Source organism: Streptomyces sp. NPDC054849, from assembly GCF_053610945.1.
Genome location: NZ_JBSGZI010000011.1, coordinates 57,421 through 113,130 on the forward strand (window position 1 = coordinate 57,421; position 55,710 = coordinate 113,130).

A 55,710-nucleotide genomic window follows, 5' to 3' on the forward strand; every position below is an offset into this window, starting at 1 on the left:
CGCTCGCCATAGCGGTACTGCCTCTCCTCCAGGACCCGCTGGCACTCTCCGACCCGGCCTTCGGACGGTGGGTCGGAGCGGGCGTCCACGATGTCGGCCAAGTGGTGGCAACCGCACAGACCGCGGGCCCCGACGCGCTGGGCGAGGCGGTGCTGGTCAAGCTGATGCGCGTGGCGCTGCTCGCCCCGCTGGTGGCGGCCGTGGCCTTCTCGGTACGGGCCCGGCGGCGCGGGGTGCGTACGGCCGCGGGGCGCCGGCCGGCTCCGGTACCGCTGTTCGTGGCCGGCTTCCTGGCCGCGGCCGGGTTGCGTGCCACCGGGGTACTGCCCGACGTGGCGCTGGAGTGGGCGCACACCGCGCAGGAGGCACTGCTGGCGGCGGCCCTGTTCGGCCTGGGGAGTGCGGTGCACCTGCCGACGCTGGTCCGGACCGGCGGGCGGGCCGCGGCGCTGGGACTCGGGGCGTGGGTGGTGGTGGCGGGAGTCTCCTACGCGGGGGTGATGCTCACCGTATGACCGCGCAACGGCGGGGAGTTGGCCATTTCCTGGCCGGAACCGACCGAACGTTCCGACTGCCCGCTGACATTGCGACGCGCCCGTGCCACTCTGCCCCCGGAAATCCGCTGCACCCACCACGCACCACGTTCCACGCACCACCCCCATGCACCGCGCACAGCCGATCCGCACCGACCGCTCTTCACCCCCACCCTGCCCGGCTTCATCCGGACCGGGCACGGCAGAAGGAGTCATGCGTGAATCGTCATCGCACGGCCTTATCCGTCCTGCTCTCGGCGGGCGCCCTGGTTGCGGGTGTCCTGACGGCGGCCACCCCCTCGGTCGCGGCCGACGCCCCCGCGTCCTTCCGGCAGCAGCACACCCAGGGCTTCTGGACAGCCGAACAGATGCGGAGCGCCACTCCGCTCGACGTGACGGCGGTCCCCGGCGCAACGCGTACTCCGGTCGCCACGTCCGCGGCCCCCACCACCATCGCCCCGACGCCTGCGATGTCCTCGGCGGCGTCCCCCACGGCGTTCCCGCAGGCGGGCGGCGCCTGGACGGGTGGCGGCGCGGTCGTGAAGACCTCAGGCCGGGTCTTCTTCACCATGGGCGGCCGGACCGCCTCCTGCTCCGGTGACTCGGTGACCAGCGCCAACGGCAACACGGTCATGACGGCCGGCCACTGCGTGAAGTACCAGGGGGCCTGGCACACCAACTGGGTCTTCGTCCCCGCCTACAACAACGGCTCCGCGCCCTACGGCCAGTGGGCGGCCACCAAGACCTTCGCCACCGACCAGTGGGCCGCGAGCGAGGACATGAACATGGACGTCGGCCTGGCGGTCGTCGCCCCGCTGAACGGACAGACCCTCAGTCAGGCCGTTGGCGCCCAGGGTCTCCTCTTCAACGGCGGATACAACAAGAAGATGTACTCCTTCGGATTCCCCGCGGCGGCCCCGTACGACGGCACGAAGCTGGTCTACTGCAGCGGCAACAGCGGCAAGGACTTCCTGCTGACCAAGGACCACAGCCTGGGCTGCAACATGACCGGCGGCTCCAGCGGCGGCCCCTGGTTCCAGGACTTCAACGAGGCGACGGGCCTGGGCACCCAGGTCTCGGTGAACAGCTTCGGCTACACCTTCCTACCGAACCGGATGTACGGCCCGTACTTCGGCAACGAGGCGAAAGCGGCCTACGACAAGGCCCAGACCGCCTGACCCCGTACTCGCCCCCGCCACCCCTGCCTGGCCGGTACTCTGTACCGGCCAGGTGGGTTGCCCGAGCGGCCTAAGGGAACGGTCTTGAAAACCGTCGTGGCGCGAGTCACCGTGGGTTCAAATCCCACACCCACCGCACGTGAACGACCCCTGACCAGCCAAAACGGTCAGGGGTCGTTCGTATTAGCGTTGTCCGCAGCGACCGTCGCTCCCCGCTGGTTCCCTGTGGAACGGGCACGGGAAGGGCACGCTCCCACCTGATTCGTAGCTCTAGCCGGACCGGTTAGCAGCGGCCGTACCCGGGCTTAGAGGCCGTTGCGGGTGGCTACCGGGCGGGATTGGTTGCTGTGGTTGCGGTACCGCGCTGCTGTACCTCGTATGCGAGGAGGGCTGTCGCGAGAGTCAGCGCCTCAGCAAGCGAGCGGGCCACCTCCCCACGTCCCCACGTGATCAGAACGATGACGATGACAGTGATCACCCAGGGCTTTGCTGCCCAGTTTGACAGGTCCCATGGAGCGACGGTCACACTCATCGCTGAACCTCCTAGAGGTCTCACGCCCACCCTGCCGCTCTCGCCGGGAAGCCTGCGCGGCTGGGTGGGCTTTTTGCGTGTTCGGACGGCACGAGTCTGAGTGACGATCGATGACGATGGCTCAGCGTTTGGCTACAAAACGGATATCTCACCCGCGATCCGCCATGAACTGCCATCCGTTACAGCGGCTTTGTGCCGTGGCCCGTTGACGGATTCGCGCGTTGAACACTGCCGGATGTCGGTGGAACCGACTGCACCAGCCACAGCGCACCCTGGCTGTCATCCCGTCTGCCGTCGTCCCACACGGAGTGGTAGCGGGGCAGTCGCCAGGGGCCCAGGTGGAGCGCCCTGCTGGACGAACGACCTGGGCCCCCGGCGGCTGGTCTGCTACGGCTTGCCCTGGGACGACGGCAGGCGGGATGACAGCCCCACCCCGAACCCCAACGCACCCGCGGCCGCACGACGGGCCCCCGCATGCTTGCGCTCCTGATCAAGCAGATCCACTTGGTCGGCGATGCCTTCCTGCGCCGCCGACCACGGTTCCGCTGGTGTGAGGCAGAAGGACGACACCTGCTTCGGCTGGAAGATCCCTAAGGATGTCGAGTGTGCCTCCTGCGCCCGCTGAGAACGATCATGGATCGTCGGCGGTGACTTCGGCTTCGGCGAGTGCCCGGTAGAGACGGCCTCGGGGCAGATCGTGGGCTGGCGTACTGCATCTCGGCGTTTCGGGTCCCCTGCCCCCAGACCTCGACCAGCTCTGGTCCTGCGGTACTGGCTGCGCCTGACCCTGGACCAAGTCGACGCCCAGGTCGAGCAGGTCCGGGCTGCGCAGGCCGGTCGCCAGTCGGCGTCCGCGCCCCGAGCATCCTGCCTGGTGGGGGCGGGACGCGCACGGCGCATCCCGCCCCTCGGGCTGTCCGGGGGTGGCGTTACACTCCGGCTGCCCGGAGCTTCCGCGCAGGTCACGGGGGTCGGGCCCATCCGAACTGGGGGGTTCATGAGTTTGCTGCCGATCGGCAGACGAGGGCGGAACAGACGGGGGCGGGGCGGCGCGAGAGCCGTCTCGGGCACCCTGCTGCTCGCCCTGCTGGCCTCACTCGCGGGTCAGACCGGCACCGCCGCCGCGGCCGCGCCGGCGGCGGCCCCGCCGCAGGCCGCCGGTCCGCAGGCCGCGCCGGAGCCGGATCCCACAGCCGACCAACAGGCGGCAGTACGCACGCTTCAGAACAGCGCTCTCTCCGAGCCGTGCCCGGCAGCCGTCGCTCCACACACGGTCGTCACCTGCACGGTCGACCCGTCCGAGACAGCGTCGTTCTCGCTCGCCCTGCCGCAGCAGAAAGACCTGGTCATGCTCCAGGTCGTCACGACCAAGTGGTCCGCCACGAAGCTGATCGCGCCCGGCGGCAACACCGTCGCGTGCGACTTCGCCCACGGCTCGACCCGGACTTGGCGGTGCCCCACCAGTCAGGCCGGGACATACACACTGCAGGTCACGGACAAGACCGCCGAGGCGAACGGCATCTCCGTGTCGTACGCTCCGCTGCTCTCGTCCTCCGCGTGCAAGGCCATCGGCGCCGCAGACCGCAGGCTCGGCGGACCGACCGTCTTCCCCAGGGCGCTGTCGACCGGCTCGGCGGGCGACTGCTACACCCTGGACCTGGCAGCGGGTGACGTCCTGCGCGCGTACAGCTCGAGCTCCGAAGTCCTGCACAGCGTGTACGACGCCTCCGGGCAGGAGATCTGCACCTCCTACCTTCGCGGGGCGTCAGCCATGGACTGCAGGCTCACGGGCACCGCACCGTTTCGTATCTCGGCGTTGCAGTCCTGGGGTGACGCGGTTGCTTACAACTACTCCGTGGCCCGGCTCTCCAAGCCGGAGGGCTGCGCGCTGGTCGCCCCCCAGGCCTTCGGAGTCGCCCCGGAGCTGAGCCTGACGGAGCACTGCCGCATCCTTCGGGTCACGCAGGCGGCCGAGCACTCCTTCGTCGCGGTCTCCTCCGGCACCGTCCCGCTTCCTTCGAAGCTCGTCTCCGTGACCGGCGACGTCATACCCGGCTGCGACGACGGCACCTGCGACCTGGCCCCCGGTGACTACACCTGGTCGGCAGACCCCCAGTCCCGGAATTTCACGACCTTCGGTATCGCATTCGTCTCCGCCAAGGAGACCAGGGGATGCACGACGACCCACGACAACGGCCTCGTGGCCGGTCCGGTCACCGGAGCGTTCGGCGCTCCCGGGCAGCAGTTCTGCCTGACCCTGCCGACCGCCACCGGCAAGGGCATCTACGCATTGAACCGGCCCCCGACCGGCGGCAACCATGCCCGTGTGAAGGTGTACGACGCGTCCGGAACCCTGCAGTGTGACACCGGGCCCATCTGCAAACTGACCGGCACCGCTCCCTTCCGCGCATACCTGAGCGGACAGCCGAACTCGAGCTACGGACTGGTGTTCCACAGGACTGGCGAGGCCGCCGGCTGCACGCTGTGGCCTCATTCCACGTACGGCAACGGTGCCTGGGGGGCCGAGGTGTCGGTGTCCCCGAGCAACACCTGGGGTTGCCTGAGCGTGCCAGGGGACGCGCACTCAAGCGCCGAGTTGATCGACTCAACCAATAGCGCGAGCTACCTGAACGCGACGGTCATGTTGGTCGACGCAGCGGGCGACGTGAAGTGCGAGACCGGCTACTCCGACACGTCCGCCAGATGCTCTCTCGCCTCCGGAGTCCCCTATACGGCGCTGATCTTCAGCCGGGGCGGATTCAACACGTACAAGCTCGTCCGCCGTGACGTGTCCGCAACTGCGCAGTGCCCGGCCCCGGCCTCGACGAAGACAGGCGGCCCCTCTCTCGCCTTGGACCTGACGTCCTCGCTGGATGCACGCTGCGTGCGCGTAAACGCCGCCACCACGGACAAACTCTGGATCGCCGCACGGGTACCCGGCGAAGGTGACATCACCCAGCTGACCGTTGTCGACAGCGAGGGCCACTTCGTGTGCCAGGAGCCTCGCGTCCCATGCCGTGCCAGCGGCTCGACGTCGTACACAGCGGTCATCGCATCCCACTATGCCCGCGACGACGCCCCCCTCGCGGTAAAACTGGACACCTGGCGAGTGGGTACGGCCTCGGGCTGGGCCCCGGAATGCACCGCCAACCAGGTCTCGGTCACTGATTTCCCTGAACGGAGCGGGACCCTTTCCGAAACCTCCACGGCATACTGCGCCGTGATCGACATGAGGCCCGGCCAGTCGTTCACGGTCTCGGGCAACACCTCCGACATGGGGGGCCCGAAGCCGGACCTGGACCTGCTGAGCAGCCCGGGGTGGACCTCGATGAATAGCGGCTACGAGTGCACCAGCGGGGACGACAGCCGGTTGTTCTTCGGCTGCCGCACGCGCGCCGACGCAGCACCCGGCCAAGCGGTCCTGCTGTTGAGCCCCCGCGGGTCCCGCACTCCCGTCGATTTCTACCTGAGGGGGATCTGTGACTCCGGCTGCGTTGTGCCAACGCTGGACCCGGCCGGCATCAGCCCGTCGACCAGCGCGGCGGGCACGCGTACCGAAGCCGTCGTGAGCGGTACCGGGCTCTCCTTCGGAACCAAGCTCAAGCTGATCCGCAACGGCTCGCAAGAGCGGACGCTGACGCCGATCAAGGTGAGCATCGACGGTAAGCAGTTGCACGTCACCGTCGATACGAACGGGCTGGAACCCGGGCAGTACGACCTGCTCCTTGACGGCGCCAGGTACACCAGTGGGGTGCCCTCCCCGGGCTACCTGCCCAGGGCGTACACGGTCACCGCCCCCGCGCCCGTCCAGACGGGCAGCCGCTTCGTGCCGGCCGGGCCGTCCCGGTTCCTGGACACGCGTGACGGCACCGGTGCGATGAAGCAGCGCGTCGGACCGGGCGGGGTCGTCACACTCCAGGTGGCCGGGGTCAAGGGCATTCCGGCGACGGGGGTCACGGCCGTGGTCATGAACGTGACCGCCGTCCATCCCACCGAGGCCGGACACGTGATGGTCTACCCGAACGGGCAGGCCACGCCCAAGGTGTCGAACCTCAACTTCGCGCCCGGGCAGATCGTCCCCAACCTGGTGACCGTCCCGGTCGTCAACGGCAAGGTCGACCTACGCAACAACGCCGGCTCCGTCGACCTCATCGCTGACGTCACCGGCTACTACACCGACCAGGCCGGGGCCGGTTCCGCGCTGAACCCGATCACCCCGGCCCGGTTCCTGGACACCCGTGACGGTACGGGTACGAAGAAGCAGCGCGTGGGACCCGGCGGGGTCGTTACCCTCCAGGTCGCGGGCGTCAAGGGCGTCCCGGCCACCGGAGTGACCGCGGTCGTGATGAACGTGACGGCGGTGCAGCCGACCGAGGCCGGGCACGTCACCGTCTACCCGAACGGCCAGGCGGCGCCGGGCGTCTCGAACCTGAACTTCACGCCCGGACAGATCGTCCCCAATCTGGTGACGGTCCCCGTGGTCAACGGCAAGGTCGACCTGCGCAACAACTCCGGTTCCGTCGACCTCATCGCCGACGTCACCGGCTACTACGCGGCCACCGGCTCCGCCTTCTCCGCGGCCGGTCCGGTCCGCCTCCTGGACACCCGCGACGGCACCGGCGCCCGCGCCGGAGCCGTGGGTCCGGGTGATGTCGTCCACCTCCAGGTGACCGGCACCGCGGGAGTCCCCGCACAAGGAGTCACCGCCGTCGTCCTCAACGTCACGGTCACGAACCCGACCGAGGCCAGCCACCTGATCGTCCACCCGCACGGGATCGCACGGCCGGGCGTGTCGAACCTCAACTACACCCCCGGGCAGACCGTCGCCAACCTCGTCGTCGTCCCCGTCGTGGACGGCCGGGTCACGTTCTACAACAACTCCGGATCCGCCGACGTGATCGCCGACCTGAACGGCTACTTCACCTCCTGACACCAGGGAAGAACGAGCGAGGCCCCGCCCGATCATCAGATCGGGCGGGGCCCTCCGTATCTGCCGGGCCCGAGCGTCTCGGCGTCGAACAGAGGATCGGCGTACGGCGAGAGCCCACCCGCGTGCACACGGGAGAGTGCCGGATGGGCAGCCGGGCGCGAGCGTGTTCCGCCCGGGAGGCCGCCGAGGTGCTGCGCACAGTGCCCGGCGTCAACCTGGCTGCGGGGGCGGGTCCTACGCCTCGGCCTGCTCATCAGTCAGAAACTCCACCGGTACGACGCAGACCGTAGCCAGCCCGGTAACCCACTCGGCGATCTTTCCGCGAACCCCAGCGGAGCCTCCGACCGGCGTGCTAGCCGACCATGATCGATCTCGGCCCCAACCGCTGTACCGATGTTCCCCGAGGCCGTCCTCGTCCAGCCAGCGATCCCAGTGACACTCGATGAACCCGTGGATGTCCGCTCCCATGCCGGGGTTGTTCTCCGCCGGGGTAAGGCGTGCGACGAGTTTTCCGGCTTGCTGGCCTGCTCCGAGCGTGCTCGGTGGAGCGCCCACGCCGAGGCTTGTCCCCCAGACGTCCCCCGGCCCCCGGCGATCAGGGTCGTTGGAGGGGTTCCTCGCACGTCAGCGAGGCAAGAGCGCTGCAACCGTGACCCTCTTGAAAACCGTCGTGGCGCGAGTCACCGTGGGTTCAAATCCCACACCCACCGCACGTGAAGGGCCCCTGACCAGGAGACATGGTCAGGGGCCCGGTGATGGTGCGGGCGCCGTCCGTCGCGCTGGCACCCTTGGTTCCCTGCCACGACGGGCACGCATGGGGCACGAGGTTCAGCGCCCGGCGGGCCCGCAAGCACGAATCTCAGCAGCGCCCTACAACTGCACTGTGCGATCTTGCCAGCATGAGCGAGCCCCCGGCCCCCATAACCGTCGCTGACAGCGAGATCTTTGCTCGCCGCATCCTGCCTGGCATCAGGGCCATCCGAGGGCATCTCGGGTGCTCTCTCCAAGAGGCGTTCCTAACCTTCCACAAGCGGTACGAAGTCCTCCGGCGTGAACAACCCGGCGCGTTCGCCGTGGCGCCCGATGAGTACTGGACCGGCTTTTACTCCTAAGACGCACCGCCCGAAACACAGAAGAGGTCGGTGGAGCGGCTTCGGCTGCGAACTGCCATAGGCCGCGTGCCCCCTGCCTGTACCCACGACTGCCCCGTCTCCCATCCCGTCTGCCATCGACTCCCACGTATGTGAGCGGGTGCGGGGCCGCCAGGGCTGCCCCGCACCAGGGGCGCCCCTTCGCCGCGGTCCCCGTCTCACCCGCCTCATGGCCCACCCCGGTGCCCACCGCACCGGCGTAGCCCGCCCGAGTGCCGGACGGCCCGCCATCCTCCGCTTCCTCGAGCAGGTCCGGGTCACCGACGTGAGCCTGCTCGCCTTCGCGCGTCCGGGGCCAGGGCACGGCCGGTGTGCTCGGTCGGGGTAAGGCGTGTGGAGGGAATCCCGGGTTGCCGGTCGGTTCGAGCCGTGCTGAGCCGGTGCGACGCAGGCCTGGCCCAGGGTCCGGGCGTCGCCCCTCCCGACCCCGGTAGCCCCGGCAGCAGGGGCTCCGACCGGCTGCTTTGCGCCTTTCGAGTGGTGTTTGTCGGAAGATCGGCGCGGGCGATGGGGGCGGTGCGGTTGCGGCCACATCATGACGAATGTATTCAGATCCGCCCGTCGGAACATCGCGAATCGAGGCACCCCGTCATGGCTCACCGCAGCATCCTCACGTCGATCTGGACCTCCGTACTCGCCACCCTGGTGGCTTTCCTCTCCTCCCTCGGTCTCGGTGGGAAGGTGGCCCCGGCAGCCGCCGCCGTCCCGGCCCCCGCCGCTCCGGTTGCCGCGACCGTCTCCTCCCGGCGGCCGGCCGTCGCGGCCCGGCGGACGTGGCGGGCGATGATGCGGGGCGGCTCGCTGCCGCCGACCATCAAGCAGCGGATCCACGCCGAGGCGCACGGCAAGACCCCCTCCGTCCGCCGCTCGACCACCGCCGCGGCCATGGGTGCCGGACCGGGAACCGCAGCCCGCGCCCTTACCCCGGCCGCCGCACCCACTGCCCCCGCCATGGCAGCGCCCCAGGCAGCGGTCACCGCAGCACCTGCAGCCGCCACCGGGGCCGCCCGAGATGCGCTCGCGCTCGCCGCATAGCCCCGGTACACGCAGTGCGCACCAGCAACGGAGCAGTCGTAGGGTCCGGCTCGCAGGCATACGAGCTGCCGCCGGGCAGGAGTAAGACCAGCAGCGCAAGCAACAGGGCAAGAGCAGCGGGACAAGTGCAGCGCAAGCTGCCGCAGCAAGAGCGGTACGAGCAGGAGCGGTACGAGCAAGAGCGGTACGTACGAGAGCGGCACGAGCAGGAGCAGTACGAGGAGCAGGAGCAGGAGCAGGAGCAGGAGTAGTACGAGGAGCAGGAGCAGGCGCTGGAGCCCGGTCCGTCGTGACCGTGGATCGCGCCACGTGGTGTCCCCGTCGTGGGGCACGAATGGACCGCCCCGGCTTGCGCCGGGGGGCGCGCGGGGGCGCGAAGCTTGGCATTGCAGGGCCGCAGGCCCGGGAGACGGTGGGGTTCCCGGACGGCGCGGCCCTTTTCAGCATGTCTGTGACGAGGCGGTATGACGGAACGCTTCATCCGTACCGCCCGCGTCATCGCCGCCGTCGCCGCTCTCCCCCTCGCCGTCGCGTTCTTCGGCGGGGTGGCCTCGCCTTGGCCGACAACGGTTCCTTCGCGAACGACGGATCGAATTCGAGCGCCGCCGGCATCATCGGCAGCGGCGTGGGCGGAATGAACGGCGGAAACTCCTCCACCGCCCAGCAGGGGGCCACTGGCTCCGGTGCCTCCAACCAGAACAACACCGCGCAGGTCAACGGCTCGGCCTTCAGGTGATCCACCAGGCCGACTCGAATGCAGGAGTCAACTTCGCGCCCTGGTGGTACACACGGCCCAAGTCGCTCCCACGCGTGAGGGCGTCTGTGCGCCCGGACCGGCTGGGGTCCGGTAGCGCAGGCGCCGTTGCGGCATGCCGCACTCCCCGTAGGTCTCCTCCCTCTCCTCCCTCCCCTCCCGACCTTGACAGCACGGGTAAATCTGACGGACAGTCAGGTTCACTCGATGATGTGATGCCGGGAGGCCAGCGCCGTGCACCTCGCCCCGACCGAAGGCCAGTTGCGGCTCCGCGCCGAACTGCGGGACTACTTCAAGGAACTGCTGCCGGAGGGACTCCCCGAGGACCCGGCCCGCCAGCGCGAACTGCTGCGCCGCATCGGCGCCGACGGGCTGCTCGGCCTCGGCTGGCCCGTCGCGTACGGCGGCCGGGGCCGCGGCGCCGACGAACAGTTCGTCTTCTTCGACGAGGCCTACCGGGCCGGGGCCCCCGTCTCCATGGTCACGCTCAACACCGTCGGCCCGACCCTCATGAAGTACGGGACCCAGGAGCAGAAGGACTACTTCCTCCCCCGGATCCTCACGGGCGACATCGTCTTCGCCATCGGCTACTCCGAACCCGAAGCCGGCACCGACCTCGCCTCGCTCCGCACCCGCGCGGTCCGCGACGGAGCCGACTGGCTGATCGACGGGCAGAAGATCTTCACCTCCAACGCCCAGAACGCGGACTGGATCTGGCTCGCCTGCCGCACCGACGCCGACGCCCCGAAGCACAAGGGCATATCGATCGTCCTGGTGCCCACCCACGCCCCCGGCTTCTCGTGGACGCCGATCGACACCGTCGGCGGGCTGACGACCACGGCGACGTACTACGACTCCGTCCGGGTGCCCGCCGGCAACCTCGTCGGCCCCGAGCACGGTGGCTGGGGCCTGATCACCAACCAGCTCAACCACGAGCGCGTGGCCCTCGCCGCCATCGGCATGCAGGCCGAGGACTTCTACGCGGCTGCGCTCGGCCACGCCCGCACCCCCGACCCGGTCACCGGCGCCCGCCCCGCCGACCGCCCCTGGGTGCAGTCCCGGCTCGCCGAGGCGCACGCGCGACTGGCCGCCGTACGCCTCCTCAACTGGCGCCTCGTCCAGGACGTGGGCGGTGGCACCCTGGCCCCCGGCGACGCCAGCGGCGTGAAGTTCCTCGGCACCGAGTCCACCGTCGAGGTGTACCGGATGTGCCAGGAGGTGGTGGGCGAGGAGGCCCTGATCCGGGGTCCCGCGGCCTTCGCCGGAGGCGAGCTGGAGCGGATGAACCGGGCCGCCCAGATCAACACCTTCGGCGGCGGGGTCAGCGAGGTGCAGCGGGAGATCGTCGCCATGATGCGGCTCGGCATGAAGGGGAGGAAGCGATGACGGCGGACGCATCAGGCACAGCCGAGGAGGTCGAGGAGCTCCATGCGCCCCAGGAGACCCAGGCGGCTGAAGGAGCCCAGGCGGCCCAGGCCGCTGAAGCAGCCCAGGCGGCCGAGGCCGCATCCCGGTTCCACATGCTGCTCACGTCCTTCGAGGGCCGGCCGGCCGCCACCGCGGGCCGGGGCAAGGACGCGGTCAACGAGCCGATGATCCGCCACTGGTGCGAGGCGATGGGCGACGCCAACCCCGCCTACACCGGGCCGGACGCCATCGCTCCGCCCGCCATGCTCCAGGCCTGGACGATGGGCGGGCTGTCCGGCCACTCGGACCGCGCATCCTCCTACGACGAGCTCCTGGCGCTCCTCGACGGCGCCGGGTTCACCTCCGTGGTCGCCACCGACTGTGAGCAGGAGTACCTCCGCCCGCTGCGGCCCGGCGACGTGATCACCTTCGACGCCGTCATCGAGTCCGTCTCGCCCCGCAAGACGACCAAGCTGGGCACCGGCCACTTCGTGACCACCCGCATGGACGTCCAGGCGGGCGGGGAACGCGCCGGCACCCACCGCTTCCGGATCCTCAAGTACGCGCCCGCCGCCAGGGCGGAGAAGAGGAAGCCCCCGGCCCTGCGCCCCCGCCCCGTGATCAATCGCGACAACCAGGGATTCTGGGACGGGGTCCGGGACCACAAGCTGCTGATCCAGCGCTGCTCCGCCTGCGCCGCCCTCCGCTTCCCGTGGCTCCCCGGCTGCAACGCCTGCGCGAGCACCGACTGGGACACCGTCGAGGCATCCGGCGCCGGCACGGTGTTCAGCTACGTCGTCATGCACCACCCGCCCTTCCCGGCCTTCACCGCGCACGACCGTTCCGCCGACGCGGGGGGCCCGTACGCGGTCGCCCTCGTCGAGCTCGTCGAAGGGGTCCGGATGGTCAGCAACATCACCGGCGTCCCGTACGACAAGGTCCGCATCGGCCTGCCCGTCCAGCTGGAGTTCCTGCGCGTCGACGACGAGCTCGAACTCCCCGTCTTCCGCGGGAGTGAGGGCTGATGGACTTCCACCCCTCCGACGAGCAGGCCGCCGCAGCCGGTCTCGCCGCCCGGATCTTCTCCGATCTCGCCACCCACGAGCGCCTCGCCGAAGCCGGCACCGGCAGCGACGCCGAACTGTGGAAGGCCCTCACCACCGCCGGACTGACCGCCGCCGTCGAGGAGATCGGCCTGCTCGGGCTGGTCCTCCTGCTGGAGGAACAGGGCCGCACCACCGCGCAGGTCCCGTACGCCGCCACCTGCGCGTACGGGATCCTCCCTGTGGCCGCACACGGAACCCCGGAGCAGCGCGCCCGCCTGCTGCCCACCCTCGGCACGGGCGAGGCGGTGGCCACCGGAGCCTTTCCCGCGCGCGGCCGGATCACCGCCGAGGACGGCCGGCTCACCGGGAGCGCCCCGGCCGTGCCCTGGCTGCGCGACGCCACGCACGTGCTGGTCCCGGACGCGGAGCGGGCTCTGTGGCTCGTACGGGCCGCCGCGCCCGGCGTACGGACGTCCCCCGTCGAGACCACCGCGCCCTGGGCGGCGGGGCGGCTGACCCTGACCGGAGCTGAGGCCGAACGCATCGGAGCCGACGGCGCCTACGAGGCCACCCTCGCCGCCGCCCGCACCGCCTTCGCCGGGCTCCAGGCCGGCGTCTGCGCGGGCTCGCTCGCCCGGGCGGTCGAGTACACCTCCACCCGTGAGCAGTTCGGCCGGCCGCTCTCCACCAACCAGGGGGTCATGCTGCGTGCGGCCGACGCCTACATGGACACCGAGGCGATCCGGGTCACCGCGTACGAGGCGGCCTGGCGCATCGACCAGGGCCTCCCGGCACACGAGCACGCGCTGACGGCGGCCTGGTGGGCCTCGGAAGCGGGAAAGCGCGTCGTGCACGCGGGCCAGCACTTGCACGGCGGCATGGGCGCCGACCTGGACCACCCCGTCCACCGGCACTTCCTGTGGGGCCGCCAGCTGGACGCCTACCTGGGCTGCGGCAGCGAGCTGCTGGCCGAACTGGGAGCTTCGATCGCTTCGACAGCCGAGGGAGAGCACGCATGAACGTCGGCGACACGCTGCCGCCGCTGGAGATTCCGGTCACCCGCACCCTGATCGTCGCGGGCGCGATCGCCTCCCGCGACTACCAGGACGTCCACCACGACGCGGCGCTCGCGCAGGCGAAGGGCTCCCCGGACATCTTCATGAACATCCTCACCACGAACGGGCTGGTCGGCCGGTACGTCACCGACCACCTCGGGCCGGACGCCGTCCTGCGCACCGTGGCCATCCGACTCGGCGCGCCCAACTACCCGGGCGACACGATGACCCTGACCGGCACCGTCACCGCCGTCTCCGGGAACACCGTCGAGATCCGGGTGGTGGGCGCCAACGGCATCGGCCACCACGTGTCGGGGACGGTCACCGCGGAGGTGCCGGCATGAGCGTCCGCTCCCGCGACGAGCTCGGCGGCCGCGCCGCAATCGCCGGCATCGGCGCGACCGAGTTCTCCAAGAACTCCGGCCGCAGCGAGCTCAAGCTCGCCGTCGAGGCCGTGCACGCCGCTCTCGACGACGCCGGGCTGACCCCCGCCGACGTCGACGGCATGGTCACCTTCACGATGGACACCAGCCCGGAGATCACCGTCGCCCAGGCCGCGGGCATCGGAGAGCTGTCCTTCTTCTCCCGCATCCACTACGGCGGCGGCGCGGCATGCGCCACCGTCCAGCAGGCCGCCCTCGCCGTCGCCACCGGGGTCGCGGAGGTCGTGGTCTGCTATCGCGCCTTCAACGAGCGATCCGGGCGTCGCTTCGGCTCCGGCGTCCACCAGCGCGAGCCGTCGGCGGAGGGGGCGGCCCTCGGCTGGTCGCTGCCCTGGGGGCTCCTGACCCCCGCCTCCTGGGTGGCGATGACAGCCCAGCGCTACCTGCACACATACCACCTCACCCCCGAGGCCTTCGGGCACGTCGCGGTCACCGACCGCCGGCACGCCGCGAACAACCCCGCCGCCTACTTCCACGGCAAGCCCATCACCCTCGCCGACCACGCCGCCTCGCGCTGGATCGTGGAGCCGCTGCGGCTGCTGGACTGCTGCCAGGAGACGGACGGCGGCCAGGCCGTCATCGTCACCACGGCCGAGCGGGCCCGGGACCTGCGGCACGCGCCCGCTGTGATCACCGCGGCGGCCCAGGGTGCCGGACGCCGCCAGGAGGCCATGACCTCCTTCTATCGCGACGACCTCGCCGGGCTGCCGGAGATGGACGTGGTCGCGCGCCAACTGTGGCGGACCAGCGGGCTGCGGCCCTCGGACATCGACGTCGGAATCCTCTACGACCACTTCACCCCCTTCGTGCTGATGCAGCTGGAGGAGTTCGGCTTCTGCAAGCCGGGCGAGGCCGCCGACTTCGTGGCCGCAGACGTGTTGCCGCTCAACACCCACGGCGGCCAGCTCGGGGAGGCGTACCTGCACGGCATGAACGGCATCGCCGAGGCCGTCCGCCAGCTGCGCGGCACCTCCGTCAACCAGGTCGCGGGGGCGGCGCACGCACTCGTGACGGCCGGTACGGGGGTACCGACGTCCGGGCTCATCCTCGGCGCCGACGGCTGAGATCCGGCGTCTGCCGAGCCCCGCCCCTCCACCTTCAGGGGGTGGGGATGGCCCTACTCCTACAACCTGAGATGGATCCCCCATCGGCACCTGGGGCCGATCCCAGGGCGGGCGGGCGCTCCTAGCGTGGAGACATGACCACGCCTGTGTGCACGCTCGCCTCGAATCCGACGCCGTACCCGTCGTTCTCGGCGTACGTCCGTACCCGGGGCACGGTCCTGATGCGCACCGCACGCTCCCTCACCGCCAACCCGTGCGATGCGGAGGACCTGCTCCAGACGGCCCTTGCGAAGACGTACGTGGCCTGGGACCGCATCGAGGATCACCGCGCCCTGGACGGCTACGTCCGGCGGACCCTGGTCAACACCCGTACCTCCCAGTGGCGCAAGCGCAAGGTCGACGAGTTCGTATGCGATGAGCTCCCGGAGACCGAGGCGGCCCCGGCCTCCGACCCGGCGGAGGCGCAGGCGCTGCGGGACGCGATGTGGCGCGCGGTAACCCGGCTGCCCGACCGTCAGCGGGCCATGGTCGTCCTGCGGTACTACGAGGACATGAGCGAGGTGCAGACCGCGGAGCTGCTGGGAGTCTCGGTCGGCACGGTCAAGAGCGCCGTCTCCCGCGCGCTGGGCAAGCTCCGAGAGGACCCGGAGCTCATGCCGGTCCGATGAGACGGCGGGAGCGGCGATGTTTCACGTGAAACAAAAAAATGTTTCACGTGAAACACGGAGGAGTTTCTACTCCCGGCTAGTGACATGCCAACCGGTATGTGCGCAGAATCGGCTGCATCCGTAGCCGCCGCAGCGCTGCAGCGCTCACCGGGAGGACGCATTGCTCAGCACCATGCAGGACGTACCGCTCCTCGTCACCCGCATACTCCGACACGGGATGACCATCCACGGGAAGTCCCAGGTCACGACCTGGACCGGGGAGGCCGAGCCGCACCGCCGCAGCTTCGCCGAGATCGGCACCCGCGCCACCCGCCTCGCCGGAGCCCTGCGCGACGAGCTCGGAGTGCAGCAGGACGACCGCGTCGCCACCCTCATGTGGAACAACGCTGAGCACGTCGAGGCGTACTTCGCGATCCCCTCCATGGGCGCGGTCCTGCACACGCTCAACCTGCGTCTCCCCCCTGAGCAACTGGTCTTCATCGTGAACCACGCCGCCGACCGCGTCGTTTTGGTCAACGGCACCCTGCTTCCCCTGCTCGCGCCCCTGCTGCCGCACCTGCCGACGATCGAGCACGTCGTGGTCTCCGGCATCGGCGACCGCTCCGTGCTCGATGGCCTGAACGTCCGTGTACACGAGTACGAGGAACTCCTCGCGGGCCGCTCCGACAGCTACGAGAGCTACGACTGGCCGGACCTGGACGAGCGCCAGGCGGCCGCGATGTGCTACACCTCCGGCACCACTGGAGACCCGAAGGGCGTCGTCTACTCCCACCGTTCGCTCTACCTGCACTCCATGCAGGTCAACATGGCCGAGTCGATGGGGCTGACCGACAACGACACCACCCTCGTCGTCGTCCCCCAGTTCCACGTGAACGCCTGGGGGCTGCCGCACGCCACCTTCATGACCGGCATCAACATGCTGATGCCGGACCGCTTCCTGCAGCCCGGCCCGCTCGCCGAGATGATCGAGCGGGAGAAGCCGACACACGCCGCGGCCGTCCCCACCATCTGGCAGGGACTGCTGGCCGAGGTCACGGCCAACCCGCGCGACCTGACCTCGATGAAGCAGGTCACCATCGGCGGCTCCGCCTGTCCGCCCTCCCTGATGGAGGCCTACGACAAGCTCGGCGTCCGCGTCTGTCACGCCTGGGGCATGACCGAGACCTCCCCGCTGGGCACGATGGCGCACCCGCCGGCCGGTCTGAGCGCCGAGGAGGAGTGGCCCTACCGGCTCACCCAGGGACGTTTCCCGGCCGGCGTCGAAGCACGTCTGGTCGGCCCGGGAGGCGACCTCCTGCCCTGGGACGGGGAGTCGGCGGGCGAGCTGGAGGTCCGCGGCAACTGGATCGCGAGCGCCTACTACGGCGGCGCGACCGGCGAACCCTTCCGGCCCGAGGACAAGTTCAGCGCCGACGGGTGGCTCAAGACCGGCGACGTCGGCGTCATCAGCCCCGACGGCTACCTCACCCTCACCGACCGTGCCAAGGACGTCATCAAGTCCGGCGGCGAGTGGATCTCCAGCGTGGAGCTTGAGAACGCGCTCATGGCCCACCCCGACGTCGCCGAGGCCGCCGTCGTCGCCGTCCCCGACGAGAAGTGGGGGGAGCGCCCGCTGGCCACCGTCGTGCTCAAGGAGGGCGCGACCGTGAACTACACGGGGCTGCGCGAGTTCCTCTCGCAGTCCATCGCCAAGTGGCAGCTGCCGGAGCGCTGGACGATCGTGGACGCCGTGCCGAAGACCAGTGTCGGCAAATTCGACAAGAAGGTGATCCGCCGGCAGTACGCGGAAGGCGCACTGGACGTCACCAAGCTCGACTGACGCCACCGGCCTCGACTGACGCCACCGGCCTCGGCCGACATGACCGGCCTCCGACTGACGCCACCGGCCTCGACCGGTGGCCTCGACGGGGTCTAGCCCCTAGTGAGCCATGCCCGCAGCAGCCTGCTGACCGCGGGCATGGCCACGTAGGTCATCAGGGTGCTGAAGACGACGGCGAAGGCCGCCGTCCGCAGCACGAAGTGCAGATCCACCAGGTACGGGCCGAGCACCGCGTTCCCGATCAGCGAGATCGGGAAGATGGCCAGCCCCGAGCTGATCGCCATCTTCCACCGCGGCGGCGCCGGCCGGGTCGTACCCGGCTTGGCGAACCAGGTCTCCATGCCCTGGAGTTCCCGGCGGGCTATCTCCGTGTGGTGGTGGCCGAGGCAGTTGGAGAACCACTGCGCCCGCTCCGCTGAGTCCTGCCAGCGCTGGAACGCCGCCTGGTTGCGGAAACGGTGGACCAGGAACCACGGGCCGCCCTCGGCCGCCGGGCGGAAGAGCCCGTACCCGAGGTGGTCCGGGAAGCTCGCGGCCGTCTCCAGGATCCCGTGGGCCCAGGCCTCGAAGGTCTCCTCGTGGCCGGCCTCCACCTGTCGCGCGATGAGCAGGTTCACCTCCCCGTTGTCGGCGGGAACGGTCTGCTCGGTCGTGTCGATGATGGCCATCGGGCCAGGATTACTAGTTGGTGCCGATCTTGGCCAGCAGGTCCACGATGCGACCCTGCACGTCCGGCGTGGTGGCCCGCTCGGCGAGGAAGAGCACGCTCTCCCCGGAGGCCAGCCGCGGCAGTTCGGCCGGGTCGATGCCCGTCGTCGTGTAGACGACCAGCGGGGTGCGGTTCAGCTGCCCGTTGGCGCGCAGCCAGTCCACGATCCCGGCCCGTCGGCGGCGCACCTGCATCAGGTCCATGACCACCAGGTTGGGCCGCATCCGCGTCGCCAGTTCCACGGCGTCGGTGTCGGCGCCCGCCCGGGCGACCTGGAGGCCGCGCCGCTCCAGAGCGGCGGTCAGGGCGGTCGCGATCTCGTCGTGCTCCTCGATCAGCAGTACCCGGGAAGGGTGCTGCTCGCTGTCGCGCGGGGCCAGGGCCTTGAGCAGGACGGCCGGATCGGCGCCGTACGCCGCCTCGCGGGTGGCATGCCCCAGCCCGGCCGTGACCAGTACGGGGACCTCGGCGGCCACTGCGGCCTGGCGCAGGGACTGCAGGGCGGTCCGGGTGATCGGGCCCGTCAGCGGGTCGACGAAGAGCGCGGCGGGGAACGCGGCGATCTGCGCGTCCACCTCCTCGCGGGAGTGCACGATCACCGGGCGGTAGCCGCGGTCACTGAGCGCCTGCTGCGTCTGCACGTCGGGGGCGGGCCACACCAGAAGCCGGCGGGGGTTGTCCAGCGGCTCCGGTGGGAGCTCGTCGTCCACGGGGCGCGGCACCGGCCGGTTGACCACCTCGACGGCGCCCCCCGGTCCGTCCAGCGGCTCGGGGCCCTCATCGGCGCCCGCCTCGGGGGCTCCTATGGCGAAGGCCCGGCCCTGCGGGGCGGGCTCGGCCAGTCGGCGACGGCGGCCGGAGCCGGTGCCCGCGCCTGTGCCCGTGGCGGTGCCCGCTCCCGTGCCCGTGGTGGTGGGGTCCATGGAGATGCCCTGGCCGAGGGTGCCCAGGGCGCGCACGCTGATCGGCTGCGCAGCCTGACCCTCCGCCGGGGTGTCCTGCGGCCGGCGGGCTCCGGGGACCGCGACCGGCCCGGAGGCCTCGCCGTCCTCGGGGGCGGTCCGGGCCGCCGGAACGGGCCACGCCGGGGGGTCGGACAGCGCGCGGCGCCGTCCGGTCGGACCTTCGGCGGGCTCCTTGGGCTGTGCGGCAGAGGCGGGAGCTTCCGGTTCGGCGCCGGGGGCGCCCAGCACGCGGCGGCCACGCCGCCCGGCCGGGGCGTCGCCGCCGTCGGCGGGAGCGGGGGCCGAGCCGGCCATCGCGGGGGTCTGCGGAGCGGCGGGAGCCGGGGTCGGGCCGGCGGGCAGCGCGAAGCCGCCCTCGGGGGCGATGGGCCGCGCGGGAGCGGGTGTCGGCCCGAGCCCGGTCGCCGGTACGGGACCGCCCGGCTGCGCCGGACCGGCCGGACCCAGTGCCCGCCGCCGTCCGGCGGGATGCTCGGTCACGGGAACCGGGGGCACCGCGGGGACGGGTGGGAGCGCGGGCATGGCGGTGCCCTGCGGGGGCACGGGCCGCCCGGGGCCGCCTTGGCCGTGGGAACCGACCACGCCTTCGGCTCCGCCGCTGCCGTCGCCGGCCCGGCCGCGCCTGCGCCCGGTACCGAGTCCCGCCGGGTTCACGGGGGACTGGGCGAGCTCGGGGCCCGCGTCGGGAATGCCGGCCTCGCCCGCCCGCCGCCGCCCGGACGGCAGCGCCAGCGCGCCTGCGCCCTGCGCACCCTGTGCGGCTTCGGGGCCCGCGGCCTCGTCGTCGAGGAAGGCGTCCACTCCGCGCCGGGCCCGCCGGCCGCCGGAGATCTTGCCGGGGGCGGCGCCCCCGGCCGTCCCGGCGCCGTCCGCGGCCGCATCCGCCGGGGGCTCCTGCGCCGGCTCCGGCAGGGTCACCGTCCCGGCTCCCGCGCCGAGCGGGAGCTCCAGCACGTACGCCCCGCCGGGCGCGCCGGGCACCTCCACCGTCTGCAGCATGCCCCCGTGCGCGGCCACGATCCCCCGCACGATCGGCTCGTGCACCGGGTTTCCGCCCTCGTACGGCCCGCGCACCTCGATCCGTACGACGTCGCCGCGCTGCGCGGCGGCCACCACGATCGTCGAGTCGCTGTATCCGCTGCCCTGGCGGGTCTTGCCGGTGGCGTCCACCCCGGCGACGTCCGCGACCAGGTGCGCCAGCGCGGTCGCGATCCGGTCCGCGTCCACCTCGGCCTCGATGGTCGGCGCGTGGACGGCGAACTGCGCGCGGCCCGGACCGATCAGCTCGACCGCGCCGTCGACGCCTGCCGCGACGACCGTGTTGATCAGGACTTTCTTCTTCGCCAGCCGGTCGCTGCCGGAGTCCAGGCGCTGGAAGCCGAGGACGTTGTCCACCAGCGTGGTCATCCGCGCGTACCCGGCGGCCAGGTGGTGCAGCAGCTGGTTGGCCTCGGGCCACAGCTGTCCGGCGTCGTCGGCGGCCAGCGTCGCCAGTTCTCCGCGCAGCTCGTCCAGCGGCCCGCGCAGGGAGTCGCCGAGGACGGCCATCAGCTGTGCGTGGCGCGCGGCGAGGGCGTCGTAGGGCCGCCGGTCGGTGAAGGTCATGACGGCGCCGACGAGCTGTTCCCCGTCCCGGACGGGCGAGGTGGTCAGGTCGACGGCCACCGGCTGTCCGGACTTGTTCCACAGCACCTGCCCGCGTACGCGGTGCTTGCGTCCGCTGCGCAGAGTGTCGGCGAGCGGGGACTCCTCGAACGGGAACGGCGAGCCGTCGGCGCGGGAGTGCTGGACCAGGCCGTGCAGTTCGCGGTTGCCGAGGTCGGTGGCGCGGTAGCCGAGGATCTGGGCGGCGGCCGGGTTGACCAGCACCACCCGTCCGTCGGTGTCGGTGCCGACAACGCCCTCGGCGGCGGCGCGCAGGATCATCTCGGTCTGCCGCTGGGAGCGGGCCAGCTCGGCCTCGGTGTCCACGGTCTGCGAGAGGTCCCGCACCACGAGCATCAGCAGCTCGTCACCGGTGTACGAGGGTTGCGGCTCGCGATAGGCGTCGCGCCCGTCGAGATGGGCGCTGGTGACCTCGACGGGGAATTCGGAGCCGTCGGTGCGCCGCGCGATCATCCGCTTGGGCTTGGTACGGCCGCCCTCGTCCTCGCCGGGCCGGCGCATGGAGCCGGGGATCAGCTTGGAGTCGAATTCGGGCAGGAGGTCGAGGACGCCGCGGCCGACGAGCCCGGTGCCGGGGCTCTCCATGACCTCGAGAGCGATCGAATTGGCGTTGACGACCGTGCCGTTGGCGTTGACGAGCAACAGCGCGTCCGGAAGAGCGTCGAGTATTGCTGCGAGGCGAGCAGCGCCTCGGGATGGCCTGCTGCTCACGACGAGCTTCCTCCCTGACCACAACTACCGGCAAGTCACGGGAGGAGTCTAAGGCCACAGGCTCGCGGCGGGGTGGCCGATGTGCGGCGGATACCGCCCATCCCGTGCATCGTCCCAGGTCAGGAACGCCCACTCGGAAGCAGAGGTTCCAACTCGTCCCAGCGGTTGATTTCGCATCCGTTCGTCCGCCGGAAGGTGGCGTCCACCTTGCGTCCGTTCCAGGTTCCGGTGATGCGAGCGGTGGCGGGGCCCCCGTTCTGCATGGTGCAGATCTGCCGCTTGGAGACGGGAGCGAACGGGTCCTTCCCCTCTTTGGCGAACTTGTCCAGCTTCGCGCAGGCCTGCTCCCTCCAGGGGTGGTCGCCGCCGACGGGGTTGCATTCGATCTGGAACTCCCGGTCCAGGCGACGGTTGCCGGTGTCCGCCATGTCGATGGTGAGGCGGTCGGGCGGGGACAGCAGCCGCCCCAGTGGCAGCGGGGGCAGCGGCCCCGCGGCCGCGGCGGCCAGGGCGGAAGTGACGGCGAAGGCGGCGAGACGCAGCATGGGCACTCCAGGTCGTCCGTACGTCGTACGCCTGACCAACGACGCGGGCCCCCCGACGTTGCGTGCCGACCACCCTTTAAGGCTTTGCCCTGCACCCGTCCCTCCTAGTACCGTGGGAGCGGATTGGTGAGGGGCCCTGCGCCTGTGTCATCATCTGCACGCACCTTCGTACGCGGGGGTGTGCTGGAGGCGTCGCCTAGTCCGGTCTATGGCGCCGCACTGCTAATGCGGTTTGGGTCTTACCGCCCATCGAGGGTTCAAATCCCTCCGCCTCCGCACCTCATCGAAGCCCCGGTCCTGACGGACCGGGGCTTCGATGCGTTCCGGGGCAATCCGGTGCACACCGACCTCTCTGCGAACCCATCCGGATGATCTCCATCCGGCTCGTTTTCGCAGGTCAGCAGAGGTGTGGGTAATGGATTTCGCGTCCCGGCGAGGTCCATGTATTGTTGTTCTCGCAAGGCCAACGGGGCGCAAAACCCCGGGAAGCCCAAGCACTCGTAGCTTAACGGATAGAGCATCTGACTACGGATCAGAAGGTTGCAGGTTCGAATCCTGCCGAGTGCACAGCAGGGCAGAGGCCCCCAGGAGAAATCCTGGGGGCCTCTGTCGTATGTCCGCATGGGGGTTGTCTCCTCCTTGATGGGGAGGGGGTCCCCCGGAGGATGTCAGGGGTGGGATGGCTCTGACGGGGGACGCCGACCACGCGCCGGCCTCGGTACGGTTTTTGAAGATCGTCCGAAGTCGGAAAACGGGGGCACTCATGGGACTGTTCGGCAATGCGCACACGGTCGACCCCGTGGCGGCGCAGCGGGACTACGCGCGGCTGCTGGGGCAGGGGGAGCAGGTCCACGCGGCGTACCTGCTGATCCGGGACACGATTCTGCTCACCGACCGGCGGCTGGTGCTCGTCGACAAGCAGGGGCTCACGGGGAAGAAGGTGGAGTACCACTCCATCCCGTACCGGAGCATCACGCACTTCTCCGTGGAGACCGCCGGCCACTTCGATCTCGACGCCGAGCTCAAGATCTGGATATCCGGCAGCTCGGCGCCGATCGAGAAGACCTTCACCAAGGGGGTCGACATCTACGAGGTGCAGGCGATCCTGACGCAGTTCGTCGCGAGGTAGCCGGACACGGCAGCCCTCAGAGAACCCGGGGAAGGCCGGTCACCGACATCACCAGGGAGTAGAGGGAGGTGGTGGCGGTGATGAAGAGACGGTTGTTCTTGGCGCCGCCGAAGGCGATGTTCGAGACCGGTTCGGGGACGCGGAGGCGGCCGATCAGGGTGCCGTCCGGGGCGTAGCACTGGACGCCGTTCTCCATCGCGGCCGCCCACAGGCGTCCCTCGTCGTCGAAGCGGATGTTGTCGACGCTGGGGCACATGGCGAAGACCCGGTCGCCGGTGAGTGCGCCGTCGTCGGTGACCTTGAAGGCGCGGATGTGGCCCGCGCGGGTGTCCGCGGCGTACAGCTCGCTTTCGTCCGGGGAGAAGACGACGCCGTTGGGGCCGAGGAAGCCGTCGGCGACCATGCGGACCTCGCCGGTCGAGGGGTCGGCCCGGTAGAGGTTGCAGGCTCCGATCTCGCTCGGCGCGCGGTGGCCCTCGTAGTCGTTGGTGATGCCGAAGTCCGGGTCGGAGAACCAGATGGAGCCGTCCGAGCGGACCACCGCGTCGTTCGGGCTGTTGAGCCGCTTGCCGTCGAAGTGGTCGGCGATGACGGTCAGGCTGCCGTTCGGTTCGGTGCGGGTGACGCGCCGGTTGCCCTGCTCACAGGTGATCAGACGGCCTTCACGGTCCAGGGTGTTGCCGTTGGAGTGGCCGGCCGGGGAGCGGAAGACGGAGACCGCTCCGGTCGCCTCGTCCCAGCGCAGCATCCGGTCGTTCGGGATGTCGCTCCACACCAGCTGCCGCCAGGCGGGCAGGTACAGCGGGCCCTCGGCCCATCGGCAGTCGTCGTAGAGCCGGTCCAGCCGGGCGTCGCCGTTGGCGCAGCGGCCGGTCTGGAAGCGGTCGTCCAGGATCTCGTACAAGGTGAGGTCGGCTATGCCGGACATGGTTTCCCCCTGACTGAGTCTTGCCGAATTTTGTTCGGTCTGATGGTGAGATTGCAGGATCAGGTACCGTCTTCGCAAGGGTCGACAGGCCCATGGGAGGAAGATCGCGTGGACGACATCGACCGTGCGCTCGTCCTGCGCCTGCAGCAGGACGCCGGACAGTCGTACGCCGCTCTCGGCACGGCCGTCGGGCTCTCGGCGGGGGCCACCCACGAGCGCGTGCGCAAACTGCGCGAGCGGGGGGTGATCCGGCGGACCACCGTCGACGTCGACCCGGCCGCCGTCGGCAGCGGGGTCCTCGCCTACGTGATGGTCGACTCCAACGCCTGGATGGGCGAGTCCGGCGCCGACTTCGCCGCGATTCCCGAGATTCAGGAGGCGCACATCATCGCGGGCAGCGCGTCCGTGCTGGTCAAGGTGCGCACGGCCTCGACCGAGCAGCTGCAGGACGTCCTGCGCTGCCTCTACGCCATCAACGGCGTCAGCGGTACGCACGCCACCGTCGTGCTGGAGACCTTCTTCGAACGGCCCCTCCCGCTGTGACCTGGTGGTGCACCGGGATCCGATGGATGGACGGCGGACCCGCCATCGGGTGGTACGGGCAGGGGCGCGGCGAGCGGGCGAGCCGTCTCGCGTACGGGCAGCGGCTGGCCTTCGTCGCGCGCGGCGAGCGGCACTGCCTCGGCGTGTGGCGGGCCGGGAAGCGGACCCCCTGCCCCACCGCCGGCACCGTGCCGGGTCGCGCCGGGAACGCGCAGTGCCCTGAATGCGCCCGCCTCGACCGGTCGTTCTCCGTGGCGGCCGACACCAACGTGGCCGATCCGCGCACCTATCGCGTCTATCTGGCCTGGTTCGGGCCCGGCATGGTCAAGGTCGGGATCACCGCCGAGGAGCGCGGCTCCGCCCGACTGCTGGAACAGGGGGCGGTGGCCTGGGCCTGGCTGGGGCGGGGTCCGCTGATGGCCACCCGGCGCACGGAGGAGCTGCTGCGGGCGGCGCTCGGGGTGCCCGACCGGATCGCGTACGCCCGCAAGCGCGCCGGCCGGGCCCACCTCCCGTCGGGGGCCGAGCGGGCCCGGGAGGTCGCCGAGCTGCACGCCCGCGCGGCGTCGCTGCCCGGGTGGCCGGAGTCGTTGGAGCAGATGGGGTGCGAAGTTGCCGATCATGCTGGCGCGTTCGGGCTGGACGCACTGCCCGCCCCCGCGCGGGTGCTCACCGACATGATCCCCGGCGGGGCCGTCGTAGGCCGGCTGGTGGGCGCGGCCGGTCCCGATCTGCACCTCGCCGACGGGCTCGTGCTGGACACCCGGCGCTTGGCCGGCTGGGAGCTCACCGCCCCGGGGGACGAGGCGGTGACCTCGGTCCCGGTGGCGCAGATCCCGTCCGCCGCCACCGCTCCCGCCGAGCAGGACGGGCTGTTCTGACCCCGCGGACCACGGCGTCCATGGTCAAAACTTGGATCCCTTCGGCCTCCCGGGGCCGATTCCTGTGGACATCCCGGGGCGGCCCCGCAGAGGGTGGGGGGCATGAGCATTCAGCCGGTACCGGCCTTCGAACCCCCTTATGTGATGGCTGTTTTCAGCAATGTCCGGGCTGCCGACGACAGTGGCTATCCCGAGACCCTCGCCCGGATGAACGAGATCGTCCGGACGAATGCCGGCTTCCTCGGCTACGAGTCCGCCCGCACCCCCGGCGGCCTCGGCATCACCGTCGCCTACTTCCGCGACCACGAGTCGCTCACCCTGTGGCGCGAGGATGTGGAGCACCACGCGGCCATGAGACAGGGCCGCAAGGACTGGTACGAGAGCTACACCCTGCACGTCGCGACCGTCGAACGGAGCCACGGCTTTGCACGCAACGGCTGAGGAAGTCCGCGCCTTCCGGGAGCGGCTCGGGCTGCCCGGACTGGTCGACGTCCATACGCACTTCATGCCCGCGCGGGTCCTGGACAAGGTGTGGGACTACTTCGACGCGGTCGGCCCCCTGACCGGCGTCGAGTGGCCCATCACCTACCGGCACGAGGAGGAGCAGCGCGTCGCGCTCCTGAGGGAGTTCGGGGTCCGGGCCTTCACCGCCATGCTCTATCCGCACAAACCCGCGATGGCCGCCTGGCTCAACGCCTGGTCCGCCGATTTCGCCGCCCGCACCCCCGACTGCCTGCACACGGCGACCTTCTTCCCTGAGGAGGGCGTGACCGCGTACGTCCGCCAGGCCGTCGACTCCGGGGCCCGGATCTTCAAAGCACACCTCCAGGTCGGCGACTACGACCCGAACGACGACCGGCTCGACCCCGTCTGGGGGCTGCTCGCCGAGGCCGGCATTCCGATCGTGATCCACTGCGGCTCCGGCCCCGCCCCGGGCAAGTACACCGGACCCGAGCCGGTCGCCCGGCTGTTGGCCCGCCATCCGCGGCTGCCGCTGGTCATCGCCCACATGGGCATGCCGGAGTACGCCGACTTCCTCGGCCTCGCCGACCGGTACGCCGAAGTGCGCCTGGACACCACCATGGCCTTCACCGACTTCTCCGAGCAGCTCAGCGCCTTCCCGCGCGGGGACCTCGGACGGCTCGCGGACCTCGGCGACCGCATCCTGCTCGGCACCGACTTCCCGAACATCCCCTACCCCTACGAGCACCAGCTCGACGCCCTTGAACGCCTCGGCCTCGGCGACGACTGGCTGCGGGCGGTCTGCCACGACAACGGCGCCCGGCTGTTCCGCCTCGACGGCTGACCCTGTGCTTCGGCCCGTCCTCCTTTCTCAGGAAATTCACAGGCGGGGACAAGAACGCTCTCAGAGCCGCCGGACAGCGTGCCGGTATGACTGCGACGACCACCTCTCACGGGTCCACGTCCACGAGCAACCCCACGGCCCTGGTACGGCCCGACGGCGGACCCTGCCGGGTACTCGTCGTCGACGACGAGGCCTCGCTCTCCGAGCTGCTGTCCATGGCCCTGCGCTACGAGGGCTGCGAGGTCCGCAGCGCCGGCGACGGGGCCGGCGCGGTGCGGGCGGCGCGCGAGTTCCGCCCGGACGTGGTGGTCCTCGACGTCATGCTCCCCGACATGGACGGACTCGCCGTCCTCGGGCGGCTGCGCCGGGAGATCCCCCAGGTCCCCGTGCTGTTCCTGACCGCCAGGGACTCCGTCGAGGACCGGATCGCCGGCCTTACGGCGGGCGGCGACGACTACGTGACCAAGCCCTTCAGCCTGGAGGAGGTCGTGGCCCGGCTGCGCGGCCTGATCCGGCGCTCGGGCGCGGCGCAGGCGGCGCGCGGCGGTTCGGTGCTGGCCGTCGGTGATCTGCGGCTCGACGAGGACAGCCACGAGGTGGTCCGGGCCGGTCGGGACATCCACCTGACCGCCACCGAGTTCGAGCTGCTGCGCTACCTGATGCGCAACCCGCGGCGCGTGCTGAGCAAGGCGCAGATCCTGGACCGGGTGTGGTCGTACGATTTCGGCGGCCAGGCCAATGTGGTCGAGCTGTACATCTCCTACCTGCGCAGGAAGCTGGAGAGCGGCCTCGGCCTGCCGCCGATGATCCACACCCGGCGCGGCGCCGGTTACCTGATCAAGCCGGCCGAGTAGTGGCCTTCCGCAGCAATCGGCGCCGGCGAGCCTGCGGGCCCTGGTCTCTGCGGACCAGGCTCGTCGTCTCGGCGGTGGCGCTGATCGCCGTGGTGAGCGCGGCCATCGGGGCCGTGACGACCCTCGCCCTGCGCTCGTACCTGGTCACCCAGCTCGACGAGCAGCTGCGCACCTCGGTCACGATGGCAGGCCACGGGCCCGGCCAGAAGGCGGCCCGGGAGAGCAGCGGCGGTTTCCTCATGCCGCCCGGCAGCCCGCTGGACGCCGCCGGGTTCCGTCTGGATTCCGCCGGCGCGGTGCTGACCGCCCGTAACGCGCGCGTCGAGGGGTGGTCGCCCGACAAGGCGCCGCCGCTCACCGAGGAGCAGAGCCGGGTTCTCGCACAGGCCGCCCGGAAGGCCGTCCAGGGCCCGTCCGGGCCGGTGGACGCGGATCTCCCGGGTTTGGGCGCCTACCGGGTGCTGGCCTCCCCCGACGGGCGGCTCGTCCTCGGCTTCCCCCTGCGGGACGTCGACTCCACCGTCCGCACCCTGGTCGGCGTGGAGGTCTGTGTCACCCTCGCCGGGCTGATCGCGGCCTCCCTCGCCGGGCAGGCGCTGGTCGGCGTCGCTCTGCGCCCGCTGCGCAGGGTCGCCGCCACTGCCACCCGGGTCTCCGAACTGCCGCTGCACAAGGGCGAGCCCGCCCTCCACGAGCGGGTCCCGGAGTCCGAGGCCGACCCCCGCACCGAGGTCGGCCAGGTGGGGGCGGCCTTCAACCGGATGCTGGGTCACGTTTCCTCCGCCCTCACCGCCCGCCAGGAGAGCGAGACGCGGGTCCGGCAGTTCATCGCCGACGCCAGTCACGAACTGCGCACACCGCTGGCTTCGATCCGCGGTTACGCCGAACTGACCCGCCGGGGACGGGAGGAGCCCGGTCCCGACACCCGGCACGCCCTGGGCCGGATCGAGTCCGAGGCCACCCGGATGACCGGCTTGGTCGAGGACCTGCTGTTGCTGGCCCGGCTCGACGCGGGTCGCCCGCTCGCCACCGGCGGCACCGGCACCGACGCCGACGCCGAAGCCGACGCCGGCACCGACCTGGCCCCGCTCGTCATCGACGCCGTCAGCGACGCACGCGCCGCCGGGCCCGAGCACCACTGGCGCTTGCACCTGCCCGAGGAGCCCGCGCTCGTGCGCGCCGATCCCGCCCGCATGCAGCAGGTCCTGGTCAACCTTCTCGCCAACGCCCGTACGCACACCCCACCCGGCACCACGGTCACCGCGCATGTTTCACGTGAAACATCCTCCGTCCGCCTGCGGATCGAAGACGACGGGCCGGGTATCGCGCCCGCGCTGCTCCCCCACGTCTTCGAGCGATTCGCCCGTGGTGACGCCTCCCGGTCCCGAGCGGCGGGCTCCACCGGACTCGGTCTCGCCATCGTCCAAGCCGTGGTGGCGGCGCACGGCGGGCGGGTGGGCGTCCAGAGCGAGCCGGGCCGGACCCGTTTCGAGGTCGTCCTTCCGCTCGCCCGGTCCGGGGGGACGGCGCAGCCGGACTCACAGACGGGTCACAGGCTCACCACACAGCGGTGACAGGCCGCCCCGCGAGGGTTTGAGCATGCGAACCGACACCTCCTCCGGGGCCCTTCCGGCACGGGCGCCCCTCGCGCCCGTGCCCGGAGAGCCCGTCCTCGACGTGGTGATCCCGGTCTTCAACGAGGAGAAGGACCTCGGCCCGTGCGTGCGCCGACTGCACGAGCACCTCACCCGGACCTTCCCCTATCCCTTCCGGATCACGGTCGCCGACAACGCGAGCACCGACCGCACTCCCGAGGTCGCGGCCGCCCTCGCCGCCGCACTGGACGGCGTACGCAGCACCCGGCTGGAGGAGAAGGGCCGCGGCCGGGCCCTGCGCACGGTCTGGTCCGGGTCCGATGCCCCCGTCCTCGCCTACATGGACGTGGACCTCTCCACCGACCTCAAGGCCCTGCTGCCTCTGGTCGCGCCGCTGATCTCCGGCCACTCCGACCTCGCGATCGGGACCCGCCTGGCCCGTTCCTCACGGGTGGTGCGGGGGGTGAAGCGGGAGTTCGTCTCCCGCGCCTACAACCTCCTGCTGCGTTCCTCCCTCGCCGCCCGGTTCAGCGATGCCCAGTGCGGGTTCAAGGCCATCCGGCGCGAGGTCGCCGAGCGGCTGCTGCCGCTGGTGGAGGACACGGGCTGGTTCTTCGACACCGAACTGCTCGTCCTCGCCGAGCGGGCCGGGCTGCGGGTCCACGAGGTGCCGGTGGACTGGGTCGACGACCCCGACTCCACCGTCCACATCGTCAGGACCGCCACCGAGGACCTCAAGGGCGTCTGGCGCGTGGGCCGGGCCCTGGCCGTCGGAGCGCTCCCGCTCGACCGGCTCGCCCGGCCCTTGGGCGACGACCCGCGCGACCGCACCGCACTGCCCGGGGTGGACGGCGGACTGGCCCGCCAGTTGCTCGGCTTCTGCGCCGTGGGAGCGCTGTCCACCCTGCTCTACCTGCTGTTGTACTCCGCCTTCCGCGGCGGGACCGGGCCGCAGCACGCCAACGGAGCCGCCCTGCTCCTCTCGGCCGTCGCCAACACCGCGGCCAACCGACGGCTCACCTTCGGCGTCCGCGGCCGGGACCGGGCCGTGCGCCACCAGGCCCAAGGACTGGTGGTGTTCGGCATCGGACTGGCCCTGACCAGCGGGTCCCTGGCAGCGCTCGGAGCGGCCACGGCCGATGCCGCGCACAGCACCGAACTGGCCGTCCTGATCACCGCCAACCTCGCCGCCACCGTGCTGCGGTTCCTGCTCTTCCGCGCCTGGGTCTTCCCCGAGCGGCGCGACACCCCCGTGAAGGACGACATCCGATGACCACCGCAGCAATTCCGCTCCTCCCGGTCCCCGAAGCACGGGCCCGTACCGGCCGCCACGCCGTCGACCGGCCCCGCTGGGAACGACCCGCCCTCGCCGTGCTGCTGATCGCCACCGCCGCGCTGCTCCTGTGGGATCTGGGCGCCTCCGGCTACGCCAACTCCTTCTACTCCGCCGCCGTGCAGGCGGGCAGCGAGAGCTGGAAGGCGTTCTTCTTCGGCTCCTCCGACGCCGGCAACTCCATCACCGTCGACAAGCCCCCGGCCGCCCTGTGGCCGATGATGCTGTCCGTCCGGCTGTTCGGGCTGGGCGCCTGGCAGATCCTCGTCCCGCAGGCCCTGATGGGGGTCGCCACGACCGGCGTCCTGTACGCCGCCGTCCGCCGCCAGTTCGGGCCCGGGCCCGCGCTGCTGAGCGGGACCGCCTTCGCACTGACGCCCGTCGCCGCGCTGATGTTCCGCTTCAACAACCCCGACGCGCTGCTGACCCTGCTGCTGACCGTCACCGTGTACTGCGTGCTGCGGGCCCTCGAGGGGGCGCACACCCGGTGGCTGCTGTGGGCCGGTGTCGCGGTCGGCCTCGCCTTCCTCACCAAGACCCTGCAGGCCTTCGTCATCCTGCCGCCGCTCGCCGTGCTGTACGCCGTATGCGCGCCCACCCCGCTGCGCAGGCGGCTCGGGCAGTTGCTGTCGGCCGGGCTCGCGATGGTCGTGGCCGGAGGCTGGTGGGTCGCGATCGTCGAACTGTGGCCCGCCTCCTCCCGCCCGTACATCGGCGGCTCGCAGACCAACTCCTTCCTGGAGCTGACCCTCGGCTACAACGGCCTCGGCCGGATCAACGGCAATGAGACCGGCAGCGTCGGCGGCGGACGCGGCGGCGCCGGCGGTGGCGGCTGGGGGGAGACCGGATTCGACCGGCTCTTCGCAGGCAACATCGGCGGGCAGATCTCCTGGCTGCTGCCGGCGGCCCTGGTGCTGCTCGTGGCCGGGCTGGTCGTCACCTGGCGGGCCGGCCGGGCCACCGAGTCGCTGGAGAGCATGGCCCGGGCGGCCTTTTTGGCCTGGGGCGGCTCACTGCTGATCACCGCGGTCGTCTTCAGCTACATGCAGGGCATCTTCCACGAGTACTACACGGTGGCGCTTGCGCCCTTCGTGGCAGCGCTGATCGGCATGGGCGCCGCCGTGCTGTGGGAGGAGCGGAGCGGGCCGGCCGCCGCGCTCACGCTGGCCGGCACGCTCGCCCTGACGGCGGTCTGGTCGTACGTGCTCCTCGGCCGGGCCACCGGCTACCTGCCGTGGCTGCGCTGGGCGGTCCTCGCGGGCGGGCTGCTCGCCGCGGCCGCGCTGCCCTTCGCCGCGCGGGCCGGCCACCGGATGCTGCGGGCCACGGCCGGGCTGGGACTGGCGGCGGCCCTGGCCGGGCCGCTCGCGTACTGCCTGACGACCGTGAGCACCGGGCACACCGGTTCCATCGTGACCGCCGGACCGGCGGTGGCGGGCGGCCGGGGCGGACCCGGCGGGATGGTGGACGGCCCCGGTGGCCCCGGTGGCCCTGGTGGCCCTGGTGGCGCAGGCGGCCCGGGCGGTGCCGGGGAGATGCTGCAGGGCGGCCCGGGCGGGCAGCCGGTCGGCGTCCGGCCCGGCGGCGATCAGGGCGGCGGCACCCCGCCGCAGGGCGCCCCGGCTCAGGGCACGGTGCCGCAAGGCCGAGGCGGCCAAGGTGCCCAGGGCACTCTGCCGCAGGGCCAGGGTGGGGCGGGCGGACCCGGTGCCGAGCGCGCAGGCGGCGGCCGGGGCGGTCCGGGCGGTCTGCTGAACGGCGCCCAGGTCGGGGCCGAGGCCAAGGCGGCCCTCACCGCCGACGCCGACGCGTACACCTGGGCGGCGGCCGCCATCGGCTCGCAGAACGCGGCGAGTTACCAGCTGGCCTCCGGTGTGCCCGTCATGCCGGTCGGCGGCTTCAACGGCAGCGACCCCTCGCCGACCCTGGAACAGTTCAAGAAGTACGTGCAGGAAGGCCGGATCCACTGGTTCATCGGCCAGGGCGGCACCGGCATCGGCACCGGCACCGCCGAGGGCGGCCAGCGCGGCGGCGGCCCGGGTGGTGGCGGCCCGGGTGGTGGCACCAGCACGGCCGTCGAGACCTGGGTCAAGGCAACGTTCACGGCGTCCACGGTCGGCGGAGCCACCTTCTACGACCTGACGGCTCCGACATCCTGATCAGGCGTCACGGCAGTACCCGATACTGCGCACTTGGCCACGCGACCGGGACGACAGGACCTAGCATCAAGAGGGCAGACCGGGCATTCCGGGCTGATCCACCTGTCGTGAGGAGGGCGCCTGCATGGTGACCGCGGCCGATCCCGGCGAGACCCGGACCAGTGTGTGGCTGGCCGCCAGGCCGGCCGCCCCCACCAGACGCCGTGCCGAGGCGCCCTCCGGGCTCGACCGTGAGCGGATCACCGCCGCCACCGTACGACTGCTCGACGCAGAGGGGCTGGCCCGGTTCTCGATGCGCCGGCTCGCCGCCGGCCTCGGAGTCACCGCGATGTCCCTGTACTGGTACGTGGACACCAGGCACGACCTGCTCGAACTCGCCCTGGACAGTGCCCTGGGCGAGCTGCGGCTGCCGGCCGGGCCGCCGGAACCCGGCGAGGCGGGCTGGCCGGTCCGGCTGCAGACGATGGCCCGGGGCTACCGCGGGGTGCTGGCCGACCATCCGTGGGTGGCTCCGCTCACCGCCGCCTACCCGAACATCGGCCCGCACGCGCGGGCCTTCGACGCCGCGCTCCAGAGGCTGCTGGACGCCACCGGCCTGGCGGACGCCGCCCGGACCGGCGCCCACCTGGCCGTCTCACAGTTCCTGCTCGGCTGCGGGGGCGCGGTCCGCCGGGCGCCCGAAGGCGACTTCTGCCTCGCGCTCGACGTCCTGATCGCAGGCATCGAGGCCAAGGCCACCACCGCTTAGGCCTTGATCCGGGCCTCTCGGGCGGCTTCCGGGGCGGCCTCGGCGGGGGACGGCCCGGGCGAAGCCGCCGCCGGGGCGTGGGCCGCGGGCTTCGCCTTCAGGGCGACCTCCTTGATGAACACCACCAGTACCAGCCCGAGCAGCGCGAAGGGGGCGGCGTAGAGGAAGACGTCCCCGACGCCGTGCCCGTACGCGGACTCGATGACCTCGCGGACCGGCGCGGGCAGCGTGTCGAGGTCGGGGATGCCGCCCCCGGCGGTGCCGCCGTGACCCATGGCCGCCGCCTTCGGCCCGAGGGCGGCCAGGCCGTCCTGGACGTAGTGCGTGACCCGGTTGGCCATGACCGCGCCCAGTGCGGAGACGCCCACGGCGCCGCCGAGGGAGCGGAAGAAGGTGACGACCGAGCTGGCCGCGCCCAGGTCCTCGGGGGCCACCTGGTTCTGGGTGGCGAGGACCAGGTTCTGCATCATCATGCCGAGACCGAGGCCGGTCACCGCCATGTAGAGGGCGATGTGCCAGTACGGGGTGTCGTGGCGCAGGGTGCCCAGCAGACCCAGTCCGGCCGTCAGCAGCACCCCGCCGGTGACGATCCAGGCCTTCCACCTACCGGTCTTGGTGATCACCTGACCGGAAAGAGTGGAGGAGACGAAGAGCCCGGCGATCATCGGAATCGTGAGGATTCCGGACATGGTGGGGGACTCGCCGCGCGCCAACTGGAAGAACTGGCTGAAAAACACGGTCCCCGAGAACATTGCGATGCCCACGAACAGAGAGGTCGCCGAGGCCAGGGTGATGGTCTTGTTGCGGAACAGCCGCAGCGGGATGATCGGGTCGCTCGCGCGGGACTCGACGAGGACGAAGAGCAGGCCGAGCGCCACCGCGCCGCCCGTCATCGCCCAGGTCTGCCAGGAGATCCACGCGTAGGAGTCGCCGGCCTGCGTGACCCAGATCAGCAGCAGGGAGACGGACCCGCTGATCAGGAAGGCGCCGAGCCAGTCGACCTTGACGTCGCGCCGCACCACCGGCAGCCGCAGGGTCTTCTGGAGCACGATCAGCGCGATGACCGCGAAGGGCACCCCGACGTAGAAGCACCAGCGCCAGCCCAGCCACTCGGTGTCGGTGATGACGCCGCCCAGCAGCGGGCCGCCGACGGTGGCGACGGCGAAGACCGCGCCGAGGTAGCCGCTGTACCGGCCGCGCTCGCGCGGGGAGATCATCGCGGCCATGACGATCTGGGCGAGGGCCGACAGGCCGCCGACGCCGATGCCCTGGACCACGCGGCAGGCGATGAGCGTGCCGGTGTTCTGGGACATGCCCGCGACCACCGAGCCGAGGACGTAGATCACGAGGGAGATCTGGACCAGCAGCTTCTTGCTGAAGAGGTCGGACAGCTTGCCCCACAGCGGGGTGGCCGCCGTCATCGACAGCAGGGCCGCGGTGACCACCCAGGTGTACGAGGACTGGGTGCCGCCGAGATCGCTGATGATCTGGGGCAGGGCGTTGGAGACGATCGTGGAGGACAGGATCGCCACGAACATGCCGAGCATCAGCCCGGACAGCGCCTTCATGACCTGCGGGTGGGTCATCGTCACGGCCGTGGCTGGGTGCACGGGTTCGGGAGCGGGCGTGTGGTCGGTCGTCGTCTCCGACTGGGCCATGTCTTTCCTTCGTCTAGAAGCTCGATCGGAGTCGGGCCAGCAGCGTGTTCAGTACGTCGATGTCCTGGGCGGACCAGTCGTGGAGGGCTTTTTCCAGCGCGGCCGTGTACCGGGCGCCGATCTCGCCGAGGAGCGCCCGACCGGCCGGGGTGAGCCGCAGGATCCGGCAGCGTCCGTCGCCCGGGTCGGTCTCGCGCTCGATCCAGCCGCGGTCGGCGACGTGCGTGACGTGCCGACTGGTCACCGAGATGTCGACGGCCATGCACTCCGCCAGCCGGTTCAGCCGCATCTCTCCCTGCCGGTCGAGCACGGTGAGGACGGCGGCGGCGCCCGGCGGGCAGTCCGGGGGCAGGTGGCGGGCGAGCTCGCGCTTGACCGCCCCGATGCCCGTGAGCCGCCGGGCCAGCTCCTCGTAAAGAGTGGTCCGGGCGGTCGCTGCGGTCTGAGTGGTCTGAGTGGTCTGAGCGGTCTGAGCGGTCTGAGCGGGCCGAGTGGGACGAGTGGTCTGCACGGTCACCGGGTGTCCCCCATCTTGTTGCTTGAGGCAACCATAAGAGCGAATGGTTGCTACAGGCAAACGAATCTGGGGGTGGGGCGGTAAAGGAATCGGAAAACCGGCTAGGGTCCTGCTCCATGGCTGACAACCACAACTCACAGGTCCCCGAGGGCAACCACGACCCCGCGGGCAGCACGCAGATGTTCCGGGCGTTCGTCGAAGAGGCGGCACCGGCCCGGCAGGCGGGGGGACCGGGATCCCGTCAGCAGCGCCGCGCGGAGCAGGGGCGGTCCGGGTCGTCGAACCCGGCCGTGAAGCTCGGACTGGTCCTCGCGCTCGTGCTCGTGATCGGCGCGGCGGCCTGGGTGGTCCTGAGCTGACGACCGAAAGCTGACGTCCCCCGGCGGGCCCGACGGGCTCAGCTCCAGGTGGCGGTGACCTTCCGGGTGTCCACGTGCATGCCCAGCGGAACCCGCCAGGCCTCCACGCACACGGTGTAGGTCTGCGTCTTCACGGCTCCGCCCGCGATGGGCGCGGGGAGCGGCTGGGTCGTGGTGATCGTGGCCCAGTCGACGCCGAGGGCGCCGATGATGTGCGTCGCGAAGCTGACCGTGCCCGAACGGGCCGCGGTGGTCCCGCTGTTGGTGAAGGTCATGGTGACCCGCTCGCACCAGCGGTCGGCCGCGGCCGCCCTGGTCGGTGTGGACAGCGTCAGTCGCGCCGGGGTGGCCGGGGGCGGGGCCGGGGGCGTTGTGCCGGGCTGGGTGGACGGGCCGCCCGGGTTCGTCGGCGAGGCCGGCACGGTGGGGGTTCCCGGCGCGCCTGGCGTGCCCGGCGTGTTCGGTGTGCCGGGTGTCGTGGTGGTCCGGCCCGGTCCCGCAGAAGCGCCGGATGTGCCTGCGGAGCCGCCGGCGCCGGTAGTCGCGGCTCCGCCCAGGGTGGAGCCGCCAGGGGACCCGGATGCGGGCGTCCCGGCCGACGTGCCGGCCGACGCGGAGGACCCGCCCGCCGCGGACGGGTCGCCGAGCTGCTGGAACTCCACCCGGCCCTGCGGCGCCGCGTTCTCCCCCGCGCCCCGTTCGGGGCCCGGGGCCGCGGCGCCCACGGCGACGTATCCGTCCCGCGCCGGGCCGCCGCAGCCGGTGAGGCCGACGGCGGCCGTGCAGGACAGGGCGAGGAGGGTGGTGGCCGCTCGCGATCCCTTTCGCATCACGCCAGTTTTCCTGACGCATCGTCAATTGGGAAGCGGGCGGCGCCCGGTCACTCTCCGATGAGGCCCACGCGCAGTTGCGCGAGGGTGCGGGTCAGCAGCCGGGAGACGTGCATCTGGGAGATGCCGACCTCCTCGCCGATCTGCGACTGCGTCATGTTCGCGAAGAAGCGCAGCATGATGATCTGCCGTTCCCGGGGCGGGAGTTTGGCGAGCAGCGGCTTCAGGGACTCGCGGTACTCGACGCCTTCGAGGGCGGTGTCCTCGTAGCCGAGGCGGTCCGCGAGCGAACCCTCTCCGCCCTCGTCCTCCGGGGAGGGCGAGTCGAGCGAGGAGGCGGTGTAGGCGTTGCCCACGGCGAGGCCGTCGACGACGTCCTCCTCGGAGACCCCGAGCACGGCGGCGAGCTCCGGCACGGTCGGCGAGCGGTCCAGTTTCTGGGCGAGCTCGTCGCTGGCCTTGGTCAGCGCGAGGCGCAGCTCCTGGAGCCGGCGCGGGACGCGGACGGACCAGGAGGTGTCCCTAAAGAATCGTTTGATCTCGCCCACGACGGTCGGCATCGCGAACGTCGGGAACTCCACGCCGCGTTCGCAGTCGAACCGGTCGATCGCCTTGATCAGGCCGATGGTGCCGACCTGGACGATGTCCTCCATCGGCTCGTTGCGGCTGCGGAAGCGGGCGGCCGCGTACCGGACGAGGGGCAGGTTCAGCTCGATCAGGGTGTCGCGTACGTACGCCCGGTCGGGGCTGTCCGCGTCCAGGGCGGCAAGTCGCTGGAAGAGGGAGCGGGAGAGGGTGCGGGTGTCGATGGCTTCCGAGCGGTGGGACACTGCCGGCGGCGTCACGCTCTTGACGAGTGTGAGCACCTTGGAGCTGCCCTGGTCTACGGACATGCCACCCCCTTGAGGTCGCGGACGGTCGCGTACGGCGCGTCCGTCGGAGGAACGCAGCCTCCACCTGAATACCGGAGGCGGGGCTGCGGCAAACGCGGTTCAAGCAGAATGTCACATGTCGGCAACACGCTGTAGCGCCAAGTCGACATATATCTCCAGCGACAGAAGAGGTCAGAAGGTGATCAGCCCGTTCTGTCGGGAAACGACTGAATGATCTCCACTCGTTCCGGTTACGCTTCGATCCTGTTTGCGGATCTCAGTCGGGCGAAGCTCCGGGCGAGCAGCCGGGAGACGTGCATCTGGGAGACGCCGAGCTCTGCACTGATCTGTGACTGCGTCAGGTTGTTGTAGTACCGCAGGAGCAGGATCCGCTGTTCGCGTTCGGGCAGTTGTACGAGGAGGTGGCGGACGAGGTCGCGGTGCTCGACCCCCGCCAGCTCCGGGTCCTCGTAGCCGAGGCGGTCCAGCAGCCCTGGCATGCCGTCGCCCTCCTGGGCGGCCTCCAGCGAGGTCGCGTGGTAGCTGCGCCCGGCCTCGATGCAGGACAGCACCTCGTCTTCGGTGATCCGCAGCCGCTCGGCGATCTCTGCCGTGGTCGGGGTGCGGCCGTGGAGGGTGGTGAGGTCCTCGGTGGCGGCGTTGACCTGGACCCACAGCTCGTGGAGGCGGCGCGGGACGTGGACGGTGCGGACGTTGTCCCGGAAGTACCGCTTGATCTCGCCCACGACGGTCGGCATCGCGAAGGTCGGGAACTGCACGCCGCGGTCCGGGTCGAACCGGTCGATGGCGTTGATCAGCCCGATGGTGCCGACCTGGACCACGTCCTCCATCGGCTCGTTGCGGCTGCGGAAGCGGGCGGCCGCGTACCGGACGAGCGGGAGGTTGGCCTCGATGAGGGCCCCGCGCACCCGGGTGTGCTCTCTGGTGCCCGGCTCCAGACCCTTCAGCTGGCCGAAGAGGACCTGGGTGAGGGCCCGGGTGTCCGCGCCCCGGCTCGGAGGTCTCGGCGGGGCCGGGGGCTCCTCGGGCGGCTCCGGGCGGGGCTCCTGGCAGTGTTCTCGCTGGGGGTCCTGCTGGGGCGGTACCTGGGGGTCCTGTCGGGGTGGCACTTGAGGCGCAGTACTGGCCGGCACGGTCACGCCACCCCTTCAGTCAACTCATCCGTCAAAAGCGGTCATAGCATCACAAGAGATGTGCACTGTGTGCAAGCACCGTATATTGCCGTGTTGACGGCAAGTTGGGCATATCGGGGCATTATGCCCAGTCGTGGGGATGCAAAAAGCCCCCCACCCGTCGGAGTGGGGGGCCGGAAGTCCGGGAACCGCTTCAGCGTACGGGGTCAGCGCACCAGTTCGGTCATGAACTCGCCGATGCCGGAGGCGGCATCCGATATCCCCTGGAAGCCTATTCCGACCATCTCGGCCGCTCTCTTCGGCTGGGTGATGATCACGAAGAGGACGAACACGGTGAGGGCACCCGTGATGAGCTTCTTGGTGTCCACGAGCGGGCGGCCTCCCCAACCGGTCCTTGCAAGTCGGGTGAGTCTAACCGGTCAAGATGGGACACTCACCTGCCCTTTAAGGACCAATGACCCGGTACTCCGGGTCCTTTGCCGGTGAGTCCGGGATTGCCGTGGGCGCAGGATTGAGAGGAGTCCACCGGTTATGGCAGGAAATCGGTGGGTGAGGGGCAGGGCCGCGCCACGGGGTCCGAGCCGTCGGCTTCCCCCTGACTGCGGCTCGGACCGGCGGGTCCGTCCTCATCGGGGAAGTGGCTTGTCCCCCCGATGCCACTTCCCCCGTCCCACGCGTTGAAGGCCCCGACCCCGGTCGGGGCCTTCAACGCGTCGTCCCGCGGCGCAGCCGGGGCGGAGGCGGGGGCGGTTGGGGGGCGGGGGCTACTCGATGCCGCCGGCCAGGTCCGTGAGGGGCTGTACGGGGGCGATCACGGGCGCCAGGTGGTTGGGCAGCTCCATGAGCGCGTTGAGCTGGTTGGCGCCCTCACTGAGCTTCGCCCCGATCTCTTGGACGGAAGCGGGCTGGGCCCCCGCCGGCATCCCCGGGGCGGCGGTCGGCAGGTCCGGGAGGGCGAGGGGGGCGATGGGGGCGGCCGAGGCGGCGGGTGCGGCGAGGCCCGCGGCGGCCCCCGCGAGGGCGAAGGCGGCGAGCATGCGCTGGGTCTTGGTCATGCCGTGACAACGGCGGAAGGGGCGGGCGGTCACGCCGCCGTACTCCGGAGGGGCCCGTCCGGGGCGGTCGGCGGGCCGGTACGGGCCGGTGCCGGCGCGGGCACGGAGGCAGACGCGGAGGCAGACGGGGAAGCAGACGGGGAAGCAGACGCGCGAAGGCAGCCGCAGGCGTGGGCGCGCGGAAACGCCGAGAGCCCCGACCCTTGCGGGGCGGGGCTCTCGGTCAGAGCGGTAGCGGTGGGATTTGAACCCACGGATAGCTTGCACCATCACACGCTTTCGAGGCGTGCTCCTTCGGCCGCTCGGACACGCTACCGAGAGAGAGCTTAGCCCAAGGTGGCCCGTGCGCTGAAATCCGTATCCGTCACAGGTCCCGGAAGAAGTCCGTCAGCTGCCGGGCGCACTCCTCGGCGAGGACGCCGCGGACCACCTCGGGGCGGTGGTTGAGCCTGCGGTCCCGTACGAGGTCCCACAGCGACCCGGCCGCGCCGGCCTTCTCGTCGTCCGCGCCGTAGACGACCCGGGCGACGCGCGACTGGACGAGCGCGCCCGCGCACATCACACACGGCTCCAGGGTGACCACGAGGGTGCACCCCGGAAGCCGCCATTCCCCGAGCTTGGCCGCGGCCCGGCGCAGTGCCACCACCTCGGCGTGCGCCGTGGGGTCGCCGGTCGCCTCGCGCTCGTTGTACCCGGTGGCGAGCAGGTTCCCGTCCGGGTCCAGCACGACGGCGCCGACCGGCACATCGCCGGCCGGCACCGCCCGGGCGGCCTCCTGGAGCGCCAGGCGCATGGAGTCCCGCCACGGGTCCCTCACGGGATCGTCGGTGTGTGCAGGGAGCACTAGCGGACGGCCTCCAGGACCTCGGTGGCGCCGAGGGACTCGGCGATCTCCGAGAGGGCGTCCCCGTCCAGGGTCATCAGTTGCTTGTGGGTCACCCCGAGGTCGTCCAGCAGCCGGGGATCGCCGAGCGGACCGGCCGGCACCGGCTCCGCGCCGGCCCCGCCCGCCTCGTCCTCGTCGGCGTCGTCGTCCGCGTACGCGGCGACGGCGTCCTCCTCGCCGTCCTCGGTGCCGTCCAGGTCCAGTTCGTCGAGTTCGTCGTCCTCCTCGTCGCTGCCCAGCAGCTCTTTGGTCAGCATCGAGCCGTAGGAGCTGCGGGCGGCCGCGGCGGCGTTCGATACGAAGTACCGCGGGTCCTCCTCGCCGTCCACGCGGACGACGCCGAACCAGGCGTCCTCCTGCTCGATGAGGGCGACCACCGTGTCGTCGTCGACAGCGGCGGAACGGGCGAGATCGATCAGATCACTGAGGGACTCGACGTCGTCGAGTTCCATGTCGCTCGCTTCCCACCCGTCTTCGGTGCGCGCGAGCAGTGCGGCGAAATACACCGTGACTCTCCCACTGGTCTTAGGCGTGCCGGTTGGAGGTCCCCCCGGCCGGAGGTTGGGGCAGAGCGGCCGTGTGCTCGCCGCCGTACCCCGCCCAATCGGCATCGTGGCAGAAACAGCGGCGTTGCGAGAGGTCTTCCGCGCTTGCGTCGTGCCGCGCCGTGCGGTGGCGGGGGGCGTGCGGGGTTGTGGCGGCGGGGTGTTTCGGGGTGGCGGAGGCCGTCTCGGTTGCCCTGCGGGCCCGCTCGTGTCGCGGCCTGACGGGGCGCTGCGCGGTGCTGGGCCGGGCCGGCGCCTCACACGCCGGCGGGGCCGGCTTCGGCTCGGCGTGGCTGGAGTCGTCGGCGGAGGTGGTGGGGTCGACGGGGCTGGAGTCGTCGGCCGAGGTGGATGGGGTAGGCGGGGCGGAATCGGGTCCGCGGCCTACCAGCGGAACGTGCGCATGCGCATCTGCTGGCGCATGCGGGCCGCGCGGGCGCGGCGGGGCTGGACGCGGTCGCGCAGCTCACGCGCCTCCATCAGGTCGCGCAGGAACTGCGCGCGGCGGGCTCGGCGCTGCGCCGGGGTCTCCGGGGCATCGTCGCTCGGCTGCGTGTCGGGCATCGGCCACCACCTGGGGCTGGTCGGTCGTCCCCCCTGCACCCACCTTCCCCCGGACGGACCGTTTGATGCCACCCCGTCGCAGGTCAGGCGTCGTCCTTGAGGGTCGGGACGACCGCTACGGGGCCGTGCGCGTGCTGGAGCACCGCGTGGGCCACTGAACCGATCATCAGCGACATGGCGGTGCGCCGCGGGTGGTGGCGGCCGACCACGACCAGTGCCGCCGACCGGGACGCGGCGACCAGCCGGCCCGCCGGATCCCCGGGTACCGCAGCCTGCTCGACCGGGACGTCCGGGTAGCGCGTGCGGAACGGCGCCAGCCGCGCCGTCTGGGAGCGCAGCATCTCCCGCTCGGCCGGTACGGCGTCCCCGTCGTCGGCCAGCCCTTCGGGCGGGATCACCGCGAAGGGGCTGTCGATCACCAGGGTCGGCGCGGGCGGAATGGCGTACGCGGACACCACCTGGACGGTGGTCCCCCGCACGGCCGCCTCCGCGAACGCGAAGGCCAGTACGTCGTCGGGCGTCTCGGCGGCGTGCAGCCCGAGGACCACCCGCCCGGCGGACTCCTCCGCGTCGGCGTCCCGGGCGCTGCGCTCCGCGTGCGGGACCACCACCACCGGGCAGGCCGCCGTACTGGCCACGGCCCTGCTGTTCGAGCCGAGCAGCAGGCTGGCGAAGCCGCCGCGGCCCCGGGAGCCCATCACCAGCATCCGGCCCTGCGTCCCGATCACCCGCAGCGCCTCGGGGACGGAGCCCTCCAGGGCCTCGTAGCGGACCCCCTCGGGCAGCTCGGGGCCGGCGTCGAGCACCGCCCGGACCCAGTCGCTGACGGGGTCGGCGAACTGCGCCGGCTGCGAGGCGTCGTGCAGCGAGGCCCGGCGCCCCGCATACAACTGCGCGTGGTCGGGCAGTACATGGGCGATCAGCAGCCCCGTTTCGTGCCGGACGGCCGCGGCCCGTGCCCACTGCAGGGCCTTGAGGCTGTGTTCGGACCCGTCGACGGCTGCGATGACCGGTGCGTTGCTCATCAGTCCAGCGTGCTGGGCGTCCGCGCGGGTCGCATCCGCAGGCTGACGCGGGCGTGGCCGCGGCTTCGGACGCGAAGGGGCCGCGTCAGCGCGTAGCCTTTTGGGTGCAGGTCGCGTCGTGCGACCGTTTTTGCAGGTCGCAGGCTGAGTTTTGGAGGATGTTGTGCGTTTGCAGGTCGTCGATCACCCCTTGGTGGCGCACAAACTCACCACCCTGCGCGACAAGCGCACCGACTCCGCCACCTTCCGGCGGCTCGCCGACGAGCTGGTGACCCTGCTCGCATACGAGGCCACGCGGGACGTGCGCACGGAGCAGGCGGACATCGAGACCCCGGTCGCCCCGACCACCGGTGTGAAGCTCTCGCACCCGCGCCCGCTGGTCGTTCCGATCCTGCGTGCCGGCCTCGGCATGCTCGACGGCATGGTGCGGCTGCTGCCGACCGCCGAGGTGGGCTTCCTGGGCATGGTCCGCAACGAGGAGACCCTGGAGGCCTCCACGTACGCGACGCGCATGCCCGAGGACCTCTCCGGACGGCAGGTCTACGTCGTCGACCCGATGCTCGCCACCGGCGGCACGCTCGTCGCGGCCATCCAGGAACTGATCAAGCGCGGCGCCGACGACGTCACGGCCGTGGTGCTGCTGGCCGCGCCCGAGGGCGTCGAGATCATGGAGCGCGAGCTGGCGGGCACGCCGGTGACCGTGGTGACGGCAGCGGTGGACGAGCGGCTCAACGAGCACGGCTACATCGTGCCGGGTCTGGGTGACGCGGGCGACCGGATGTACGGCTCGGCCGAGTAGCCCAGTAACCGAGTAGCCCAGTAACCGAGTACGAGTAGCCGAGCGGCCGAGCGGCCGACTGCCGAGCAGGTGGGCAGCCGCCCGGCGCTCCGGCGCTCCGGCGTCACGGCCGGCGGTTCAGCAGCCGCCGGTCTGCGGTCCGCGGCTCAGCATTTGGCAGGCGCGGGCACGGGGTTGGCCAGGACGGCCAGCGCCCTGTCCGCGTCCTCCTTCGTGCTCAGCTCCTTGAAGGCGTCGCCCAGGATCAGGTCGACGTCCGCGGTCTCGCGGGTGTCGGACTGCTGGGTGGTGCCGGCGAGTTGCGTGCCGAGTACGGAGAAGACGGCCTTGTCGGTCGTCGGGGAGCCCAGCAGTATCCCGGTGCCGGGGACCTTCTTGTCGAAGTCGGCCGGGGCGTTGCCGACGTGGCCGATGACGAAGCCGCGTTTGGCCAGCTCGTCGCCGACGGCCTTGGCCAGGCCCGCACGCGGGGTCGCGTTGTAGACGTTGACCGTGATCTCGCCGGGCGGGGGGAGCACGACCGCCGGTTTGGCCGGGGTCGGTGCCGAGGCGGTGGAGGCGGCGGTGGAGCCGCCCTTGGCAGCGGGCTTGGGGGGCGTCGTCGGGCAGTCCTTGGCACCCGCAGCCGTGTTCCGCTTGGGGCTGTCGCCCCGGAACACGTCGATGAGCTGCAGCGCCCCGTAGCCGACCAGGGCGAGCGCGAGGACCGAGCCGAGCACGGCCAGGACGATCCGAGGACGGCTCCGCTTACGGCTCATGCGGGGGTAGGCCGCTCCCGTGACGCGGTACTTTCCGCCCATGCCGGGGGGAGTGAGCATGCTCATGGGCGCAGCGTAGTGCGGCCCGGTGGTGATGCCTACTAAATGATCTGCTGATAGGTCAATGGTGACCCGAAAGGCGCAATCTACGCGAAGCCGTCAGTCCATCTCGAGGACGCGCGCGTGCAGCACCTGACGCTGCTGCAGGGCTGCGCGCACGGCGCGGTGCAGCCCGTCCTCCAGATAGAGGTCCCCCTGCCACTTCACGACGTGGGCGAACAGGTCGCCGTAGAAGGTGGAGTCCTCGGCCAGCAGCGTTTCGAGGTCCAGCTGTCCCTTGGTCGTCACGAGCTGGTCGAGCCGGACCGGGCGCGGCGCGACGTCCGCCCACTGCCGGGTGGTTTCCCTGCCGTGGTCGGGGTACGGCCGCCCGCTTCCGATGCGCTTGAAGATCACACGGAAAGCCTACCGGGCCGGTGCCTGCGGGCGCAGCCTCGCAGCGGTGGTGCAAAAGTGGCGAACGATGCCAATCGGGGAGTGATCCATGAGTGAGAGCACCGACCCAGCCGTCCCGGCGGACCCGACGGGCCCGGCGGACGGTTCGGGCCCCGCGGACGAGACGGGCCCGGTGGACCGCACGGGCCCGGCGGACCGGATCGCCGCCGGGTACGCGTTCACCGGACCCGCGCTCGACCTCGGGGCCCTGCTCTGGGACGGCGCGTGCCTGCCCGACCGGCAGATCCGCATTCCGCTGGCGATGCTCAACCGGCACGGGCTGGTCGCGGGGGCCACCGGCACCGGCAAGACCAAGACCCTCCAGCTCATCGCGGAGCAGCTGTCGGCCCACGGCGTCCCGGTCTTCCTCGCGGACATCAAGGGGGACGTCTCGGGGATCTCGGCGCCCGGCACCGCGAACGAGAAGATCGGGGAACGGGCCAGGGAGGTGGCCCAGAGGTGGGAACCGACCGGGTGCCCCGGCGAGTTCTACTCGCTCGGCGGGATCGGTCCCGGCATCCCGGTCCGTTCGACCGTCACCGGCTTCGGCCCGGTGCTGCTGTCGAAGGTGCTCCAGCTCAACCGGACGCAGGAGCAGTCGCTCGGCCTGATCTTCCACTACGCCGACACCAAGGGCCTGGAGCTGATCGACCTCAAGGACCTGCGCGCGGTCGTCGCCTTCCTCGTTTCCGACCAGGGGAAACCCGAACTCAAGGGCATCGGCGGACTGTCCACGGTGACGGCCGGGGTGATCCTGCGGGCGCTGACCGCCTTCGAGACGCAGGGGGCCTCGGAGTTCTTCGGAGAGCCCGAGTTCGACACAGGCGAGTTGCTGCGCACGGCCGCCGACGGCCGCGGGGTGGTCTCCGTCCTGGAACTCGCGGCGGTCCAGGACAAGCCGCAGCTCTTCTCCACCTTCCTGATGTGGCTGCTGGCCGACCTCTACCACGACCTGCCGGAGGTCGGCGACCTGGAGCAGCCCAAGCTCGTCTTCTTCTTCGACGAGGCGCATCTGCTCTTCGACGGGGCCTCGAAGGCCTTCCTCGACTCCATCACCCAGACGGTGCGCCTGATCCGCTCGAAGGGCGTCGGCGTCTTCTTCGTCACGCAGACCCCCAAGGACGTGCCGGCGGACGTACTCGCCCAGCTCGGCAACCGGATCCAGCACGCGCTGCGCGCCTTCACCCCCGACGACGCCAAGGCGCTGAAGGCGACCGTGAAGACCTTCCCCCACTCCGCGTACGACCTGGAGGAGCTGCTCACGCGCCTGGGGACCGGCGAGGCGGTCGTCACCGTGCTCAGCGAGAACGGCGCCCCGACCCCGGTCGCGGCGACCCGGCTGCGCGCCCCGCAGTCGCTGATGGGACCGATCGGGGCGGAGGACCTCGACCGGGCGGTGAAGTCCTCGCTGCTCTGGCCGCGCTACGCGGAGCCGGTCGACCGCGAGTCGGCGTACGAGAAGATCACCGCCGAGCAGGTTGCGGCGGAGGCGCAGGCCGAGGCGGCCGCGGCCTCCGCCGAGGCGGAGAAGCAGGCCGAGCGGGCGGAGAAACAGGCCGCGCAGGCGGATAAGCAGGCCGCGCGGACCGCCCGCAGCGCCCCGAAGCCGGATCCCTCGCCGGCCGAGCAGGTGGTGGGCAGCGGGGTGTTCCGCTCGCTGGCCAGGTCGATCGGGTCGCAGCTGGGCCGGGAGATCACGCGCTCGATCTTCGGGACGGCGCGCAAGCGCCGGTGACGCGGTGACAGACTCGGTGCATGCGGACCGAACTCACCGACACCACGTCCAGCAAGGTCAACCGGGCCCTGCTCGCAGCCCGCCGGGCCATAGGCAGCCCCACCATGGGGCTGGTGCTGACCCTTGTCCTCGTCACGGACGAGGAGAACGCCTACGACGCCGTACGCGCGGCCTCCGAGGCCTCGCGCGAGCATCCCTGCCGCATCATCGCGGTCATCAAGCGGACCTCACGCGGCCCGCACAAGCTCCGCGCGGACCGGGTGGACGCCGAGCTGCGGGTCGGTTCCGACGCCGGGAGCGGCGAGGTCGTGCTGCTGCGCCTGCACGGGGCACTGACGGAGCAGGCCGGCTCGGTCGTCCTGCCGCTGCTCGTTCCGGACGCGCCCGTGGTGGCGTGGTGGCCGGCCGACGCCCCCACCGACCTGGCGCGGGACCCGCTGGGCGCGCTCGCGCAGCGCCGGATCACGGACGCGGCCGCAGCCTTCGACCCGGTCGGCGTGCTCGACGAGCGGGCCCTCGGCTACCAGCCCGGCGACACCGACCTCGCCTGGACCCGGCTCACGCCGTGGCGGGCCCTGCTGGCCGCCGCCCTGGACCAGAAGCCGCTGCAGGTGACCGGCGCGGCGGTGGAGAGCGAGCCCGACAACGCGAGCGCCGAGCTGCTGGCGCGCTGGCTGGAGGACCGGCTCGGGGTTGCGGTGTCCCGGGTGGCGACCGAGGGTCCGGTGATCACCGGGGTCAGCCTGCAGACCACGGGCGGGGAGATCCGGGTGGACCGGCCCGCGGGGGCGCTGGCCACCTTGACCCTGCCGGGGAGCCCCGACCGCAAGGTGGCCCTGAAGATCCGCAGCGGCGCCGAACTCATCGCGGAGGAGCTGCGCCGCCTCGACGCGGACGTGGTCTACGGCTCCGCGCTGCGGCGGCGGCCGCTCCAGGCGGCGCTCTCCGCGTAGTGGTTGTCGTAGGTCGCCGAGCTGTCCTTGATGTCCTGGACGGTGGCCTCGCCCGCGTTGACGCGGCCGAGGAGCCGGTAGTAGTCGAAGCGGCCCATGCCGGGCGTGAAGCCGACGAAGACGCCGGCCGTGTGCCCCGCGGCCGGGGCGAAGGCGTGCTTGACGCCCGGCGGGATCGCGATGAAGTCGCCGACGCCCAGGGTCTGGATCTCATCGCCGACGAGGACGTCGAGCCGCCCTGCGGTGACGTGGAAGAACTCGGTGGCCTTGGTGTGGAAGTGCACCGGGGCGCCCGCCGCGCCCTCCTCGAAGGTGGCGGTGTTGCAGGTGAGCTCGGCGGTGTCCGTGAGCAGGGTGATGCGGCTGCCGGGGGCGTCGTAGATGGCTTCGGCAGTGGCGGCGCGGGTCGCGATCTCTGTCATGTCCCCAATCTATGGCCCCGATAGACCGGTCGCAGAGGTCAATGAGGGGTGCGTCAGGCCGGTCAATCAGCCGCCCGTCACGGGTCCGTTCCGGGGCCTGACCAGGCCTATGACCCCGCCTCCGATCCCGTCTCCGCCCCGGCCGCCGATCAGCCCTTTGTGATCAGGGGCGGAGCCGAGACGGGGCTCAGGAGTCGCCGCCGGCCTTGGCCGCCTTGGCCGCGGCCTTCATCTCCTGCTTGTGCGCCCGCACCTTCGCCAGGGACTCCGGGCCGGTGATGTCGGCCGCCGAACGGTAGACGTTCGCCTGCCCGTACCCGCCCGCGGCCTCCCGCCAGCCGGTCGGGCGCACGCCGAAGCGCTTGCCCAGCAGGGCGAGGAAGATCTGCGCCTTCTGCTCCCCGAAGCCCGGCAGTGCCTTGAGGCGCTTCACCAGCTCCTGCCCCGTCGCGGCGTCGGCCCAGACCGCCTCGGCGTTCCCGCCGTAGTGCTCCACCAGGTACGCGCACAGCTGCTGGATCCGCGTTGCCATCGAACCCGGATACCGGTGCACGGCGGGCTTCTCGGAGAGCAGCGCGGCGAAGGCCTCCGGGTCGTACGCGGCGATGGCGTGCGCGTCCAGATCGTCCGAGCCCAGCCGCTGGGCGATCGTCCAGGGCCCCGAGAACGCCCACTCCATCGGCACCTGCTGGTCCAGCAGCATCCCGACGAGCGCGGCGAGCGGGCTCCGGCCGAGCAGCGCGTCCGCCTCCGGCTGCTGTGCCAGCCGGATGGTGATGTCCTTGTCCATGGCACCAGCGTCCCGCGTGGGCGCGCTCCCCGCGCGGTCGGCACACCGCCCGCCTAGCGTGAGTACGACGACAGGGACGAACCGAGGAGTCGATAGATCATGCTTGATTTCCCCGAAGGCGCACCGTGCTGGGTGGACGCGATGTTCACGGACGTGGAGGGTGCCAAGACCTTCTACGGCGACGTACTGGGCTGGACCTTCGGCGAGGCCAGCACGGAGCTTGGCAACTACACGCAGGCCTACTCCGACGGGAAGGCCGTCGCGGCCGTCGTCCCGCCGATGCCGGGGGTCGACGCCCCTTCGCAGTGGTGTCTGTACTTCGCGTCGCCCGATGCGGCGGCGACGGCCGAGAAGGTCACCTCGTCCGGCGGTGAGGTCCTGATGGGTCCGATGCAGGTGGGCCCCTTCGGCACGATGCTCATCGCGAAGGAGCCGAGCGGCGCGGTCTTCGGCGTCTGGCAGCCGGGTGAGCACAAGGGCTTCGAGAAGATGGGCGAGCCGGGCTCGTACGCCTGGGCGGAGGTCTTCACTCGGGAACCGGACAAGCCGGACACGTTCCTGCCGGAGGTCTTCCCGTACAGCGTCCAGCAGATGGACGCGGGCGACGACCCCGCCGCCGGTGACATGGACTTCAAGGTCTTCAGCGTCAACGGCCCCGAGAACCCGGTGCTGGGCCGGATGAAGATGGACGACGACTTCCCGCCGGAGGTACCGCCGTACATCCAGATCTACTTCGGCGTCCCGGACTGCGACGAGGCGGTCGCGAAGACGAAGAAGCACGGCGGGAAGCTGCACTTCGGCCCGATGGACAGCCCGTTCGGCCGCTTCGCGGCGGTCACGGATCCGCAGGGAGCGGCCTTCGCGGTGATCGACATGTCGACGACGGTCGGCGAGATGCCGAGCTTCGGCTGAAACGCAGCCGGTCCGGCATTCCGTCCCGGCCGCCGGTGGGCGTGCCTTCGTGCCCCGGCCGGCGGTTCACGCAGGGCCCCCGATGCGCCCCGGGAGTCACCGGTCACCACTACGGGCGCCCCACGGTTCGCAGCGAGGCGCGACCCGGCAGACTTCGTCTCCTGATAGGTGAGTTCGAGCGGTGCAGGGGGCGGATCGCGTGCGACGTGCGACGGCTGTGGCGGCGGGATGCGGCCTGGCGATGATGCTGGCGACGACTTCGTGCACGATGCCTCCGGCGCCGCCACTGTCGCCGAAGGCGCTGCCTTCACCTGCTCCTTCGCTGAAACCGCCGTCGTCTCCGCCGCCGCCCTCGCCGGCTCCGGCCCCCACGCAGGCTCCGACTTCGCCACCGGCCTCGCAGTCACCCGAGCCGTCGACGTCCGGGCCGGCCGCCGCGGTGGGGGACGGGAAGGTGACGGCCGCCGACGCACCCCTGCTGGAGGCGGCCCGCCGGGTACCGGGCTCACGTGTGCCGGGCGACGACGCCGTCATCGTGATCCACCGCGAGCCGTCGGGCGCGGGCGAGCTCGCCTGGATGCCGGACGACCGGACCTCCTGCCTGGCCGTGATCCGGGACGCGCGCGCGAGCACCACCTGCGAGCCCCTGCCGGCCTCCTGGGCGCGGATCGGCATCCGTCTGGTGACCAAGGCCACGACGTACGCCGCCCGGCCCGGCGGGGCGGACGCCCGTACGGTCTTCTTCGCCGTCGTGGACGCAGGCCACGGGCCTTACGGTTACTCCGGATCCGGCACACCCCGTCCCGAGCTGGGGCCGGTCCGCGACGCCACGGCCGTCTTCGCCTCGGGCCGGACGCTGAGCCTTCTGACGTACGAGCGCCCTGCGGCGGCCGTCTCGACGGGCGAGTACATCTGCAGCACGGACAACGCGATCTGCTTCCCGCCCCTCGACGTCTACGTCGGCTAGCCGGGCCTCGGCGGCGACCGGGGGCGGGTGATCGTCGCAGAAGGGGTGTTCCCGGGCCACGTCCCCGGCCGACGCCTCGGCGGACGTCGCGGGACAGCTGGTCGTCGGCCAGGATCGCCGCCCCGGGCCCCGTCCAGGGTCTGCGCGACGAGGTCGAGGAGGGCGGCCTACGGGTAGGTCAGGAACGGAAGGTCGGTGGCACGGACGCGGTGGCGGGGACCGGCGGCGCGCAGCACCACGTCCAGGACTGCGTCGGGCCGCGCGGCATAACTGTTCGAGAACCACGGCATGTTGGCCTCAACCACCGCGAACCGGCCCGTCCCGCGGACGAGGCCGACGTCGACGGTGACGGCGCTGGGCAGGTACGGGGCCGTCGCCGTCAGCAGTCCGGCCGCGAAGCCGCGTACGTCCGCCCCGCGCGGATCCTCGTCGAGGGGGGCGGGGTCCAGGCGCCCGTGGACGGCGTACCGGCTCCCGGCGGCGATCTCCCCGTCGAGCAGGAACAGCCGGTACTCGGCGGCGAAGTCCACCACCTCCGAGACCAGTACGGGGGTGGCGGCGGGGAGGGACCGCGGCAGCGGGGAGCCGTCGCCGTACACCGCGGGCGGGAAGGACTTCTCGCGCGGCGGCTTCACGAAGGCCGCTCGCCCGGAACCGGTCAGGGCCCGTGCCCGGTCCAGGGTGGTCAGCTCGATCCTGCGGCCCGTGAACCGCTCCGGAAGCCGCGTGAGCCAGTCGTCCGGCGGCTCCAGCAGCCCCAGCCCGAGCACCCCGGCCACCCGATCGGCGGCGTGCGGGCCGCCGCACCAGTGGACGGGCCGCCCGGCCAGCGCGGCGAACCCGGGACCGAGGGCCCGCACGGTCATCCCCCGCCGGGCGGCGGCCTCGGCGAGCAGCCCGGCGGTGGCGGTCGGCCGGGCGGGCATCAGGAACACCTCGTCCGTCATCCGGCCATTGTGTCGGTGGGCCGCCTCGGCCGGAGGCAGGGCACCGGTTGGAGGGAGGCGCATGCAACCAGGACTGCAACCACTGCCGACTTACTTGCCGGGCCCCGGGCCGTACCACTGGAGGGGCTGGCCGGTCACCGCCGCGATGCACTCGAAGTCGTGGTCGCGATGAAGGAGAGTGAGCCCCTGCAACTCGGCCGTCGCGGCGACGACGAGGTCGACGGCGCCGGCGCTTGGGTGCTTTCCCTGTTCGGTGAGGGCGTCCCGGACCTGCCAGGCGCGGTCGTAGGCGCGGTCGTCGACGGGCACCCAGCCGAAGATCAGCCGTATGTCCTCCTGGATATCGACTGTGGGTTCGAATATCTCGCGCAAGCTGTCTTTCGTTGCCTGCGGGCGGTGTCGATGATCAGATACGCCGGCACCGGGGCGGAGGCCCGGCTGCGATGGCGGACAGGCCGGCTGTGATCTCGTCAGAGGTGCGGCCGGAGTCCAGGGCGCCCCGGATGTCGCCGGTACTGAACCGCCAAGACTGCAACGACTGCAACCACGGAACGCAGAAGGCCCCGGCCGGTTTCCCGGTCGGGGCCTTCAAGTGCCCGGTGAGGCACTGGCGGAGGATACGAGATTCGAACTCGTGAGGGGTTGCCCCCAACACGCTTTCCAAGCGTGCGCCCTAGGCCACTAGGCGAATCCTCCGCCGCAAACAATACAAGACGTTGAGGGGTGCTCGCGAACGTGATCGTCGGCCGGAGGGCAGGTGGGGGTCCGGGTCGATTCCCGGGGCCTCCATCCGCTAGGGTGGGGCCAGCCCCTCACGTGGCGCTATCTCACCCAACTCCCCCAGGGCCGGAAGGCAGCAAGGGTAAGTGGGCTCTGGCGGGTGCGTGGGGGGCGCTTTGCGTTCCGGGGCCTTCGATGTGCCTCGACGGGATCCGGCGGGCCGCTGTTGTCGGCGGGCCCGGATAACCTCGTATACGTGTCGTCCCTTGCGCTGTACCGCCGCTATCGCCCCGAGTCGTTCGCCGAGGTCATCGGGCAGGAGCATGTCACTGCACCGCTGATGCAGGCCCTGCGGAACAACCGGGTCAATCACGCGTACCTGTTCAGCGGGCCGCGCGGGTGTGGGAAGACCACCAGCGCGCGCATTCTCGCCCGGTGCCTGAACTGTGAGCAGGGTCCCACTCCGACCCCCTGCGGGGAGTGCCAGTCCTGCCGGGACCTGGCCAGGAACGGGCCCGGGTCCATCGACGTCATCGAGATCGACGCCGCCTCGCACGGTGGTGTGGACGATGCCCGTGACCTGCGCGAAAAGGCTTTCTTCGGGCCGGCGTCCAGCCGCTACAAGATCTACATCATCGATGAGGCCCACATGGTCACCTCGGCGGGCTTCAACGCCCTGCTGAAGGTGGTCGAGGAGCCGCCGGAGCACCTCAAGTTCATTTTCGCCACCACCGAGCCGGAGAAGGTGATCGGGACCATCCGGTCCAGGACGCACCACTACCCCTTCCGGCTGGTCCCGCCCGGGACCCTGCGGGAGTACCTGGCCGAGGTCTGCGGGCGGGAGGGCGCCAGGATCGAGGACGGCGTGCTGCCGCTCGTCGTGCGCGCCGGCGCCGGCTCCGTGCGTGACTCGATGTCCGTCATGGACCAGCTGCTCGCCGGCGCCGCCGACGACGGTGTGACGTATGCCATGGCCACCTCGCTGCTCGGGTACACCGACGGCTCGCTGCTCGATTCCGTCATCGACGCCTTCGCCGCCGGAGACGGGGCGGCCGCCTTCGAGGTCGTCGACCACGTCGTCGAGGGCGGGAACGACCCGCGCCGGTTCGTCGCCGACCTGCTGGAGCGCCTGCGCGACCTCGTCATCCTCGCCGCCGTGCCCGACGCCGGGGAGAAGGGGCTGATCGACGCCCCCGCAGATCTCGTGGAGCGGATGCAGGCCCAGGCGTCCGTCTTCGGGGCCGCCGAGCTGTCCCGCGCCGCCGATCTGGTCAACACCGGGCTCACCGAGATGCGGGGCGCGACCTCGCCGCGGCTGCAGCTCGAGCTGATCTGCGCCCGTGTGCTGCTGCCCGCCGCCTTCGACGACGAGCGGTCCTTCCAGGCCCGGCTCGACCGGCTGGAGCGCAGCGGAGCCGCCGCCTTCGCGGCCGCGCCCGCCATGGGTTACGTGCCCGGGCCCGAGGCGCACGCCATGGCGCCCGCCGGTCCCGGTGGGGGTGTGGCCGCCGCGCGCGCCGCCGCCGGTGCACAGGCCCCCGCTCCTGCTCCTGCTCCTGCTCCGGTGCCCGTGCCCGCGCCTGTCGCGGCTCCCGCTCCCGAGCCGGTACGGGCTCCCGCGCAGCCGGCGGCACCGGTGCAGGCCGCGCCCGCAGCCCCGGCCGCCCCTGCTCCCGCCGCGCCCGCGCCCGGCGCGTGGCCCGGGGCCGCACAGCCCGGCCAGGGCGCACCCGGTGCCTGGCCCGGAGCCGCCGCTCCCGCCGCCGCTGCCCCGCCTGCCGCTGGGGCCTGGCCGAGCGCGGCAGCTCCCGGCCAGGGCGTTCCCTCGCCCGCCCCCGCCGCCCCGGCCGCGGCTCCCGCCCCGGCCGCCGCTGCGGCCTCCGCGCCTTCCCCCGGCATGGCCGTCGGCGCCGGGCAGGTCCAGGCGATGTGGCCCGGCGTCCTGGAGGCCGTCAAGAACCGCCGTCGCTTCACCTGGATCCTGCTCAGCCAGAACGCCCAGGTCACCGGCTTCGACGGCACCACGCTCCAGCTCGGCTTCCCCAACGCGGGAGCCCGCGACAACTTCGCCAGCAGCGGCAGCGAGGACGTCCTCAAGGCGGTCCTGGCCGAGCAGTTCCAGGTCAACTGGAAGATTGACGCCGTAGTCGGCGGCGGCACCCCGGCGCCCGTCCAGACCTCCTCGTACGGCGCCCCGTCCGCGCCCGCGCCCGCCTACAGCCCGCCGCCCCCGGCGCAGCAGGCCCCCGCCCCCCAGTACCAGCAGCCGCAGCAGCAGCCGCCCCAGCAGTCGGCTTCCGCCCCCCAGCCCCCCGTACGGCAGGCACCCCCGCCGGTCGCCCCCGAGGACGACTTCGCCGAGGAGGACGATCCCGACCTCGTCGAGAGCGCTTTGACCGGACACGACCTGATCGTGCGCGAGCTCGGAGCCACCGTTGTGGAGGAATACACGAATGAGTAGCGCCTCCTGATTGGGTGGCCGCACGAAGAGGGTCGCGCCGTCCGGGCTAGGCTGAGCAGCGTGAAGGTCCTCGTCATCGGCGGCGGCGCCCGCGAACATGCCCTGTGCCGCTCTCTGTCCCTCGACCCCGCCGTGTCCGCCTTGTACTGCGCTCCCGGCAACGCCGGTATCGCCGACGTGGCCACGCTGCGCCCGGTCGACGCCCTCGACGGTGCAGCCGTCGCCACTCTCGCCACGGAAATCGCCGCCGACCTGGTCGTCGTCGGCCCTGAGGCCCCGCTCGTCGCCGGCGTCGCCGACGCCGTGCGCGCCGCCGGCATCCCCGTCTTCGGGCCGTCCGCCGAGGCTGCGCAGCTCGAAGGCTCCAAGGCCTTCGCCAAGGACGTGATGGCAGCGGCCGGGGTCCCGACTGCGCGCAGCTACGTCTGCACCACCCCCGAGGAGGTGGACGAGGCCCTCGACGCCTTCGGCGCCCCCTACGTCGTCAAGGACGACGGGCTCGCCGCCGGCAAGGGCGTCGTGGTCACGGAGGACCGGGCCGCCGCCCGCGCGCACGCGCTCGGCTGCGACCGCGTGGTCATCGAGGAATACCTCGACGGC

General features: G+C 71.6%; 51 protein-coding genes, 5 tRNA genes, 1 other RNA gene and 2 pseudogenes (2 of these 59 cut by a window edge). 35 read left to right on the plus strand and 24 right to left on the minus strand.

Annotation, left to right across the window (positions count from 1 at the left end; translation table 11 throughout):
• From ACWGIF_RS07790 to ACWGIF_RS07825, 8 genes and pseudogenes are all read left to right on the plus strand, one after another.
• Window positions 1–515 carry the final stretch of a YeiH family protein gene (locus ACWGIF_RS07790; protein ID WP_453492626.1) on the plus strand. 535 nt of this gene lie to the left of the window's left edge, so the window shows 515 of its 1,050 coding nt (coding positions 536–1,050); the start codon falls outside the window, past its left edge; it ends in the stop codon at window positions 513–515.
• A 236-nt stretch (window positions 516–751) separates the two neighbouring features.
• Window positions 752–1,711 carry a peptidase gene (locus ACWGIF_RS07795; RefSeq protein WP_453492629.1) on the plus strand — a complete coding sequence of 320 codons (960 nt, stop codon included), beginning with the start codon at window positions 752–754 and terminating at the stop codon, window positions 1,709–1,711.
• A 51-nt stretch (window positions 1,712–1,762) separates the two neighbouring features.
• Window positions 1,763–1,847, plus strand: a tRNA-Ser gene (locus tag ACWGIF_RS07800).
• Window positions 1,848–3,240: 1,393 nt separating this feature from the next.
• Window positions 3,241–7,173, plus strand: a complete 3,933-nt coding sequence (locus ACWGIF_RS07805; protein ID WP_453492632.1) for a hypothetical protein — start codon at window positions 3,241–3,243, stop codon at window positions 7,171–7,173.
• Window positions 7,174–8,915: 1,742 nt separating this feature from the next.
• On the plus strand, window positions 8,916–9,359 hold the full coding sequence (locus ACWGIF_RS07810) for a DUF6344 domain-containing protein (RefSeq protein ID WP_453492635.1): 444 nt from the start codon (window positions 8,916–8,918) through the stop codon (window positions 9,357–9,359).
• A gap of 125 nt (window positions 9,360–9,484) precedes the next feature.
• A complete protein-coding gene (locus ACWGIF_RS07815) occupies window positions 9,485–9,610 on the plus strand; it encodes a hypothetical protein (protein ID WP_453492638.1) in 126 nt (41 codons plus the stop codon).
• A gap of 213 nt (window positions 9,611–9,823) precedes the next feature.
• Window positions 9,824–10,145 (plus strand): annotated as a pseudogene (locus tag ACWGIF_RS07820) (hypothetical protein); the annotation flags it as partial.
• Window positions 10,146–10,347: 202 nt separating this feature from the next.
• Window positions 10,348–11,499, plus strand: a complete 1,152-nt coding sequence (locus ACWGIF_RS07825) for an acyl-CoA dehydrogenase family protein (RefSeq protein ID WP_453492641.1) — start codon at window positions 10,348–10,350, stop codon at window positions 11,497–11,499.
• 11 nt (window positions 11,500–11,510) lie between these two features.
• On the opposite strand, the gene ACWGIF_RS07830 is transcribed toward ACWGIF_RS07825, so the two are convergent.
• Entirely contained in the window at window positions 11,511–11,633 is a 123-nt protein-coding gene (locus tag ACWGIF_RS07830) for a hypothetical protein (protein ID WP_453492644.1), read from the minus strand.
• Here ACWGIF_RS07830 and ACWGIF_RS07835 point away from each other — a divergent pair, their 5' ends adjacent.
• The 6 genes from ACWGIF_RS07835 to ACWGIF_RS07860 all read left to right on the plus strand — a co-directional run bounded on the left by ACWGIF_RS07835 (window position 11,634) and on the right by ACWGIF_RS07860 (window position 17,615).
• Complete coding sequence (locus tag ACWGIF_RS07835) at window positions 11,634–12,545, plus strand: bifunctional MaoC family dehydratase N-terminal/OB-fold nucleic acid binding domain-containing protein (RefSeq protein ID WP_453492757.1); 912 nt, start codon at window positions 11,634–11,636, stop codon at window positions 12,543–12,545.
• Window positions 12,545–13,585, plus strand: coding sequence for an acyl-CoA dehydrogenase family protein (locus tag ACWGIF_RS07840; RefSeq protein ID WP_453492647.1), 1,041 nt, complete (start codon window positions 12,545–12,547; stop codon window positions 13,583–13,585). Before ACWGIF_RS07835 ends, ACWGIF_RS07840 begins: the two co-directional genes overlap by 1 nt.
• The gene (locus ACWGIF_RS07845) at window positions 13,582–13,965 is read left to right on the plus strand and encodes a MaoC family dehydratase (RefSeq protein WP_453492650.1); all 384 of its coding nucleotides are present in this window, start codon (window positions 13,582–13,584) and stop codon (window positions 13,963–13,965) included. Before ACWGIF_RS07840 ends, ACWGIF_RS07845 begins: the two co-directional genes overlap by 4 nt.
• Window positions 13,962–15,128, plus strand: coding sequence for a lipid-transfer protein (locus ACWGIF_RS07850; protein ID WP_453492653.1), 1,167 nt, complete (start codon window positions 13,962–13,964; stop codon window positions 15,126–15,128). Before ACWGIF_RS07845 ends, ACWGIF_RS07850 begins: the two co-directional genes overlap by 4 nt.
• A 134-nt stretch (window positions 15,129–15,262) precedes the next feature.
• A complete protein-coding gene (locus ACWGIF_RS07855) occupies window positions 15,263–15,796 on the plus strand; it encodes a SigE family RNA polymerase sigma factor (protein WP_453418458.1) in 534 nt (177 codons plus the stop codon).
• A gap of 160 nt (window positions 15,797–15,956) precedes the next feature.
• Complete coding sequence (locus tag ACWGIF_RS07860) at window positions 15,957–17,615, plus strand: long-chain fatty acid--CoA ligase (RefSeq protein ID WP_453492656.1); 1,659 nt, start codon at window positions 15,957–15,959, stop codon at window positions 17,613–17,615.
• A 92-nt stretch (window positions 17,616–17,707) separates the two neighbouring features.
• Here the strand turns inward: ACWGIF_RS07860 and ACWGIF_RS07865 are convergent, their stop codons facing one another.
• The 3 genes from ACWGIF_RS07865 to ACWGIF_RS07875 form a co-directional block, all read right to left on the minus strand.
• Window positions 17,708–18,283: an antibiotic biosynthesis monooxygenase gene (locus ACWGIF_RS07865; protein ID WP_453492659.1), complete on the minus strand. Its 576-nt coding sequence runs from the start codon at window positions 18,281–18,283 to the stop codon at window positions 17,708–17,710.
• A gap of 13 nt (window positions 18,284–18,296) precedes the next feature.
• A complete protein-coding gene (locus ACWGIF_RS07870; protein WP_453492663.1) occupies window positions 18,297–21,665 on the minus strand; it encodes a PAS domain-containing protein in 3,369 nt (1,122 codons plus the stop codon).
• Window positions 21,666–21,784: 119 nt separating this feature from the next.
• Window positions 21,785–22,210: an SSI family serine proteinase inhibitor gene (locus tag ACWGIF_RS07875; protein WP_453492666.1), complete on the minus strand. Its 426-nt coding sequence runs from the start codon at window positions 22,208–22,210 to the stop codon at window positions 21,785–21,787.
• A 185-nt stretch (window positions 22,211–22,395) separates the two neighbouring features.
• On the opposite strand from ACWGIF_RS07875, the gene ACWGIF_RS07880 reads away from it, so the two are divergent.
• The 3 genes from ACWGIF_RS07880 to ACWGIF_RS07890 all read left to right on the plus strand — a co-directional run bounded on the left by ACWGIF_RS07880 (window position 22,396) and on the right by ACWGIF_RS07890 (window position 23,339).
• Window positions 22,396–22,486 (plus strand) — tRNA-Ser (locus tag ACWGIF_RS07880).
• A gap of 218 nt (window positions 22,487–22,704) precedes the next feature.
• Window positions 22,705–22,777, plus strand: a tRNA-Arg gene (locus ACWGIF_RS07885).
• Between the two features lie 196 nt (window positions 22,778–22,973).
• A complete protein-coding gene (locus tag ACWGIF_RS07890) occupies window positions 22,974–23,339 on the plus strand; it encodes a PH domain-containing protein (protein WP_453492669.1) in 366 nt (121 codons plus the stop codon).
• Between the two features lie 16 nt (window positions 23,340–23,355).
• Here ACWGIF_RS07890 and ACWGIF_RS07895 read toward each other — a convergent pair whose 3' ends face one another.
• Complete coding sequence (locus tag ACWGIF_RS07895) at window positions 23,356–24,267, minus strand: SMP-30/gluconolactonase/LRE family protein (protein WP_453492672.1); 912 nt, start codon at window positions 24,265–24,267, stop codon at window positions 23,356–23,358.
• A 108-nt stretch (window positions 24,268–24,375) separates the two neighbouring features.
• On the opposite strand from ACWGIF_RS07895, the gene ACWGIF_RS07900 reads away from it, so the two are divergent.
• The 9 genes from ACWGIF_RS07900 (at window position 24,376) to ACWGIF_RS07940 (ending at window position 33,686) form a co-directional block, all read left to right on the plus strand.
• Window positions 24,376–24,810 (plus strand): Lrp/AsnC family transcriptional regulator, encoded by a 435-nt coding sequence (locus tag ACWGIF_RS07900; protein WP_453492675.1) that lies wholly within the window; start codon window positions 24,376–24,378, stop codon window positions 24,808–24,810.
• A gap of 26 nt (window positions 24,811–24,836) precedes the next feature.
• Window positions 24,837–25,691 (plus strand): DUF2797 domain-containing protein, encoded by an 855-nt coding sequence (locus ACWGIF_RS07905; protein WP_453492678.1) that lies wholly within the window; start codon window positions 24,837–24,839, stop codon window positions 25,689–25,691.
• A gap of 102 nt (window positions 25,692–25,793) precedes the next feature.
• Window positions 25,794–26,132 carry an antibiotic biosynthesis monooxygenase gene (locus ACWGIF_RS07910; RefSeq protein WP_453492681.1) on the plus strand — a complete coding sequence of 113 codons (339 nt, stop codon included), beginning with the start codon at window positions 25,794–25,796 and terminating at the stop codon, window positions 26,130–26,132.
• The gene (locus ACWGIF_RS07915) at window positions 26,116–26,997 is read left to right on the plus strand and encodes an amidohydrolase family protein (protein ID WP_453492684.1); all 882 of its coding nucleotides are present in this window, start codon (window positions 26,116–26,118) and stop codon (window positions 26,995–26,997) included. Before ACWGIF_RS07910 ends, ACWGIF_RS07915 begins: the two co-directional genes overlap by 17 nt.
• A gap of 86 nt (window positions 26,998–27,083) precedes the next feature.
• On the plus strand, window positions 27,084–27,851 hold the full coding sequence (locus ACWGIF_RS07920; protein WP_453492687.1) for a response regulator transcription factor: 768 nt from the start codon (window positions 27,084–27,086) through the stop codon (window positions 27,849–27,851).
• Between the two features lie 74 nt (window positions 27,852–27,925).
• A complete protein-coding gene (locus tag ACWGIF_RS07925; protein ID WP_453492690.1) occupies window positions 27,926–29,425 on the plus strand; it encodes a sensor histidine kinase in 1,500 nt (499 codons plus the stop codon).
• A 25-nt stretch (window positions 29,426–29,450) separates the two neighbouring features.
• Window positions 29,451–30,719: a glycosyltransferase gene (locus tag ACWGIF_RS07930; protein WP_453492693.1), complete on the plus strand. Its 1,269-nt coding sequence runs from the start codon at window positions 29,451–29,453 to the stop codon at window positions 30,717–30,719.
• A complete protein-coding gene (locus ACWGIF_RS07935; RefSeq protein ID WP_453492696.1) occupies window positions 30,716–32,938 on the plus strand; it encodes an ArnT family glycosyltransferase in 2,223 nt (740 codons plus the stop codon). The genes ACWGIF_RS07930 and ACWGIF_RS07935 overlap by 4 nt, the downstream gene beginning before the upstream one ends.
• A gap of 124 nt (window positions 32,939–33,062) precedes the next feature.
• A complete protein-coding gene (locus ACWGIF_RS07940; RefSeq protein ID WP_453492699.1) occupies window positions 33,063–33,686 on the plus strand; it encodes a TetR/AcrR family transcriptional regulator in 624 nt (207 codons plus the stop codon).
• Here ACWGIF_RS07940 and ACWGIF_RS07945 read toward each other — a convergent pair.
• Window positions 33,683–35,272: an MDR family MFS transporter gene (locus ACWGIF_RS07945; RefSeq protein ID WP_453492760.1), complete on the minus strand. Its 1,590-nt coding sequence runs from the start codon at window positions 35,270–35,272 to the stop codon at window positions 33,683–33,685. The two genes, ACWGIF_RS07940 and ACWGIF_RS07945, sit on opposite strands and share 4 nt — an antisense overlap.
• Window positions 35,273–35,357: 85 nt before the next feature.
• Complete coding sequence (locus ACWGIF_RS07950; RefSeq protein WP_453492763.1) at window positions 35,358–35,750, minus strand: MarR family winged helix-turn-helix transcriptional regulator; 393 nt, start codon at window positions 35,748–35,750, stop codon at window positions 35,358–35,360.
• A 227-nt stretch (window positions 35,751–35,977) separates the two neighbouring features.
• On the opposite strand from ACWGIF_RS07950, the gene ACWGIF_RS07955 reads away from it, so the two are divergent.
• Window positions 35,978–36,220 (plus strand): hypothetical protein, encoded by a 243-nt coding sequence (locus tag ACWGIF_RS07955; protein WP_453492702.1) that lies wholly within the window; start codon window positions 35,978–35,980, stop codon window positions 36,218–36,220.
• 38 nt (window positions 36,221–36,258) lie between these two features.
• Here ACWGIF_RS07955 and ACWGIF_RS07960 read toward each other — a convergent pair whose 3' ends face one another.
• From ACWGIF_RS07960 to ACWGIF_RS08005, 10 genes are all read right to left on the minus strand, one after another.
• Window positions 36,259–37,050, minus strand: a complete 792-nt coding sequence (locus tag ACWGIF_RS07960; protein ID WP_453492705.1) for a hypothetical protein — start codon at window positions 37,048–37,050, stop codon at window positions 36,259–36,261.
• Window positions 37,051–37,100: 50 nt separating this feature from the next.
• Window positions 37,101–37,943: an RNA polymerase sigma factor SigF gene (locus ACWGIF_RS07965; RefSeq protein WP_453492708.1), complete on the minus strand. Its 843-nt coding sequence runs from the start codon at window positions 37,941–37,943 to the stop codon at window positions 37,101–37,103.
• Between the two features lie 230 nt (window positions 37,944–38,173).
• Complete coding sequence (locus tag ACWGIF_RS07970) at window positions 38,174–39,076, minus strand: RNA polymerase sigma factor SigF (protein ID WP_453492711.1); 903 nt, start codon at window positions 39,074–39,076, stop codon at window positions 38,174–38,176.
• A gap of 206 nt (window positions 39,077–39,282) precedes the next feature.
• Entirely contained in the window at window positions 39,283–39,444 is a 162-nt protein-coding gene (locus tag ACWGIF_RS07975; RefSeq protein WP_215014193.1) for a hypothetical protein, read from the minus strand.
• A 396-nt stretch (window positions 39,445–39,840) separates the two neighbouring features.
• On the minus strand, window positions 39,841–40,131 hold the full coding sequence (locus tag ACWGIF_RS07980) for a hypothetical protein (RefSeq protein WP_453492714.1): 291 nt from the start codon (window positions 40,129–40,131) through the stop codon (window positions 39,841–39,843).
• A 229-nt stretch (window positions 40,132–40,360) separates the two neighbouring features.
• Window positions 40,361–40,447 (minus strand) — tRNA-Ser (locus tag ACWGIF_RS07985).
• A 48-nt stretch (window positions 40,448–40,495) separates the two neighbouring features.
• Entirely contained in the window at window positions 40,496–40,924 is a 429-nt protein-coding gene (tadA, locus tag ACWGIF_RS07990; RefSeq protein WP_453492766.1) for a tRNA adenosine(34) deaminase TadA, read from the minus strand.
• A gap of 50 nt (window positions 40,925–40,974) precedes the next feature.
• Complete coding sequence (locus ACWGIF_RS07995; protein ID WP_453492717.1) at window positions 40,975–41,523, minus strand: tRNA adenosine deaminase-associated protein; 549 nt, start codon at window positions 41,521–41,523, stop codon at window positions 40,975–40,977.
• A gap of 423 nt (window positions 41,524–41,946) precedes the next feature.
• On the minus strand, window positions 41,947–42,126 hold the full coding sequence (locus ACWGIF_RS08000) for a hypothetical protein (protein WP_453492719.1): 180 nt from the start codon (window positions 42,124–42,126) through the stop codon (window positions 41,947–41,949).
• A gap of 83 nt (window positions 42,127–42,209) precedes the next feature.
• Window positions 42,210–43,151: a universal stress protein gene (locus ACWGIF_RS08005; protein ID WP_453492722.1), complete on the minus strand. Its 942-nt coding sequence runs from the start codon at window positions 43,149–43,151 to the stop codon at window positions 42,210–42,212.
• A gap of 163 nt (window positions 43,152–43,314) precedes the next feature.
• Here ACWGIF_RS08005 and upp point away from each other — a divergent pair, with 163 nt between their 5' ends.
• Window positions 43,315–43,950, plus strand: a complete 636-nt coding sequence (upp, locus tag ACWGIF_RS08010) for a uracil phosphoribosyltransferase (protein WP_030010426.1) — start codon at window positions 43,315–43,317, stop codon at window positions 43,948–43,950.
• A gap of 146 nt (window positions 43,951–44,096) precedes the next feature.
• Here upp and ACWGIF_RS08015 read toward each other — a convergent pair whose 3' ends face one another.
• Complete coding sequence (locus ACWGIF_RS08015) at window positions 44,097–44,774, minus strand: LytR C-terminal domain-containing protein (protein ID WP_453492725.1); 678 nt, start codon at window positions 44,772–44,774, stop codon at window positions 44,097–44,099.
• A gap of 93 nt (window positions 44,775–44,867) precedes the next feature.
• Window positions 44,868–45,164 (minus strand): type II toxin-antitoxin system VapB family antitoxin, encoded by a 297-nt coding sequence (locus ACWGIF_RS08020; protein WP_008740979.1) that lies wholly within the window; start codon window positions 45,162–45,164, stop codon window positions 44,868–44,870.
• Window positions 45,165–45,252: 88 nt separating this feature from the next.
• Between ACWGIF_RS08020 and ACWGIF_RS08025 the strand changes: the two genes are divergently transcribed.
• Both ACWGIF_RS08025 and opcA read left to right on the plus strand, forming a co-directional pair.
• Window positions 45,253–46,938 carry a helicase HerA-like domain-containing protein gene (locus tag ACWGIF_RS08025; protein ID WP_453492728.1) on the plus strand — a complete coding sequence of 562 codons (1,686 nt, stop codon included), beginning with the start codon at window positions 45,253–45,255 and terminating at the stop codon, window positions 46,936–46,938.
• Between the two features lie 20 nt (window positions 46,939–46,958).
• Window positions 46,959–47,891: a glucose-6-phosphate dehydrogenase assembly protein OpcA gene (gene opcA, locus ACWGIF_RS08030; protein WP_453492731.1), complete on the plus strand. Its 933-nt coding sequence runs from the start codon at window positions 46,959–46,961 to the stop codon at window positions 47,889–47,891.
• On the opposite strand, the gene ACWGIF_RS08035 is transcribed toward opcA, so the two are convergent.
• Window positions 47,840–48,313 carry a cupin domain-containing protein gene (locus ACWGIF_RS08035; RefSeq protein WP_453492733.1) on the minus strand — a complete coding sequence of 158 codons (474 nt, stop codon included), beginning with the start codon at window positions 48,311–48,313 and terminating at the stop codon, window positions 47,840–47,842. The two genes, opcA and ACWGIF_RS08035, sit on opposite strands and share 52 nt — an antisense overlap.
• A gap of 187 nt (window positions 48,314–48,500) precedes the next feature.
• A complete protein-coding gene (locus tag ACWGIF_RS08040) occupies window positions 48,501–49,103 on the minus strand; it encodes an HhH-GPD-type base excision DNA repair protein (RefSeq protein WP_453492736.1) in 603 nt (200 codons plus the stop codon).
• 99 nt (window positions 49,104–49,202) lie between these two features.
• Between ACWGIF_RS08040 and ACWGIF_RS08045 the strand changes: the two genes are divergently transcribed.
• Window positions 49,203–50,015 carry a VOC family protein gene (locus ACWGIF_RS08045; protein WP_453492739.1) on the plus strand — a complete coding sequence of 271 codons (813 nt, stop codon included), beginning with the start codon at window positions 49,203–49,205 and terminating at the stop codon, window positions 50,013–50,015.
• A 454-nt stretch (window positions 50,016–50,469) separates the two neighbouring features.
• A complete protein-coding gene (locus ACWGIF_RS08050) occupies window positions 50,470–50,982 on the plus strand; it encodes a hypothetical protein (protein ID WP_453492742.1) in 513 nt (170 codons plus the stop codon).
• Window positions 50,983–51,149: 167 nt separating this feature from the next.
• Here ACWGIF_RS08050 and ACWGIF_RS08055 read toward each other — a convergent pair whose 3' ends face one another.
• The 3 genes and pseudogenes from ACWGIF_RS08055 to ACWGIF_RS08065 form a co-directional block, all read right to left on the minus strand.
• On the minus strand, window positions 51,150–51,929 hold the full coding sequence (locus ACWGIF_RS08055) for an ATP-grasp domain-containing protein (RefSeq protein WP_453492745.1): 780 nt from the start codon (window positions 51,927–51,929) through the stop codon (window positions 51,150–51,152).
• A 90-nt stretch (window positions 51,930–52,019) separates the two neighbouring features.
• Window positions 52,020–52,265: pseudogene (locus ACWGIF_RS08060) on the minus strand (PIN domain-containing protein); the annotation flags it as partial.
• Between the two features lie 272 nt (window positions 52,266–52,537).
• Window positions 52,538–52,625 (minus strand) — tRNA-Ser (locus ACWGIF_RS08065).
• 107 nt (window positions 52,626–52,732) lie between these two features.
• Between ACWGIF_RS08065 and ffs the strand changes: the two genes are divergently transcribed.
• The 3 genes from ffs to purD form a co-directional block, all read left to right on the plus strand.
• Window positions 52,733–52,831: signal recognition particle sRNA small type (gene ffs, locus ACWGIF_RS08070), an RNA gene on the plus strand.
• A gap of 74 nt (window positions 52,832–52,905) precedes the next feature.
• Complete coding sequence (locus ACWGIF_RS08075; RefSeq protein WP_453492747.1) at window positions 52,906–55,110, plus strand: DNA polymerase III subunit gamma and tau; 2,205 nt, start codon at window positions 52,906–52,908, stop codon at window positions 55,108–55,110.
• A gap of 60 nt (window positions 55,111–55,170) precedes the next feature.
• Window positions 55,171–55,710 carry the start of a phosphoribosylamine--glycine ligase gene (gene purD, locus ACWGIF_RS08080; RefSeq protein WP_453492750.1) on the plus strand. The gene runs 714 nt beyond the window's last position, so the window shows 540 of its 1,254 coding nt (coding positions 1–540); its start codon is at window positions 55,171–55,173; its stop codon lies beyond the right edge, outside the window.

Excerpts from the sequence above, each read along its gene's own strand:
- ACWGIF_RS08035 (WP_453492733.1), bottom strand. The coding sequence starts at position 48,313 with ATGACAGAGATCGCGACCCGCGCCGCCACTGCCGAAGCCATCTACGAC.
- ACWGIF_RS07890 (WP_453492669.1), top strand. The coding sequence starts at position 22,974 with ATGGGACTGTTCGGCAATGCGCACACGGTCGACCCCGTGGCGGCGCAG.
- ACWGIF_RS08005 (WP_453492722.1), bottom strand. The coding sequence starts at position 43,151 with ATGAGCAACGCACCGGTCATCGCAGCCGTCGACGGGTCCGAACACAGC.
- ACWGIF_RS07840 (WP_453492647.1), top strand. The coding sequence starts at position 12,545 with ATGGACTTCCACCCCTCCGACGAGCAGGCCGCCGCAGCCGGTCTCGCC.
- ACWGIF_RS07945 (WP_453492760.1), bottom strand. The coding sequence starts at position 35,272 with ATGACCCACCCGCAGGTCATGAAGGCGCTGTCCGGGCTGATGCTCGGC.
- opcA (WP_453492731.1), top strand. The coding sequence starts at position 46,959 with ATGCGGACCGAACTCACCGACACCACGTCCAGCAAGGTCAACCGGGCC.
- ACWGIF_RS08025 (WP_453492728.1), top strand. The coding sequence starts at position 45,253 with ATGAGTGAGAGCACCGACCCAGCCGTCCCGGCGGACCCGACGGGCCCG.
- ACWGIF_RS07895 (WP_453492672.1), bottom strand. The coding sequence starts at position 24,267 with ATGTCCGGCATAGCCGACCTCACCTTGTACGAGATCCTGGACGACCGC.
- ACWGIF_RS07835 (WP_453492757.1), top strand. The coding sequence starts at position 11,634 with ATGCTGCTCACGTCCTTCGAGGGCCGGCCGGCCGCCACCGCGGGCCGG.
- ACWGIF_RS07905 (WP_453492678.1), top strand. The coding sequence starts at position 24,837 with ATGGACGGCGGACCCGCCATCGGGTGGTACGGGCAGGGGCGCGGCGAG.
- ACWGIF_RS07910 (WP_453492681.1), top strand. The coding sequence starts at position 25,794 with ATGAGCATTCAGCCGGTACCGGCCTTCGAACCCCCTTATGTGATGGCT.
- ACWGIF_RS07850 (WP_453492653.1), top strand. The coding sequence starts at position 13,962 with ATGAGCGTCCGCTCCCGCGACGAGCTCGGCGGCCGCGCCGCAATCGCC.
- ACWGIF_RS07875 (WP_453492666.1), bottom strand. The coding sequence starts at position 22,210 with ATGCTGCGTCTCGCCGCCTTCGCCGTCACTTCCGCCCTGGCCGCCGCG.
- ACWGIF_RS07845 (WP_453492650.1), top strand. The coding sequence starts at position 13,582 with ATGAACGTCGGCGACACGCTGCCGCCGCTGGAGATTCCGGTCACCCGC.
- ACWGIF_RS07865 (WP_453492659.1), bottom strand. The coding sequence starts at position 18,283 with ATGGCCATCATCGACACGACCGAGCAGACCGTTCCCGCCGACAACGGG.
- ACWGIF_RS07980 (WP_453492714.1), bottom strand. The coding sequence starts at position 40,131 with ATGACCAAGACCCAGCGCATGCTCGCCGCCTTCGCCCTCGCGGGGGCC.
- ACWGIF_RS08015 (WP_453492725.1), bottom strand. The coding sequence starts at position 44,774 with ATGAGCATGCTCACTCCCCCCGGCATGGGCGGAAAGTACCGCGTCACG.
- ACWGIF_RS08040 (WP_453492736.1), bottom strand. The coding sequence starts at position 49,103 with ATGGACAAGGACATCACCATCCGGCTGGCACAGCAGCCGGAGGCGGAC.
- ACWGIF_RS07935 (WP_453492696.1), top strand. The coding sequence starts at position 30,716 with ATGACCACCGCAGCAATTCCGCTCCTCCCGGTCCCCGAAGCACGGGCC.
- ACWGIF_RS07855 (WP_453418458.1), top strand. The coding sequence starts at position 15,263 with ATGACCACGCCTGTGTGCACGCTCGCCTCGAATCCGACGCCGTACCCG.
- ACWGIF_RS07930 (WP_453492693.1), top strand. The coding sequence starts at position 29,451 with ATGCGAACCGACACCTCCTCCGGGGCCCTTCCGGCACGGGCGCCCCTC.
- ACWGIF_RS07810 (WP_453492635.1), top strand. The coding sequence starts at position 8,916 with ATGGCTCACCGCAGCATCCTCACGTCGATCTGGACCTCCGTACTCGCC.
- ACWGIF_RS08055 (WP_453492745.1), bottom strand. The coding sequence starts at position 51,929 with ATGACGGACGAGGTGTTCCTGATGCCCGCCCGGCCGACCGCCACCGCC.
- ACWGIF_RS08045 (WP_453492739.1), top strand. The coding sequence starts at position 49,203 with ATGCTTGATTTCCCCGAAGGCGCACCGTGCTGGGTGGACGCGATGTTC.
- ACWGIF_RS07955 (WP_453492702.1), top strand. The coding sequence starts at position 35,978 with ATGGCTGACAACCACAACTCACAGGTCCCCGAGGGCAACCACGACCCC.
- ACWGIF_RS07940 (WP_453492699.1), top strand. The coding sequence starts at position 33,063 with ATGGTGACCGCGGCCGATCCCGGCGAGACCCGGACCAGTGTGTGGCTG.
- tadA (WP_453492766.1), bottom strand. The coding sequence starts at position 40,924 with ATGCGCCTGGCGCTCCAGGAGGCCGCCCGGGCGGTGCCGGCCGGCGAT.
- ACWGIF_RS07960 (WP_453492705.1), bottom strand. The coding sequence starts at position 37,050 with ATGCGAAAGGGATCGCGAGCGGCCACCACCCTCCTCGCCCTGTCCTGC.
- ACWGIF_RS08000 (WP_453492719.1), bottom strand. The coding sequence starts at position 42,126 with ATGCCCGACACGCAGCCGAGCGACGATGCCCCGGAGACCCCGGCGCAG.
- ACWGIF_RS07965 (WP_453492708.1), bottom strand. The coding sequence starts at position 37,943 with ATGTCCGTAGACCAGGGCAGCTCCAAGGTGCTCACACTCGTCAAGAGC.
- ACWGIF_RS07920 (WP_453492687.1), top strand. The coding sequence starts at position 27,084 with ATGACTGCGACGACCACCTCTCACGGGTCCACGTCCACGAGCAACCCC.
- ACWGIF_RS07805 (WP_453492632.1), top strand. The coding sequence starts at position 3,241 with ATGAGTTTGCTGCCGATCGGCAGACGAGGGCGGAACAGACGGGGGCGG.